Below are 57,671 nucleotides of genomic sequence, written 5' to 3' on the forward strand. Positions count from 1 at the left end.
GTCGCTGTTTGCCGATTTCGCCGCCATCTTCCCGATGCGCTTCCTTAACGTCACCAACGGCGTGACGCCGCGCCGCTGGCTGGCGCTGGCTAACCCGTCGCTCTCTGAAGTGCTGGATGAGCATATCGGCCGCACCTGGCGTACCGATCTCAGCCAGTTGAGCGAGCTTGAGCAGCATATCGACTTCCCGACGGTGAACCAGGCGGTGCGCCATGCCAAGCTGGAGAACAAAAAGCGGCTGGCGACGGTGATCGCCCAGCAGCTTAATGTGGTGGTTAACCCGAAAGCGCTGTTCGATGTGCAGATCAAACGTATTCATGAGTACAAACGTCAGCTGATGAATGTGCTGCACGTCATCACCCGCTATAACCGGATCAAGGCCGATCCGACGGCGGAGTGGGTGCCGCGCGTCAATATCTTTGCCGGTAAAGCCGCTTCAGCCTACTACATGGCGAAGCATATTATTCACCTCATCAACGATGTCGCGCAGGTGATCAACAACGATCCCGATATCGGCGATAAGCTGAAAGTGGTCTTTATCCCCAACTACAGCGTCAGCCTTGCGCAGGTGATCATTCCGGCGGCGGATCTTTCCGAGCAGATCTCGCTGGCGGGTACCGAAGCGTCGGGCACCAGTAACATGAAGTTTGCCCTTAACGGCGCGTTGACTATCGGCACGCTGGATGGCGCGAATGTGGAGATGCTGGATCACGTCGGCGAGGAGAATATCTTTATCTTTGGTAACACCGCGGATGAGGTGGAAGAGCTGCGTCGTCAGGGCTACAAACCGCGCGAGTACTATGAAAAAGATGAAGAGCTGCACCAGGTGTTAACGCAGATCGCCACCGGTCTGTTTAACCCGCAGGATCCGGGACGCTACCGCGATCTGGTCGATTCGCTGATTAACTTTGGCGACCACTACCAGGTGCTGGCGGATTTCCGCAGCTATGTCGACTGTCAGGATAAAGTGGATGCGCTCTATCAGCATCCGGAAGAGTGGACCACTAAAGCGATGCGCAATATCGCCAACATGGGCTACTTCTCCTCTGACCGCACGATCCAGGAGTACGCGGAGCATATCTGGAACATCAAGCCGGTGCGGCTTTAGCTGAAACGGCGTAGTCGCCATCCGGCGGTGTGCTGAATGTGGCACCCCATGCCGGATGGCGCTGACGCTTATCCGGCCTACAACTTCCCGATCGACGAAGGTCTAAACCGCGATATCAAGCTGTAACTCTTCGAGGGTTTTCGCGCCGTCGATGGCGTTGGCACACAACAAGCTGGCGCGAGCGCAGGCATGGGCTAACTGAATGCTGTGCGCTAACGGCCACGCTTCGTGGCAACCGTATAAAAACCCGGCGCAAAAGGCATCTCCTGCTCCGACGCTGCCGACAATCTCCGCCTGGCTTAACATCCGCGACGGGATCCACGCTCCGGCTTCATCCGGTGTTTCACCCCACGCCCCTTCCGGGCAATGGATGACAACCCGCTGTTTAACCCCTGCCGCCAAAAGCTGCGCCGCCGCGCGGCCAATATTCTCAACGTGGGGCTTATCCTGCGCGGTACGCATCGCCAGCCCGCTGAACTCGCCCGCTTCTAACTCGTTGATCACCAGATAATCCAGGTGCGGCAGGCAGGGCAGCACCAGCGGTTTATAGCGCGGGTCGCCTTTGCGCGACACCAGATCGAGCGAGGTCTCAAACCCCTGCTCGCGCATCTGCGCCAGCAGCCGCGCGCTGCGCGTGCCGTACTCCTCATCAGCTTTATCAAGGCTGTCGAGCAGCAGCAGATAGCCGAGATGGAAAATCTTCATCTCGCCGTTAAGCATCTCAAAGGCGTCGATATCCAGCAGCCGGTTGGCACCGGGCGAGTGAAAAAAGGTGCGCTGACCGGAGGGATCGGTCATCACCTGCGACATCGAGGTGGGGGCGGAAGGGGTGCGCTGCACATGCTGGCGATTGACATGGTACTGATCGAGCATCGCCATAATGTAGTCGCCGTCGCCATCTTCGCCCACCAGCCCGACCGCCTGCAGCGGCAGGCCAACGTGCATTTTCGCCAGCGTCAGCAGCACATTAAGCGGCGCGCCGCCCGTCGAGCGTTCGCTCTGGACAATCTCCGCCAGCCAGCCGCGCTCCGGCCACTGGGCAATATGATGCACATGATCCACCAGCATATTGCCGGCGGCGATAACCCCGTGGCGGGCCATCAGCACTGCCCCGCGCTGCCGAAGATGCGCATCTGCCCGGCCACCGTATCGGCAATCGCCTCTTCAACACTGAGCAGCAGCTGGGCGAACTCATCATACAGCGGCTGGCGATCTGCCATACGCTGCTCAATGGCACCGAGCGCCGCCTGCGACATGCCGGTATAGAAATTGATTTTATGAATGCCAAGCGAAATGGCGCGACGAAAATCCTCATCGCTGATGCCCGAACCGCCATGCAGCACCAGCGGCAGGCCGGTCTGCTGGCGAATGGCGTCGAGGCGGGCGAAATCGAGCTTCGGTTCGCCCTTATATTTGCCGTGCGCATTACCGATGGCGACCGCCAGCGTGTCGATGCCGGTGCGATCGACAAACTCCCGCGCCAGCGCCGGATCGGTAAAGCAGGCTTCATCGGCGTGACCATACAGCGCGCCGCCCTCATCGCCGCCAACCGCGCCTAATTCCGCCTCTACCGAGACGCCCACGGCGTGGCACATCTTCACCACTTCCCGCGTCTGGCGAATATTCTCTTCATACTCCAGCGCGGAGCCGTCGAACATAACCGAACTGAAACCGAGGCGCAGGGCGCGCACTACCGACTCAAAATGCAGGCCGTGATCGAGGTTAAGCACCACCGGAATATCGCTGCGCGCGGCTTCAAACTTCACCGCTTCGACCAGCGACTCCAGCGAAACATACTTAAAGTGCACCTCGGCAATATTGATAATAAACGGCGAGCGCTCCCGCTTGGCGGCGGCGAACAGCGCGCGCAGAAAGTGGGAGTCGAGCACGTTAAATGCGCCTAAGGCGTAGTGGTGCTCGCGCGCGTGCGCCAGCCCTGCGGCGAGAGAGATCATGGGCATAACCGCCTCCTTTACCCTAAAAAGAGTGAGTACTCATTACAGAGCACCAGATGTGCCGGTTCATCCTCCAGCACGTCGCTAAAGCGGTTCGCCGGGTTGAGGAAGTGGTTGTCGTGCTGGTCATCGTTAACCGATGAAACCTCGCCGACCAGCACATCGCCAAACCCCGGCTCGCCCCAAAAGCTATGATAAAGCCCCGGTGTGACACAAATGCTTTCCCCTGGTGAGAGGCGCAGCTGGCTGCCCGCCGCGTGCGTGTGTCGGCAGCCATCGATGACCACGGTAACGTCGCTGCTGTCAGTCTGGTGCTGCGCATCCGCGTTCCACAGTTCAATAATTAAGTTTCCGCCGCCGCGATTAATGATGTCCTCGCGCTTGCGCCAGTGCAGATGCATTGGCGTTAGCTGCCCGTCGCGCACATGCATGATCTTCTCTGCATAGCACTTGGCAAAAGGCGCGCCGTCCGGCGAGCCGTTGCGCAGGGTAAAGAGCGTCAGCCCCTCGGCGTAGAAGTTGTCGCCGCCAAAGGCGGTGACATCCCACCCCAGCTTTAGCTCGAATACTTCTCGCCACGCCTCATGATCCAGCTCGCGCCACTGGGTCGGCGCAAAACTGGCAAAAGGCGGCAGATGTACGTCGTGCTTCGAGAAGAACTGCCGTGTGTGGCCGAGAATGTCATTAATGGCAGAGCGTTTCATCGTCTCTCCGTATCGCGCTTTCCCTCCCGTGCGGGGAGGGAGAGGGCTTATTTCACCGTCCAGCCTTTGTAGTTGGCGACGCTCTGCTTATCGATCAGCGTCACCGGGATCAGCACCGGCTCTTTCGGCGCGGGCTTGCCTTGCAGAATGTCGTAACCAATCTCCACCGCGCGCGCCGCCATCACCTGCGGATCCTGCGCCGGGGTGGCAACAAACAGCGAGTTCTTACGCTTCAGCGCCTCTTCACCATCCGGGCTGCCGTCGACACCAACGATAAAGAACTCGTTACGTTGTGCCTGTTTGGCTGCCAGATCGGCCCCGATCGCTGTCGGATCGTTAATTGCGAACACGCCGTCGATTTTCGGGTTGGCGGCCAGCAGGGAGGTCATCACTTCCAGCCCGCCTTCGCGGCTGCCTTTGGCGTTCTGGTTATCAGAGAGCACCTTGATATCCGGGTGACGTTTAAATTCGGTCTGGCACCCTTCGACACGGTTCTGTACTGCGGAAACCGGCGGCCCGTTGATGATCACCACATTGCCTTTGCCTTTCAGGCGATCGGTGATGTATTTACAGGCCATTTCACCCGCCTGGGTGTTATCGGAGGTGATTGTCGCATCGGCACCTTCTGCCGCCACGTCCACCGCCACCACTACAATGCCAGCTTCTTTCGCCCGCTTAACCGCCGGGCCGATGCCTTTTGAATCCGCGGCGTTGAGGATGATCATGTCGACCTTCGCCGCGATAAAGTTATCAATCTGGCCGACCTGCTGACCGAGGTCGTAGCCGCTGGAGACCAGCGTCACTTTGACCTTATCGCCCGCCAGCTTGCGCGCTTCCAGCTCCGCGCCTTTGGTGATCTGCACAAAGAAAGGGTTGGCGAGATCACCCACCGTAACGCCGATAGATTTCAGTTCTTTCGCCTGGACGAACGGCGTCGCGGCGAGCAGGGCCGTGGCGCAGAGCGCGGTGACAAGAGGTTTAAGACGCATGCTGTAATCCTCACTTATGTTGCTGTTTTGTAGGGTTTTATTATGCTGCCTGATGGTGTCGGGTACGGTATTTGTCAATCAGCACCGCTATGATGATCACCGCCCCTTTGATCACCAGTTGCCAGAAGTAGGAGACGCCCATTAGCGTCATGCCGTTGTTAAGGGTGGCGATGATTAACGCGCCGACCAGCGTGCCGGTGATGGTGCCGATACCGCCGACAAAACTGGTGCCGCCGAGAATGACCGCCGCAATCGCATCCAGCTCGTAGCCCATGCCAAGGTTGCCGTTGGCGCTGTAAAGGCGCGAGGCGCTCATCACCCCGCCAAGGCCGGAGAGCAGCCCGCTAATGCCGTAGACGAAGAGCAAAACCAGCCACACTTTGATGCCGGTAAGGCGCGCTGCCTGCATGTTGCCGCCGACCGCGTAGATATGAACGCCGAGCGTGGTGCGGCGCAGAATAAACCAGCACACCGCAATCACCGCCAGCGCGATCACCACCAGCCACGGCACCGGGCCGAGATAGTTATTGCCGATCCACTCAAAGCTGATATCGGAGTTGATTACCGTGGTGCCATCCGCCAGCAGATAGGCCGCGCCGCGCAGCGCCGTATAGGTGCCGAGCGTGACGATAAAGGGCGGTAGCCCGGCAAAGGCGACCAGCGCGCCGTTAAACAGACCGAGCAGCAGGCCGAGCATCAGCGCAGCGGGCACCGAGAGCATCGACAGCTCTGGCATCAGCGATACCACCATCGCCGCCACCGCCGTGGTGCCGAGGATCGAGCCAACCGAAAGGTCAATTCCGCCGGTCAGAATGATGAAGGTCATGCCTGCCGCCAGCACGATGTTGATCGACGCCTGGCGGGTAATATTGAGCAGGTTGCTTTCGGTAAAGAAGTTCGGCGCGATAAAGCCAAAAACCGCGACGATCAGGATGAGAATCGGCAGGATGCCGACGGTTTGCATCAGATCGCCCATCAGCACTTTTTTGGCGGAGGCGGATTTGGCCTCCTGCTGCGGCGTGGTGGCCGGGTGTGGTTTCATTTCAGTCATGGTGTACCGCCTGGTGATGGGTGTCGTTAACGCCGGTCGCCAGCGTCATAATCTCTTCCTGGGTGATAGCCTCGCCCTGCAACTCGCCGGCGATAGTGCCTTCGCGCATCACATAGACGCGGTCGCTCATGCCGACCACCTCCGGCAGTTCGCTGGAGATCATCAGGATCGCCACCCCTTCGCGCGCCATCTGGTTCATGATCCGGTAGATCTCGCTCTTCGCGCCGACATCAACGCCGCGCGTCGGCTCATCAAGGATCAGGATGCGTGGGCCAATTGCCACCCAGCGCGAGATAAGCAGTTTTTGCTGGTTGCCGCCGGACAAACCGCCCGCCCGCACCTGCGCGTGCGGCACGCGAATATTGAGTAATTTGATCGCGTCATCGGAGAGGGTTTGCGCCTTTTTGCGGTTCAGCATGCCCCACAACGCATCGCGCTCCAGCGTCGCCATGGTGATGTTCTCCTGCGCTGCCAGTTCAAGGAACAGCCCCTGCTCTTTGCGGTTCTCGGTCAAAAAGCCGATGCCAAGATCGATCGCCGCGCGCGGGGAGTGGATCACTACCGGTTCGCCATCGATCTCAATCATGCCGCCGGTCGCTTTGCGCACGCCGAAAATCAGCTGCGCCAGTTCGGATCGCCCGGCACCGACCAGCCCGGCAAGGCCGACAATTTCACCGGCGCGCACCTGCAGGCTGACCGGCTGGATCTTGCCGCCATCGGTGAGATGGTGAACGGTAAGACGCGGTTTGCCGGGGGTGATATCGCGCGCTTTATTAAACAGATCGCTGAGCGGTCGCCCGACCATCATGCGCACCAGTTCGGCGGCGTTGAGGTTGTCGCGCGTCAGGCTGCCCACATACTGGCCGTCGCGCAGCACGCTGACGCGATCCGAAAGTTCATACACTTCCGCCATACGGTGGCTGATATAGATAATTGCCATCCCCTCATCGCGCAGGCGCATGATCAGTTCAAACAGGCGGTGAGTTTCACGGGAGGAGAGGGCGGCGGTGGGTTCATCCATCACCAGAATACGGCTGTTGCGGTGCAGGGCGCGGGCGATCTCTACCTGCTGCTGCTCGGCGATGGTCAGCTTCATCACCCGGTCGGTGGCGCTGAAATTGGCACCAAGACGGTCAATCACCGCCTGCGCCTGTGCCGCCATAGTTTTGCGCTGCACCAGCCCGCCGCGTGCGATTTCGCTACCGAGAAAGATGTTCTCCGCCACCGTTAAGTTGGGCGCGAGCTGCATTTCCTGATAGATGAGGGTGATCCCGGCGGCAAGGGCGTCTTTTGGCCCGCGAATGGTGTGAGGCTTGCCGTCGATCAGGATCTCGCCGCTGGTGGCGCTGTAGGCCCCGGCGAGGATCTTCATCAGCGTGCTTTTGCCGGCACCGTTCTCTCCCATTAAGGCATGGATCTCGCCGGGCCAGACCGTCAGGTCCACCCCTTTGAGGGCGTAAAACTTGCCGAACACTTTGGCAATATTACGCATCTCCAGCACGGGCACATTAGGCATGACGAAGCTCCTGCGAGTGACGATTTACGCACTTCATCACACGTTGGTAAATGGAGAATGTCAGAAGCTGTTCATATTTGTCATAGTGGCGCCACGCCACTGTTGTGACCTCTCCCGGAGCCGCTATGCCCTATCGCGCCAACCCCTTTTTCACCAGCGCCCGCGGGCGACTGCTCTTTTTCAATGTGCTGGTGGTGGCGGTGACGTTAATGGTCTGCGCCGTAGCGGTGCTCGGCTTTCGCCATGCCAGCCAGTTGCAGGAGCAGGTGCAGCAGCAGACGCTGGATGATATGACCGCCAGCATGAACCTCGCGCGCGATACCGCCAGCGTCGCCACCGCTGCGGTACGCTTATCGCAGGTGGTTGGCGCGCAGGAGTACAAAGGGGAGGCGGAGCGGCTGAAAGCGACGCAAAGCGCGCTGCAACGCTCATTAACGCAGTTAGCAAACGCGCCGCTGGCGCGGCTCGAACCGCAGCTGGTGGCGCAGATCACCCGCCGCAGCCAGGCGTTACAGCAGAGCGTCACAGAGATGCTGGAGCGCGGGCAGCGCCGCCACCTTGAGCGCAACGCGCTGCTTAGCTCCCTCTACCAGAATCAGAGTTATTTACGCCATTTACAGACCATCGCCGCGCGCGACGGGCTGAACACCCCCGACCCGCGCCTGCTGAGTGAGATGGACAGATTGCTTCTCGCCGCCATTCAGACGCCGTCGCCGCGCGCCACGCTGGCGCAACTGGCGGAGATTGTCGGCCAGCTCCCGACGCGGGCGGGCGATCCGCTGCTCGATTTTATCCTGCCCGATTTTCAGGCTGAGCTTAACAAGCTGATGCCGCTTGCGGGCCAGCTGGAGGAGAGCGATCTGGCGATCACCTGGTCGATGTTTCATATCAAAGCGCTGGGCGCGCTGCTTAATAACGATATCAACCAGTATGTGGCGGAAGTGGCGCAGGCCTCTGAACAGCGCACCGCCCAGAGCCACCAGGAGATGCGCTCCATCAGCATCTTTATCAGCCTGTTTGCGCTACTGGCGCTGGCGATCACCGCCTGCGCCGGTTGGTATATCTACCGCAATCTGGGATCGAACCTGACCGCCATTTCACGCGCCATGTCGCGGCTGGCGCGCGGGGAATCGAATGTTTCGGTGCCTGCGCTGCAACGGCGCGACGAATTAGGCGAACTGGCGCGCGCCTTTAACGTCTTTGCCCGTAACACCGCCTCGCTGGAGCACACCTCCACGCTTTTGAAAGAGAAAAGCACGCAGCTGGAGACCACCTTTCATGCCATGCGCGACGGCTTTGCGCTGTTTGATAACCAGGGCTGCCTGGTGGTGTGGAACCCGCAATATCCGCTGCTGTTGGGCCTCGGCGAGGAGCCGCTGCGGCGCGGTCAGCACTACCACAGCCTGCTGCGCCAGGTGAGCGATCTTCCCGGCCATGTGCAGGAGAACCTGGCGCGCCCGCTGCCGTTAACCCAGGAGCTGCGGCTGGCGGATAACCGCACCATTGAGCTGCGCTTCAGCCCGGTGCCGGGGCGCGGGATGGTCAACGTGGTGCTGGATCGTACCGAGCGCAAAGGGCTGGAGGAGGCGCTGCTGCACAGCCAGAAGATGAAAGCGGTCGGCCAGCTTACCGGCGGGCTGGCGCACGATTTTAATAACCTGCTGGCGGTGATTATTGGCAGCCTGGAGCTGGCCGCAACCGACTCGCCGGACGCAGCGCGCATCTCACGCGCGCTGAAAGCCGCCGAGCGCGGTGCGCTGCTCACCCAGCGGCTGCTGGCCTTCTCACGCAAACAGTCGCTCCACCCGCACGCGGTAGAGATGCAGGCGCTGCTGGAGAATCTCGACGAGCTGCTGCGCCACTCGCTCCCCTCAACGCTGACCCTTGAGATTGAAGCGCAGCACGCCGCCTGGCCAGCGTGGATCGACGTCGGGCAACTGGAGAACGCCATCATCAACCTGGTGATGAACGCCCGTGATGCGATGGAGGGACAAACGGGCGTGATCAAAGTGCGCACCTGGAACCAGCGCGTTACCCGCACCGACGGGCGCAGGCAGGATATGGTGGCGCTGGAGGTGATCGACAGCGGCTGCGGCATGTCGCAGGAGGTCAAGGCGCGGGTGTTTGAACCCTTCTTCACCACTAAACAGACCGGCAGCGGCAGCGGGCTGGGCTTGTCGATGGTTTACGGCTTTGTGCGTCAGTCCGGCGGGCGGGTGGAGATTGAAAGCAACCCAGGGCAGGGCACCACGGTGCGTTTACAGCTACCGCGCGCCACCCTGCCAGCGGTGAGCAGCGCTGAACCGGCCAGCGATGCGCGCCATGTGCGCAGCGACACGCTGATTCTGGTGCTGGAGGATGAAGCCGACGTGCGCCAGACCCTGTGCGAGCAGCTTCACGAGCTGGGCTACCTGACGCTGGAGGCGGAAAACGGTGACGCGGCGCTACAGATGCTTGCGGCTTCCACCGAGATTGGCGCGCTGATCAGCGACTTAATGCTGCCGGGGCGCTTAAGCGGTGCGGAGGTGATTGCCGCCGCTCGCCAGCATGCACCAAACTTGCCGATGCTGCTGATCAGCGGTCAGGATCTGCGCCCTGCCCACAACCCGGCGCTGCCGGAGGTCGAACTGTTACGCAAGCCCTTCACCCGCGCGCAGCTGGCGCAGGCTCTGCAACGCATTGCGGTGTGAGGTGACGGCGCTCACAGGGTGATAAAAAGCTGGCTTGCCGGGACGCCTGTCGCCCGATAGATTATTTGCCTTAAGGATAGTGACTCCCTCACGGCTAAACCTGAAACCCACGCACTGGTAATTAACCTCTGCGCTGAGTTTCAGGTTTTTTTGTTTTTGTCGGTTATAAAAAAGGAAAAGGACGTAACAATGAAAAAAGGGGTAATCGCGTTTCTGCTGCTGATGAGTATCAGCGCACCGCAGGCGCAAGAGGCAAAAGTGACGCTTATTCACACCGGAGATACGCACGGGCGCGGGATGAGCGAATCGGGTATCGGCTACGGCAAAATGAGCGCCTATGTGAAAAAACTGCGCGAACAGGACGCCAACGTGCTGTTTGTTGACGTTGGCGATGCGGTAAGCGGCATGCCGGTGACCGATCTGACACAGGGGGAAAGCAACGTGCGCGCCATGAACACCATGGGTTACGACGCCTTTACGCCCGGCAATGCGGATTTTATTTTCGGCGGCCCGGAGCTGCTCTCGCTGCGGGATAAAGCCCGCTTCCCGTTTGTCTCTGCCAATATTTACCATCATGACAAGCTCGCCTTTCGCCCCTATGTGATGAAAAAGGTGGCGGGGCTCAATATCGCCATCATCGGCGTGTCGCCGCTCAATGCGATGGTGGCAACCACCGACAGCAAACTGGCCGGTTTTTCCGTCAGCGATCCGATTCAGGCGGTGCGCAACACGGTAGCGCAGGTGAAGAGGAAGAGCGATCTGATCATTGTGCTGGCGCATCTCGGGAAAACTGACCCGGCGGTGAATATCACGAAGCTGGCGGAAGCGGTGCCGGAGATCGATGTGTTGGTGGATGGTCACGACCATATTGCCGTGCAGTCCGGTAAGCAGATGGGCAGAACGGTGATGGTTAACGCCGGGCAGTATGGCGACTATCTCGGTCATCTCACCTTAAGCATTAAAGATAAAAAGATCGTCGCGTGGAGTGAAAAGCTGCTGGATGTGGCGAGCTTAACGGCGCTGAAAGCGGATAGCGAAACCGAATCCTGTATCGAGCAAGCGCGGGCTGCAAGCGCGGAGGTGCTTAATAACGTGGTGATGGCGCTCCCTTTTACCCTCAACGGCCAGCGTGAGCGGGTGCGCTCCGGGCAGACCAACCTCGGCAGCCTGCTGGCAGATGCCGAACGGGAGTATGCCAACGCCGATATCGCCTTTACCGTTGGCGCATTTCTGCGCGACAGCATTCCGGCCGGGCCCGTGACCTATGGCGACGTGCTGAATGCGCTGCCGTTTCGCCTGCCGCTGGTGACGCGGGAGATGAGCGGCGAGCAGATCAAAGCGTTCATTGAGCACAACTATGCGCAGCAGAACATTATTTCCGGGGCGTATGCTCACGTCAGCGGCCTGCGTTTCAGCGTTGATTTCACCCGACCCGCCGGGGATCGCATGACCTCGATTGAGGTCAACGGTCAGCCGCTGGCGCGGGATAAAATCTATCGCGTGGCGTGTAATGAGCAGGTGAGCGATTTTGGCATTCGCGACATCGCCATCCGCGATCGTTACGATGTGCCGATGGCGGAGCTGCTGACGGAGTATGTGAATAAGCACGCGCCGCTCATCTCACCCGCGCCGCGTGTGCAGTTTCTCCACCCGGCGGGGTAATTTTTAGCGCTTAGGCAGGGACGCGCAGCCCTAGCCGTTCGGGAACAATATCTTCCAGCATGGCGACCAGCTGCGGGTCCATAAAGGCGTAGTGATTCGGGATATTGAGCACATGCACCGGTTTATGCTGCACCAGACGGGTATAGTCGGTCAGCAGGCGCTCTTTGTGCTCCTCTTCCATGACGCAGATAACATCTGCCCAGGAGAGAATGGCGGGCGAAACGGTTTTTTTTGCCTGGCGTTGCATGCCGGCGGAGCGGGCATTGAGCCCAGGATAGCGGCGAAACAGCTGCTCAGCGGTGGGGCTGCGCCATTGGTTCCGGCTACAAATAAAAAGCACATTCATGCAAGTCGATACTCATCAAGCCGCGCTGAGCGCACTACGTCGTGTCATACGCGGGTATTAAGACCCGGTTGCGTTATTTTCTGGCAACCCTCTGGTGCGAGTCTGTCCGCTTCATCCTACAAACGACCACATACTGGCTGCTTTCCGCCCCTGCATCGCCGGGCGTTGCGGGACGCAATATAGCCACAATGGTCAGTCTAATCCAGCACAATCCGCAGGCCATCATAACCCGCTTCAGGCCCCGTCGGCAGCGGGTTTTTCATCATCCCTTGATCAAGGGCATATCTGATATGCGTTAGGATAAGTCGTGCAGCGTCTCACACCCGGTTTAAGGTCATTCTTACCCTATCAACACACTTCCACCAGGATGGTTCTTGGGATTGCTAACATGCGTTCGCCGCAGGTGAGGATCACATCGATTCCGCTCGGAAACGAGTGCGGGCGGTCGGTCAACTCATCGGTGATGCACTCCGGCAGCAGCGGGGCGATCATTCGCTCCTCCTGAATGCCGGGGCCGGTGAGCCGCAGCATCCGCCCGCCGCTGAGCGCGGGCAGTTGTAAAATCAGTGTCGCGCTGCTCTCTGCGTTTAATGGCTGACCCACGGGCAGGGCGCTGAGCTGTTGATGGTTAAGGGTGCTGTCGGCAATAGCAAAGAGCGACTGTTGCGGCGTCTCCAGCAGTGGTGCCTGGGTGTACAAGCGCAGGTTCTGGCGTAGCAGATCGTTATCCAGCGCGCTTGCGATCCACAGCGGCGTGTCGCTGTTTGCCAGTGTCAACAGAACGCTGGTGGTGGCTGCGTTGAGCGGCGGCCAGCTATGTTTCAGCTGCGGCAGGGCGACAATCACCCCCGGCTCGCTCATTGCTTTTAACAGGCGACGAAAGGCGTGCTGAGCGTCGTGAACCGCCGACGCGAAGGCGGGTTGTAGTGTCATGCATTCTCTCCGCGCACCGGAACAGAGGCCTCGACCCAGCCGGTGTGGCGCGTAGGGGTATCAACCTGCATTCAGTGCTCCATAGTAAATTCGATCATGTCGGCGCGATTCAGGCTGACGGAGTACTCCGTTGCGTTGATCTCACCGTCACGGTGGTTAAGGGTGCGCACGCAGAGCAGCGGCGCCATAGTGGGGATCTCCAGCCAGCGGCTCTCTTTCACCTGCGCACGGCGGGCGCTGATGCGCGTTTGCGTGCGCTTCAGCTCAAGACCGGCGCGATCGCGCAGAAAGTCATGCAGCGACCCGCTGTTAAACGCTTGCAGCAGCGGCCAGAGCTGGCGGTCAGCAAAGTAGTGATCGATAAGACAAAGTGCGACGCCGTTCACCCGGCGACGGGTGCGCAGATGAATGACGTTATCGCCTTCGGTAATGCCGAGCGCATCGGCGACATGACCGGAGGCCGGGCGCAATACCGCCAGCAGCCGTTCGCTGGTGGGATGGCTCCCCTGATCGAGCAGGTTCTGGCTAAAACGCGCCTGCGCATTAAGCGGGTAGTCAAACGGGCGCATCAACACCAACACGCCAACGCCCTGGCGGCGTTGCACCCAGCCCTTTTCGACCAACTGATCGATGGCGCGGCGCAGAGTGTGGCGGTTGACCTGAAAGCGCGCGGCCAGCTGCTGTTCGGCGGGCAGCCAGTCACCACAGTGATAGTGGGTACGCAGCTCCTGCTCCAGTTTGGCGGCGATCTCCTGGTAACGTGTTGGGAAGCTGGTCGGATGTCTGGATAAGTGGATAGTCATCATTCCCCCGCAGACTCAGTTAATGTGCCTCTATGGTGCCGGGGGAATGTTGCAGTTGGGTTATGTATTGATTGCGCCAGGATGAAAAAAGAAAAAGGAGCCACGATCGGCTCCCTGTTTTGGTGGTGTACCGGCGGTAAACTCCGCCGGCGAATCATCAATTCTTTTTAACAAATTCTGATTTCAGTTTCATTGGCCCGAAGCCATCGATTTTACAATCGATATTATGGTCGCCTTCCACCAGGCGAATATTCTTCACTTTAGTGCCGATCTTCAACATTGAAGAACTGCCTTTTACTTTCAAGTCTTTAATTACGGTCACGCTGTCGCCGTCGGCTAACAGATTACCATTTGCGTCTTTGACGATTAATTCATCGCTCACCGACGCGGGTTCGGCATCGTTCCACTCGTGGGCGCATTCCGGGCAAACGAACATGCCATTATCTTCATAGGTGTATTCGGAATTACATTTTGGGCAGTGGGGAAGTTGCATAGGGGTTACCTCAAACAAGAGCAGAGAGAGCCGGATGTTTACCGGCACAAAAGGCGCAGTGCCTGAAAGCGCGCGATTATACAGCAAAACCGTACAATTGCCGTTGTTATTATTTCTTTAATCCCGGAGATAAAAAAACAACGCCCGCGACACCACCTGTCATTCGCTTAAGCGATGCTTATCTCATCACATCATTGAGAAAGTACTTATGTGTGATAATTAGATTATTTGCTGGTTGAAATTGCCAGCATTTACTAATTCAGATATGGTGACAGTTAGCAACCGGTGTTATTTGTAACCAGGCTGTCACACCTGTTAAATGCGCCATTCCCGGCGAATAATTACCTCTCAGATCGGGTGGGTAAATCTATGATGATATATCCTGGCTATTCATAAAAATGCGCTAAGCTCTAACCCTTTGGTTTTTAAAGACCAGAGTACTATTGCTGTCCCTTTTTACGGGAAAGTTTTTATTTTCCCGAATGCCATCAGGTGTTTATCTTTTCGAAGATATTTTCTACACGTAATTATAAAAGCCGAAACTTCACTAATAAAACTCAACGGCTAAATAAAACAAAGAAAATTTGCGTTAAGGAAAGACTTTTGACATGCACACACAAACAATATTTGAATTAAGTCAGGAAGCAGAACGGCTGTTACAACTCTCTTTGCACAACCTGCTGGCGCTGAAAAAAATGCCGGCGGCGGCGCTTGATGAGACAAATATCAGCGGCGCGGCGCAAAATAAAAATGTGTTACCCCTGCACTTCAGCGCCCGCGGCGTTGAGGCGCAAGAGGCGACCTTACAGAACGAACTGCGCAAAATCACCCGGCTGGAGATGGTGCTGGCGATCGTCGGTACCATGAAAGCGGGCAAGTCGACCACCATCAACGCGATTGTCGGCACGGAAGTGTTGCCGAACCGCAACCGCCCGATGACGGCCTTGCCAACGCTGATCCGCCACACCCCCGGTCAGAAAGAGCCAGTGCTCCATTTCTCTCACGTCGGCCCGATTGATGCGCTTGCGCAGCAGTTGCAGACGCGGCTGTTCAATTACGATCGCGACAAGCTGGCGCAGAAGATTGAGATCGATCGCGATATGGACTCGCTGCTGGCGCGCATTGCGCAGGGCGATGCCTTTGATAAGCACTATCTCGGCGCGCAGCCGATCTTCCACTGCCTGAAAAGCCTCAACGATCTTGTACGTCTGTCGAAAGCGCTGGGCGTCGATTTTCCCTTCTCGGCCTACGCGGCGATTGAACATATTCCGGTTATCGAAGTGGAGTTTGTTCACCTGGCGGGGCTGGAGAGCAACCTTGGTCAACTGACCCTGCTCGACACGCCCGGGCCGAACGAAGCCGGGCAGCCCCATTTACAGAAGATGCTCAGCGAACAGCTGGCGCGCGCCTCGGCGGTGCTGGCGGTGATGGATTACACCCAGCTGAAATCGATCTCCGATGAAGAGGTGCGCCAGGCGATCTCGGCCGTTGGCCGCTCGGTTCCGCTCTACGCGCTGGTGAATAAGTTCGATCAAAAAGATCGTAACAGCGACGATGAGCACCAGGTTCGCGCGCTTATCTCCGGCACCTTAATGAAAGGCAATATCACACCGACGCAGATCTACCCGGTCTCCTCAATGTGGGGCTATCTGGCGAACCGCGCCCGTCATGAGTTGCAGAAAAAGGGGCGCTTGCCCGATCCAAACGATCAGCCCTGGGTGCAGGACTTTGCCGAAGCGGCGCTCGGTCGGCGCTGGCGCATGGCGGATCTGGATGATACTGAACATATTCGTCACGCCGCCGATCTGCTGTGGCAGGATTCGCTGTTTGAGCTGCCGATCCGCAACTTGCTGCACGCGGCCCATGCCAACGCTTCCCTTTATGCGCTGCGATCCGCCTCGCATAAACTCCTCAACTACACCCAGAGCGCACGGGAGTATCTCGATTTCCGCTATCAGGGGTTGACCGTCGCCTATGAGCAACTGGAGCAGAATATCGCCCGGCTGGAAGAGGATATGACCCTGCTGCGCACCAGCCAGGCGCGGGTACGTGATGAGGTCGATCATGAAGTGGAAGAGGCACTGGCGGCGGCAGAGATCTTTATCAACGGTCAGCAGTTTGAAATTGTCGAAGCGATCGACGCCTGGTTCCATGATGGGCAACTGATGGCGATGGCCAGCGAGAGCCAGGCCGATTTACGCCTTGATGAACGTTTAAGCCCAGGCCAACTGGTGCTGGAAGATGAAGGCCAGGCGCAGATCGCCCTGAGCAAAATGCGCTCCGCCTGCGAGACAATCCTTCTGGCGGCGCAGGAGCGCATAAGCCGTGAACTGGCGCTGCGTTTTGATGAGCTGGAGAACACGCTGACGCGCTCGCTGAACGATGCCATGCGCCCGATCGAAACGCGCATCAAAGCGGAGCTGAGCCATGCCGGTTTTCGCGCCCGCATCTCTTTTCCCGCGTTTCAGCCGAGCACGCTCAACTTTAATGCCCGCACGCTGTTTAACAATGTCATCTCGCCGGAAGAGACCAGCGCCGCGCAGGCCAGCCGCATTGGCGGCGTGCGTGAAACGGTCTCGCGCTGGCTCAATAACCCCAACTGGGGCTGGGACGACTATGTGGCGACGCGCACCCGGTATGTGATCGACCTCGGCACGCTGCATAAGAAGCTGACCGCCCATGTGGCGCACTTCTGCGAGCAGATCCGCAAAGCGCTAAGCGCGCAGGTTGATGTCTCTGTCACCGCCGGGATGGCGACCTTTTTTGCCGAGTTCTCCCAGAGTCTCTCCGGGCTGCAGGAGAGCCTGCGCGAGAGCATGGCGATCCGCCAGCAGAATGAATCCTCGGTCAGCGCGCTGCGTCGCCATTTGCTGCACTGTATCAGGACGGCGCACTGGATCCATGAGGATGCGCGGCTGTTACGTGATGATATCCAGACGCTCTTCGCGGCGGAGCAACCATGAAAAATCGACTGCTCGACGGCCCCGGCAGGGTGCTGGAATCTATTCATCCGAAATTTATTGTCGATCTGGTGCAGGGCATCGACGCGCCGCGTCAGACGACGATCGCGCCACAGCAGCAGCTTTTCCGTGAGCGGCTGGCGCAGGAGATCATGACCCAGACGCAGCTGCGCCCGTGGGCGATCTCCGGCAAGCTTGAGGATAACGACGCCCTGCGGCTCGGGCTGGCAGAGAAGCTGGCGAGCATGCTCGACCCCGGTTATCTGGCGCTGACGCGCATTACGCAACGGCTGAAGGCGATACAGCACGCCGAGCGGCGTCCCGGCAGCGTTACGCCCGGCGCGCAGCAGCAGTACGACGTGTTGCTGGAGCACTTTAGCCAGCGCGCGGCATTTAAGGAGAAAGCGCTGACGCAGCGCGGGCTGGCGGTGCAGGCCGGTCATCACAGTGAACAAGTTTTTACCCACTGGCGCGCGGGAAGCTACAACGGCTGGTCGATGGCCGGACGCTGCTACGTCGCGCTGGAGGAGCTGCGCTGGGGGGCGTTTGGCGATGCCTGTCGGCTGGCGAATGAGGATGTGGCGACGATGCTGAAAGATAACCTGCGGGTGATGGCGGCAGAGTTTCTGGCACAGGGCATTGATGCGTCGCAGGGGACGCGCCACTTCTATCATCAATGGCTCGCCGCGCCGTCCACGCCGGGGGTGATGGAGTATAAAGATCTGCTGGGCTGGCTCGGGGACTGGTGTGATGCAGAGCGCCACCCGATTTGCTGGTCGGTGACGCAGAGCTGGCAACCCGTCGCGTTGGGGATGCCGAGGCTCTGCTCGGCAGCCCGTCTGGCAACGGCAATGGTCGATGAGGTTTTCGACGACCTTTAGTGGCTCGTCGACTCGGTTCGCGCCGCCATCTCTTCCGGCGTCGGCACCTTGCCGAAGCGTCGTGCGTAGAGCGCGGTGATAATCGGCACCAGGATGGCGGTGACAATCACGCTCGCGGCGACCAGTGCGGTCGCTGATGCAGCAACCGGTTCAAAGGCCGGGTTAATCTGGGCGATGATCACCGGGTTAGCCACCGCCGCACCCGCTGCGGAAGAGGCCGCCACGCCCGCGGTACCATTCCCGCCGCCAATCAGTCGGTCCGCCATAATCAGCGGAATACCGGTGATGATAATTACCGCCACGCCAAGGAAAATCCCCAGCAGACCGGTCTCCATAATCACTTTCAGGTTGATGGTGTTACCCAGCGCGAAGCCGAAGAAGGGGATCAGCACCGGCGTCGCTTTACTGAAGAAAGCGCGCAGATCGTGGTCGAGGTTGCCGAGGGCAAAGCCGATCAGGAACGGTAGCACCGCGCCGACAAAGTGGTGCGGTTCAAACGAGGCGAGGCCAGCGGAACCGAGGATCACCATGGTCATCAGCGGGCCGGACTCCAGCGACATCAAGACAAATGCCCCCGACTCCTCTTTACTGCCGTACTGGTTCATCAGGCTGGCATAGAGCCCGCCGTTGGTCATATCCATCGCTGAGACAATCGCCAGCACCGACAGCCCGGCGAAGAAGCCGGTCTGAATGCCGGTATCGGGAATAAAGGAAGCGGCAATCATCGCCACCAGCCAGGCGACGGCAATTTTTGTCAGCACCAGCGTGCCTGATTTGCGCAGCACCGTGCCGGTCGCGCGAAGATCAATCGAGGCGCCAATACAGAAAAACCACACTGCCAGAATCGGCACCGTTCCGCTAATCATGCCTTTAGTGAAGGAGCCAAAATAGGCACCGGTATCGGGCGCCAGGGTATTCAGAATGGCGCCTAACAAGAGCGGAACTAACATCATCCCGCCAGGAATACGTTCAATGGTGGCCTTAATTTTCATACACAATCCTCACGACTCGTCATTCAGATGAACGAGAAAGCTAAAAAATGAATCATTCGATGTTTCAGAGATTTAAAGCATTCAGAAGCCAGCGCATTGACGATGGGCGGCGGCAGAGCGGCCTGAACAGACTCATCAATACCGATGAGTTAGCCCTTAACGCTGCTATTAGTGGGGCTATCATGAGGCGATTGGAATATCTATTCAATAAGAATGAAACATCGTTTTAGTTACATCGATCACAGAATTCGCGTAAACATTTATCGATGTTTCTTTATTTATTTTCGATGTAAATGGCTTGTAAAAAGGTGGGTCGAAAGCCGATCGCGCTTTTTTGAAATGAGGCAAAAAGTGAGGTAAAAACGGTGGTTGATGATTACCGGTTACAACTATGTGAATTTGATCACATTTATAAACCCTGATAGGGTAATTCGCTCATTCACTGCCCAACAGGCGTCAACAGGTTCGGTTGTACAGGCTTTGAACAGTTAGTGTAAGTAAACCTGCTACGCTTGAAAGAATGGCCGCAAGGCCGATAAAAAACGCCTGCCATGGATGGGTAAACGGGCGATACAGGGCGAGAGTCTTAAGAGGAAAACAGAGATGTTAAAAAGGAAAAAAATCAAACCGATAACGCTACGCGACGTCACGATTATTGACGACGCGAAACTGCGTAAAGCCATCACCGCCGCGTCGTTAGGTAACGCGATGGAGTGGTTCGATTTCGGTGTTTATGGCTTTGTGGCCTACGCACTTGGCAAAGTGTTCTTCCCCGATGCAGACCCCAGCGTGCAGATGATAGCCGCGCTCGGGACCTTCTCCGTTCCATTCCTGATTCGTCCACTTGGCGGCCTCTTCTTCGGCATGCTGGGGGATAAATATGGACGGCAAAAAATCCTCGCGATCACGATAGTGATCATGTCCGTCAGTACCTTTGCTATCGGGCTTATACCTTCGTATGAGTCGATCGGTATCTGGGCACCGATTCTGCTGCTGTTATGTAAGATGGCGCAGGGCTTCTCCGTCGGCGGCGAGTATACCGGCGCGTCGATCTTCGTGGCCGAATACTCCCCGGACCGTAAACGCGGCTTTATGGGCAGTTGGCTGGACTTCGGCTCTATCGCCGGGTTTGTCCTCGGCGCGGGCGTGGTGGTGTTGCTGTCGACGATTGTTGGCGAGCAGAACTTCCTCGACTGGGGCTGGCGTATTCCGTTCTTCCTGGCGCTGCCGCTGGGCCTGATTGGCCTCTACCTGCGTCATGCGCTGGAAGAGACCCCGGCGTTCCAGCAGCATGTCGATAAGCTCGAGCAGGGCGACCGCGAAGGGCTGCAGGAAGGGCCGCGCGTCTCCTTTAAAGAGATTGCCAGCAAACACTGGCGCAGCCTGCTGACCTGTATTGGTCTGGTGATCTCCACCAACGTCACCTACTACATGCTGCTGACCTATATGCCGAGCTACCTGTCGCATAACCTGCACTACTCGGAAGATCATGGGGTGCTGATTATCATCGCCATTATGATCGGTATGCTGTTTGTGCAGCCGGTGATGGGGCTGTTGAGTGACCGCTTCGGCCGCCGTCCGTTTGTGCTGATTGGTAGTATCGCGCTGCTGGCGCTGGCGATTCCGACATTCAGCATGATCAACAGCGGCGTGATGGGGATGATTTTCGCCGGCCTGCTGCTGCTGGCGGTGATCCTTAACTGCTTCACCGGCGTAATGGCTTCCACATTGCCAGCGATGTTCCCGACGCATATCCGTTACAGCGCGCTCGCCAGCGCCTTTAACATCTCCATCCTGATTGCAGGCCTGACGCCAACGCTGACCGCCTGGCTGGTGGAGAGCTCGAATAATCTGATGATGCCAGCGTACTACCTGATGGTGATCGCGGTGGTTGGCCTGATTACCGGCCTGACGATGAAAGAGACGGCGAACCTGCCGCTGAAAGGGGCAACCCCGGCAGCGTCGGATATGCAGGAAGCGCGTGAAATTCTGCAAGAACATCACGACAACATCGAACAGAAAATCGAAGATCTGGATGAAGAGATTGCCCAGCTGCAGGAGAAACGCTCCCGCCTGGTGCAGCAGCATCCGAAGATTGACGAGTAACTAAATAAAACCCGGAAGGCGCTGCCCTCCGGGTTTTTTTAACACCCTGCCGCAATATAATCCCCGTTGGCACTCACCGGGATCACCGTTAAAAACAGCACCAGCGCAAAGAGCATCAGCGCCACGCCACCCGCGATTTTAAGCCCCGGAACCAGCCAGCGTAAGCGACCTGACTCCCTGCCAAACAAGGCTGCCGTGCGGTTACGCGCATAACGCACCGCCAGCGACAGCCCCATGATCGAGAGCGCTGTGCCGAAAGCCATGGTCATCACCGCCGCCATTCCCCACGTGACAATGCCGAGCGCATTCGAGAAGAGCAAAATCATAATGGCTCCGCTGCACGGCCGCGCGCCAATCGCCAGAATCACGCCCAGCCGGGTTTTCCAGTCGCCCTGCGTCGACACGCCAACGCCGTGATGACCGCAGCCGCACTGCGCGTCGTGAATATGCGTCAGGGAGCGGATGCGCAGCGCGCGCGGTCGCAGGCTCTTCACCGCGCGCCAGATGACATAGGCCCCGAAGCCGCCAATCAGCACCGCGCTGATCTTCTCGACATACCAGCGGCTTTCGCTGAGATCCCCCGAGGCGAGGTTAAACCCAACCGCCAGGATAAAGACAAACAGGATCGCGCTGACGCCCTGCATCAGGCTGCCGAGCAGCGGAACCATGCGCGCGGCGCTCTCGCTCTCTTTATTGGTGCTGAGATAGGTGGCGACAATAAATTTGCCGTGCCCCGGCCCGATAGCGTGCAGCACGCCGTAGAAGAACGCCCCGGTCAGCAGCCACAGCCCGCCACTGTACTGATGATTATTGAGTTGCAGCAGATACATCACCAGGTAGCGATGAAGGGTAATTTGCGCCGCCAGGCACCACTGCAAAAAGGCGCCCCAGTGCGTGTACAGGGCGAAAGCGGCGACCAGCCCTGCCGCCAGCAGCGTAAGCGCCGCCGGCAGGCGCCAGTCGCGGGTGAGAAGTTGCGTCGTCATAGGCGTTCAGCCATTAAGAAGGGATAGCCCGCAGTATAGGTGTCGTTAGGTGCGGGCTCCAGTCTGGGATCAGGGATTGAGCTGCCGTTTGTGCCAGCGCCCGAGCAGCAGCACGGTGGTCAGCGCGCCGAGCAGGGCGCAGAGCATATCCGACTGGGTATCCCACGGATCGCCCTGCGTACCGAGGAAGTCATCCGCCCCCTGGCCCATTGCCAGCGCTGCCCACCACTCAATCAATTCATAGGTGGCGCTGATGGCTAACGCAATACAGCAGACGATAAAGTCGAGCATCTTGCCACCGCGCACGTACTGCCCGTGCAGTAAAATCTCCCGCGCCGCCAGCGCCGGAACCAGCCCCTGAAAGAAGTGGCCAAGTTTGTCGTATGGGTTGCGGCTAAGGTTGAACAGGTGCTGCACATCAAAGCCGATCGGCACTTTGGCATAGGTGTACATCCCGCCAACCATCAGGATGATGGCGTGGAAGAAAATCAGCGTGTAGAGCAGGGCAGTCAACGGGTAGCGCCGCCAGGTAGCGAGCAGCAGCGGCACCACGATCATCACCGGGATCACTTCCATCAGCCAGGTGGCACGGTCATGGGTAAAGAGACCGGTATAGATAAGGATCAGTAACAGGATTAGCGCTGCGCCGTACAGCGCAGGGCGGTTAACGCTCTTGAGCATACGAATGTCCGTTTCGGTAACAGAGAAAAAGAGACTATCGGCTGAAAAGGGGGAAAAGACAAATGGTTGAGAACGGGTGACGATGATGAAAAAAATCCGCCTTAGCAGCGGATTCTGGTTTTCAGCACGTTAAGCACTTATCGAATCAGTAATGCACCAGCCCGCCATCCACGGCGTACTGGCTACCGGTAACGTATGACGCATCATCCGAGAGCAAAAAGAGTGCGACGGCGGCGGCTTCCTGTGCAGTGCCGGCACGTCTGAGCGGCACCTGGCTTACTACAAAATCCTCAAACTGCTGGCGCGACTCTTCGGGCATAAAGTGCCTGAAGTTGGTCTCAATCGGCCCTGGCACCAGCGTGTTGGCGCGGATATCGCGCGGTGCCAGCGCGCTGGCCCAGCTCTTGACCATCGCAACGACCGCGCCTTTGGTGGCGGCATAAAGGCTGGTCATCGCCGCGCCTTCGTAGACGGAAGAGGAGGCGGTGACCAGCACTGACGCGCCGGAATTCAATGTGCCAGAAAGTGCCGCCAGCTGGAGCATCGGGCCGCGTACGTTGGCATTCATCATGCGGTTAAAGCTCTCGGCGGTGACCGATTCCGGCGCACCGACTTCGGCATAACCGGCGTTCAGCCACAGGCCGTCGAGGGATCCCCACTCACTAATCGCCGTCGCCAGCGTCTCGATATCCGTTTCGCTGGCAGCATCGCTTTTCAGGATCAGCGATGAGGCTGGCAGCAGCTTGCGGGCCTCAGCCAGGCGCGTTTCGTTCAGCCCGGTGATGGCGACCTCGCCACCCTCGCTGACGATGCGTTGTGCACCCGCCAGCCCCATCCCGCTGGTGCCGCCGGTGATCAACACGCGTTTGCCTTCAAATCTGCTCATAAATAGCCCCTGTTGGTTCCTGAAATGGACGTTTACCTTACGCAACAACCGCTTGCGTCGTCATCTGTTTCAGCCCGTAACTGTCTTCGAAGTGTGCCTACCCCTGCTGCTGTTCATGCTGGCGTCGGCGGGAGCGGCAGATATCAGCATGGTTTTCATCTGCCCACTGAATAAGTTTCTGCATCGGTTCCAGAAACGATCTCCCAAGCGGCGTTAAGGTGTACTCCACGCGCGGCGGCACTTCCGCATAGACGGTGCGGCTAACATAACCGTCTGTTTCAAGACGTTTTAGCGTGCGGGAGAGCATCTGGCGGGAGATATCGCCAATTTCCCGGTTCAGTTCATTAAAGCGCAGCGTGCGTTCCGCCAGCGCTTCCAGAATCAGCAGGCTCCACTGATCGCCGATTTGATTAAGCACATCGCGGATCGGGCAGGGCTGCCCAAACTCGGCGATATCATTCTGGTCGTTGTCGCTCATTCGTTATCTCTCTTTTGCCGCCAATAGTCAGCTTCGTGTGACTAAGTACCTGAATTTTGACCTCTTGTTGAGGTTTTGCGGGCAATGTACCATCCGCGTTCTTGACGGTCTATTTTTGTGACCAAAGGTAATGTACTAAAGGAGATCACAATGAAAAAGTTTATTAGCGGTGCGCTGTTAACGGCAGTTCTCATCACTTCTGGCAGTGCTATAGCGGCCCCTGCTGAAAATGCGCGCAATGTGGCGACAGAAGAGGCTAACCGACAGCTGGTGGTTGATTTTTATGATAAATTCTTCAACCGCCACGAGGTAAAAGAGGCCGCGAAGGTCGTTGATGAGCATTACCGTCAGCACAACCCCGATGTGCCGGACGGCAAAGCGCCGTTTGTGAATTACTTCACCGGTTTCTTCAAGGAGAACCCGCACTCTGCCGCGCGGATTGTGCGTAGCGCTGCCGACGGCGATTTAGTCTGGTTGCAGGTTCACTCGACCAATGACAGTAACGATCGCGGCCAGGCGGTGATGGATATCTTCCGTGTGAGCAACGGGAAAATTGTTGAACACTGGGACATCATTCAGTCGGTGCCGGAGAAGTCCGCCAACGCCAATACGATGTTCTGAAGAGTGATCCCGGCTGCGTGCAAACGAGGGCAGGGGGAGAACACCCATTTTGCGAGGCAAATTCCGGAATAACGCTTTGTTTTGCAGGAAGAAGTAAAACCGCTTGTCGGCTTTGGGCATCAGCGCTATTTTTCACCGGCACCTGCAAAATCAGGTGCCGGGATTGGAACCCTGAATGACTTCATCGGCGACATATAGCGCGTTCACGCTTTTTTTATGTCGTGCGTTCGGCTACACCTCAATGGTGGGTCGGGCGGGGGCGTCGCAAGACGCGCCGGTATCGATGAGGCCGGTAGTTCCAACCCCGCCCGATTCCGCCACCCAAGAGATTGGAACCTCTGGTGACGGTAATAATCATTACTCATCGGAGGCTGCCCTTATGGCTACGACCCCTAACCAGACACACCCATTCCCCAAAACCGAACGCCGCTACACCGTCGGCTATGCCCCCAATCAGGGCGATACCAGTACGCCTTGCCTCAACCTGAGCGGCAAATGGCTGAAAGAGGCGGGATTTACCACCGGCAAAGGCGTCACCGTGAAAATCGCCGGAGACTGCATTGTGCTGATCCCCGATAACGACAACCAGCATGCCCTGCGGCAAGAGTTAAAGCAGATGAAGCAGGCGGTAAAAGCGGTGAAAGAAGGGGTGCTGAGCGCGCTTTGAGCTGGAATTAAGTGGACACCAACACCACAATTTTAGGGAGTTAGTGTCCACTTAATGAATAACGATGCTGCTATCAATGCGTCACGATAAGACCACCGATCCGCTATTGCCGTAACGGATTGCCAGACCGTTTAAGGTAAATCTCCCCCAGTTTTTCTGACGCATAGTCATTTAAATGGCCGACATCCCGATAAAGCGGAATACCCTCGATCTCGGTATCGCATTTGCCGTTCTGGCACTGCGCATCTTTCGGATCAATCACAATCAGCTCTGGATGCTTGCGCTGTAACGCGGCAAAGAGTTGGTCCGTCCAGTTATTTGTCACAGGTGATGGAGCAGGGTTGCATGAACCGGGTGAATAGGCTTTTCTGGTTTTGAAGTGTTCATAGAAGCATGTCAGATAATTCTCCGGCATGACAAACATGGATTTGACGAGAACAGGTTTTGCACCGCTTTGAATGATCGTTTGTATTGCTGCGTCAAGAGAAGCAGAGATGACCTCGATAGATCCGGCAGGGCTGAGTTGATCCTGAAGGTTATTTCTCACGTTGAAAAATGCGTAGTTTTCCCAAACCTCAGAAATAATAACGAATTTATATTTGTGCTGCTGAATGGCAGCATAATACTGCTCAACATTTTCCCGGCACATCTTATAAAAATCGCCTTTATAGGTGTACATGTCCGCATGATAAATATTCGGAATTGCCAGACAGAGGGAAGTTGCCTTCATGTCGACGGCGATATGGGCGTTTTTACCCATCACATCAAAGAAATTCCAGTATTGATTTGAGTGTGAATCACCCATCAGCAGGGCTTTTTGGTCAGAGGATTTATCACCGACAACACAGGCCATATCCGTTCCGCTGACATTTTCATTCATACAATCCTGACGCTGTTCTAATTTTGTAGATTTCAATACGTCATTGATATGGCTTAGGTCGTTTCCGAAGCGTAAATGGCTAAAGGTATCGTAACGTTTACTGAGAGGGATAAATGAAATCACCAGTAACAGAGGCAACAGAACTAATAAAGCGAGAGACTTTTTCAGGGACAAACGGGGCGTACGGTAAGGTTTTTCGATGAAGTAATAACATCCGGTGGCGAGAATCAATGCCAGACACAATCCCGCTAAACGTGCGGCCAAAGAGGTGATGCCAACATAATGCAGCACGGCGAATATAGGCCAATGAAAAAGATATAAGGAGTAGGAAAGCTTTCCTGTCCAGACGAGCGCCCCAAAAGAGAGTACGCGGTTTATAGGATTACTTTCTTTGGTTCCGGCGACGATAATGGCGGCGGTACTGAGGCAAACTAAAAGCGTATACCCGTTAGGATATCCCGGTGTGATATTTTTCGTCAGAGCGACAATGACAATTGCTACGAATGCAAAGGCTGATAAAAAACTTAATGAGATTTTACTCGCTTTGTGGGCGTGCGGGATGATAAAGCAGGCGCTCATGCCAATGAGAAATTCAAATATTCTCGAGGCAAAAAAGTAATAAGTCTTCGTTGGCTGGTTGTATATATAGTGCCAGGTGACACCAAAGGTTAACAGAATAAGCACCAGGCACAGAATAAGCTGTTTTTTATGGTTAAGCTTTTTACTCAGGAAATAGTAGAACGCCGGGAAGAATAGATACCATTGCCACTCAACAGCGAGCGACCATGTATGCAGCAACAGCATTGCATTAGAGTCCGGCGCTGCATAGGCTGATGTTACATCGCTAAAATAGCGATTCGATATGAAAAACAAGGACTTCTGAAAGCTTTTCAGGAATGCGCTGTAATCTTCTGGCAGATAAAATAGCGATGCAATGATAAATGAGAAGACCAGCATGGCAAGCATCGCAGGTTGCAGGCGCCAGATTCTGCGTAGATAGAAATCCGCGAAGCTAAAGCTTTTTGTTTCAAGTTTATTTTTAATAATTGAAGCGATGAGAAAACCTGAAATGACAAAAAATATATCGACGCCAATAAATCCGGAAGGAAAGAGAGTAAACCCGGCATGGAAAAAGAGAACTAACAGCACCGCTATTGCTCTCAGGCCATCTATGTCTGAACGATAAAACATATATCCCACTATTTTTTATGTTGTTTTAGAAAATTTATAACAAGCCACGCTGTCCGTATGAACTTTGAAGTTATGCACTAAGCCACGTCTTATACTGGCGCACTATATCAAGATGTTAGGCTTTATCCTATGCGCTTTGCAGGCAAGATAGTTGAGTATGAACTCACCGCATTAACTCAGGGAGATTACAGGCCAGCATAAACGACAGGCGAGGCTATATCTGCATATCATCAGAGAATAATATCTGCGCGGGAGCTCTCATTCTCGCGTCTGGTTTTCAGCCAAACCCTGTGCGAAAATCCATCTTTCTGAACCTGTGACAGGACGCACTTTATGTCAGAATCCGCTCAGCCCTGCCTGTTTACTGAAGGCCAGGTCACCCTTCCTGAAGGCTATCAGGATCGCACGGTTAATGTGTTCATGCCGCCCGGCGCGAATGCACCAGCGTTCAATATCTCCCGCGACACACAGAATCCCAGCGAAACGCTGGCGGCCTATATCGACCGCCAGATGGCGCTGATGGCGAAACATCTCAAGGGCTGGAAAACGGGCGAGCGCACAGAGGCTGTGCTTGGCGATAACCTGGCAATCGGCGAAATCATCCATGCCAGCTATCTGCGTGACGGTAAGCGCACCTTTCAGCAGCAGGCGGTGTTTAACTCGTCCGCTAACCATATTCTGGTGTTCACGATGTCCGCCGTGCGGGCGTTAAACGACGCCGATCGTGCGCTGCTTCTTTCCGTTCTCAAAAGTTTCCGCTTCCACGCTTAACAAGGATTGTTGCTATGTTTGAAGCCGCGTATGCCGGTGATGATATAGGCCATTCCGGTGCGCTGGCCGGGATGATCCTTGGCACACTTGTCGGCGGCGCGATTGCGGCGCTGGGCGGCATTGCTGCCGGTGCGCTGATGGTCGCAGGCATCGGCGCCTCCTGCCTGGGCATCGGTGTACTGCTTATCGGTGCCAGCCTCGCAGTCGGATTTCTCGCCGGGGAGGTGGCGACCGGCGTGCGCGACGGCATTGCCGGAGGAATGGCGGCGAACATGACGAAGAAAGGCGTCATCACCACCGGCTCTCCTGACGTCTTTATCAACGGTAAGCCCGCCGCCATTGCCACGGACAGCATGGTGGAGTGCGACGACGACGGCTCGCAGCAGATGGCGGAAGGCTCCTCCCGCGTCTACATCAATGGTCTTCCTGCCGCCCGTATCGGGGACCGCACAACCTGCGATGCGAAGGTGATGACCGGCTCCGGCAACGTCCTTATTGGTGGAGAGCCGGAACAGACCCTGCCGATAACCCCGGAAGTCCCTGAATGGCTGTATAAAGTTTCGGATCTGACCCTGCTGTTTGCCGGCCTGGCGGGCGGATGGGGTGGTGCGGCCGGTAAGGTCGGTGCGGTGGGTAAGCTGTTGTCGAAACTGCCGGGTATCAGCAAAATCGGCCGCATCGCCTGCCGCTTCGGCGCGATGCTGACCGCCATTGCGGCGGGAGGGATTATCGCCCGCCCGGTGGATATCGTCAGCGGGCAAAAGTTTCTCAGCGGTGACGACGAGCTGGACTTTGTGCTGCCGTCGCGTCTGCCGGTGCGCTGGCAGCGTTACTGGCGCAGCGGTAACCCGGGCGACAGCGTACTCGGTCGCGGCTGGAACCTCTTCTGGGAAACCCGTCTGGAGCGTTACCAGGAGGGGCTGGTGTGGCGGGCCCCGACCGGGGATTACGTCTCCTTCCCGCAGGTGCCGAAGGGTTACCGGACCTACTGCGAAGCCGAAAAGCGCTGGCTGGAGCACCATCAGGACGATGCCTGGTCGGTGTATGACATCAGCGGTGAACGCTGGCACTACGCCCCGCTTGAGAGCGATAAACCCTCCCTGTTGCAGCGCATTTCCGAACCCTGCGGCAACGCTATCCTCTTCGAGTGGAACGATAACCTCACCCTGCATGCACTGACGGACAGCGCCGGGCAGCGCGTGGTCTGCCGCTATGAGGGCGACCGCCTTGCGGGAGCCTGGCTGAATGATGATATCTGCCTGGTCAGTTACGCTTATGACGAACAGCGCCAGCTGACCTCAGTGACCGGCCGGGGCGGTAACGTGCGCAGGCGTTTCCGCTGGCAGGACGGCCTGATGTGCGCCCACGAGGATGCAAACGGCCTGGTGAGTGAATACCGCTGGCAGGAGATTGCCGGTCTGCCGCGCGTCACGGCTTTTCGCCACAGCGGCGGTGAGCAGCTAACTTTTGAGTATGATTTTGACAACGGCACCCGCCGGGCCATCCGTGATGACGGGGTGCAGGCGCAGTGGCTGATTGATGACGATGACAACGTCGCCGCCTTCACCGACTTCGACGGTCGCAAGAGCGCCTTTATTTACCGCGACGGCGAGCTGTGTGATGTCATCCTGCCGGGCGGTGCCATGCGCCATAGCCGGTGGGACAGGTACGGGCGCATGGCCCAGGAGACGGACCCGGCAGGACGGCGGACGGAATATTACTGGTACCGCCTCACCGATCGCCTCACCCGAACGGTCTGGCCGGACGGCACGGCAGAGCAGAGCCTGTATGACCTGCAGGGACGCCTGCTTTCGGAAACCGACGCCGCAGGCAACCGCACCACTTATCACTACTCGAACGATGAAGAACCTTTACCGGACAGCATCACCGATGCGACAGGCGGTGAAGTGCGTCTGGAGTGGAACCGCCAGGGACTACTTACGCAGCGCACCGACTGCTCCGGCAGTGTCTCGCTCTATACCTACGACCGCCTCGGGCAGCTTCTGTCGAGTGAGGATGCAGAGGGCAACATCACCCGCCGCGAATGGAACAGCGCGGGACAACTTTCAGCCGTTATTCGCCCGGACGGCAGCCGCGAAACATTGCAGTGGAACACACGCGGCCAGCTTGCCGCCTGGCGCGACCCGCTGGAGAGCGAGGTACGCTGGGACTATAATCCGCTCGGCCTGCCGGTGAGCATCACCGACCGCATCGGGCGCACCCGACGCTGGCATTACGACCCCCGCGGCAACCTGCTCAGACTCGAAAACGGCAACGGCGGCGAATACCGCTTTACATACGACGCCGCAGGCCGTCCGCTCAGCGAAATCCGCCCGGACGACACGTCGCGCCAGATGATATGGGACAGCCGTGGCTTCCTCAGCGAACTGCATGAAAATGGCAGGCCTGCCGCCGATGGCGGCATCGCCCGGCGTAGACGAACCTTCAGTTATGATGAAAGTGGCCTGTTGACCGCACGCGCTACCCGCCATGCGGAGTACCGCTATGACCACGACCTGAACGGTCAGCTCACCCGTATCCGGCGCACCCCGACGGCTGAAGGTGTTGCCCTGGGCATTGAATCCGATGACATCGCCTTTACCCGCGATGCGGCAGGTCGCCTGGTAAATGAGTCTGGTGTTAACGGCGAACTCTGCTATGCATGGGATGCACTGGGCAATCTGACAAATCTGATTCTCCCCGGCGGGCAGCAACTCTCTTGGCTGCACTACGGCTCCGGTCACGTCAGCGCCATCCGTTTTGGGTCGCAGCTGGTCACTGAATTCACCCGCGACCGTCTGCACCGGGAAGTGAGCCGTACTCAGGGCGCGCGCGAACAGTCCCGCAGTTACGACAGCCTCGGCAGACGCACTGCGCAGCGCAGTACACTTATCACCGAGGTGGCCCTGCCGGAGCAGGCGATACTGGAGCGCCTCTACCGTTACACCGGACGTGGCGAGCTGGCGGGCGTCAGCGACACCCTGCGCGGCGAGGTGAATTACGGTTACGACGCTGAAGGCCGCCTGCTGAAGCATTATGAGTCCCGCCAGGGCAACAGCAGTGCGCTCTTTACGTATGATGCCGCCGATAACCTGGCCGCGAACGACGCCCCGGTCACGGATAACCGCATGCAGCACTGGCAGAGCCTGTTTATGCAGTACGATGCCTGGGGCAACATGACCCGCAGGCGCAGCGGGCTGTATGAGCAGCACTACACGTATGACGCCGAAAACCGGCTTCTGTCCGCGCGCGGAACCGGACCAGAGGGGCGCTTTGAAGCGCACTACCATTATGACGCGCTCGGCAGACGAACCCGCAAGACGATCACCACCGGTCACGGCACCCATGAAAGCCGCTTCCTCTGGCAGGGTTACCGCCTTTTGCAGGAGCAGCATCAAGGCGGGCAGTGCAGCACCTATATTTACGATCCGAATGAAGCATGGAGCCCGCTGGCGCGGGTCGACCATCTGCGGGAGGACAAAACCGGGGAAATATTCTGGTTCAGTACCGACCTGAACGGCGCGCCGCTGGAAGTGACCGACGAAGAAGGCAGCCTCCGCTGGAGCGGCCAGTACGGCAGTTTCGGCGAAGTTCGGCATCAGACGGACGGCTTCACGCGGCTGGAGCAGAGCACCACGCTGGCGCACCAGCCCCTGCGCTATGCCGGACAGTATGCAGACAGCGAAACCGGCCTGCACTACAACCTGTTCCGATATTACGACCCACAAACGGGAAGGTTCATTGTTCAGGACCCTATAGGGTTAGCTGGGGGCTGGAATCTTTATCAGTATGCGCCTAATCCGCAGGGCTGGATTGACCCGTGGGGGTTAAGTGGTGAGGATATCTTTATTCATTATACGGATAAAGCAGGGTTTGACAGTATAATGAATAGCGGCGTGATTGAAGCAAATTCGCGGGGGAAAGTTTATATTACAGATATATTAATGTCTCCCGAAGATGCTATGAGAGATATCTTTATAAATGACGTTTCTCATCCGGGGCGAGGTGACTATTCTATTGTTTTTAAAGCTGATGCTTCGCAGATGTCTAAAATTGCTCAGAGCTCTGAGTTAGAGTATATTCACTCAGGCAGATTGAAACTGAGGGATATACTTCACGCAGGTAAAAATCCTTATGACACGGTATCTCATTTATCATATGATCAGCGGTGGAAAATGACGCACGAACAGATAAAAACGAGAGGAGGCGGGTGTGGTTGATGATAAAGATAAAGTACTGATGCTAAATCAAGGTGAAGTCGTGGCTTTGAAAAAAGCAATTATGTATTTGAAATTTTCTTGTGAAGAAACAGAGTCATTGATGTATGCAGGAAGTCCCTTGATTAACTCTGCTTTTTCAAAGTTAATCGATATTGATGATCTAGGTGAGCATGCAAAAAACTTTTATAGTAAGCCTCATAAAATAAACGAAAATTTTATTTCATCAAAGATACACAAGCAAGAGCAGGAAACCGGCAGACTGCTTGATGAGTCTATAAAAGAAAAGGTATTTAATGAGTGCCTTTATCCGTTTTCAAAAAAATGAATCATCAAAAGTACGGGTAATTGATTTTGCCCGTATTTACATTTTTTGGATTTGCAATTTATAAAGCCTGCTTTCACCATAAAATTTTCCGCTACTATATTCACAGGTCGGAAGTTTATTTTCATTGATTAATTTATTGTAAAGTAAGGAGATTATTAAAACCCAAGGGGTTTATTTAAAAAAGGGTAGGGCATGATGTCTGCTATATTGGGCGATATTATTATGAATAACCTTGCTGCCAAGTGCTTCACTAAGATTGCATGATGAATTTTAGTTCCTAAGGAGACCACGCAAATTAAGGATGTGGTATTGGTGTTGTTTCCTCTGGTAAATAAAATATGCTGCCGGAAATTCATTTCCCTAACGGAAGGAGTTACTGGTTAGAGGTGTTTTTGTTCTGGGGCTATCTATTCAAATATAAATATTAAACTTACTGATCAATAAGGTTCATCCTGAAGAAGTAAATCATTAATATAACGTGAAATTAGTTGTCAGGGCTCAAAACGAAAAAAGAAGTGTTGGTCGTTGCTACGTTACTGTCTGATTTTTTAGGCGAGGCGCTATCTTACTATATTAGTAACTGATCTTGCTAAATCAACTGGAGATGATGCTCCTTCTTCCAGAGCAAGAGGTGTATTAAGGAATTTATTAATAGAGGTTCAAGAATGAATTTTTAAATTTCTTAGATAATAAGCCTGGAAATAACTGCAATCGTCCTGGGAACAAATGATGGTTTATATTTTCTCCAAAACATTGTCGGGGATGTTACTCTTAAATATGGAGGTGATGAAATACAAGGTTTATTACAAAACAAATTAATATCTAAAGGATAAAAAGGTCTCAATAAATAGCGATATGATTAAGATTGAGTGCTGTACAAATTTAATTTTTTATATGATGAGTAAGGGAGAAAAAACTTTTAGAGTCTGCGTGTCGATACAAAACGGATTCCTCTCACAGCGCGCTTGTCGCGCTGGCCCCGAAGGGGTGAGCCGCCTGCGGCGAATAATCGAACGAAGTTCGATGGAGAGTCCGGTCGCAGAAAAGCAAAAACCCAGCCATAGGCTGGGTTCTTTAAATAGTGGTGCCCGGACTCGGAATCGAACCAAGGACACGGGGATTTTCAATCCCCTGCTCTACCGACTGAGCTATCCGGGCAACGGGCGGCATTAAACCGTAATCGCCCGTGGGCGTCAACCAAATTTCCCGAAATCCCTTTCAGTTGCTCAACTTTGCGGCAAAACGCGCAAAACCGCGCCGAAAATCGGCGGCTGCACAAATCTTCCAGACTTTTACATAGCGTTGATGAATGCTATTTTTCGATAGTATACGGAGGCGAAATGTCTAAAGACTGGCTTGAGCTGCGACAGCATGCGGATACGGGGATTGAGACCATCCGCGCCCATTTTGAAGGGCATGCGTTTGACCCGCACTGGCATGACAGCTACCTGGTGGGCATTACCCTGTCTGGCACCCAGCAGTTTCACTGCCGCCGCGAGCGCCACCATAGCCGACCGGGCGACGCCTTTTTACTCGAGCCGGGCGAGATCCATGATGGCGATGCGCCGGTAGAGGGCGGCTTTACCTATCTCACCTTTTACCTCGACGATCGCTGGCTCAACACCACGCTGCGCGGCTTGTATGACGCGGTGCCTTCCAGTTATGCGTTGCACTTTTCCCACACTATTGCGCGCGAACCGCGGCTGATTCGCACCATTGCGCAAACCTTCTCTGCGCTGCACAGCGACGAGATGCGCATTGTGCAGCAGGGGACGATGGATGCGCTGCTTGGCGAGCTGACACACCACTGCCAGTGGCGCAAACGCATCCCGACGCAGATCCAGAGCGTGGCGATTGCCCACCGCGCGCGGGATTATCTTCACGCGCATATCGGTGACAATATTGGCTTAACGGACCTGGCGCGCGAAACCGGAACCGATCGCTTTACGTTGACGCGCTGTTTTAAGCGCGAGTTCGGTTTAAGCCCGCACGCCTGGCTTGTTCAACTGCGCCTTACCACCGCGCGGGCGCAGCTGGCGCGAGGCGATCAGCCCGCGGATGTCGCTGCCGCCGTGGGATTTGCCGATCAGAGCCACCTCGGGCGCTGGTTCCAGCGCGCTTATCGAATCTCTCCGGCGCACTACCGCAGGCTGTGCACAAACCTTCCAGACGACGGCCCCAAATAACGCGACATTGACAGGCTCATATCCAAAGGAGCCTGACAATGACCCTGCTGTATACCCTCCTGCCGTACTTACTCTTTGCCTTTGTCGCGTCGATCACTCCCGGCCCGACCAATATCCTGATCCTCACCAGCAGCCAGCGCTTCGGCGTCAAAGCCACGCTGCCCGCGGTGATAAGCGGCTGTGCCGCCGCCAGCGCGATTGTCTTCTTCTCCGGCGCGGGCGCAGGGGAGGTGTTGCAGGATCACGTAATGGTGAGAACGGTGATGAGTTGGGCAGGCGTAGTGTGGTTAAGCTGGATGAGCTGGCAGCTGTTCCGGGCACCAGCCACCGATCTGCACGGCGAGGCGCAGCAGCCGTTCACTGCGCGCGCGGCTGCAATACTGCAACTTATTAACCCGAAAACCTGGATGATGGCGTTAGCGGTAGTGAGCCTGTTTGCCCCACACAGCGGTCATCCGCTGCGCGAGGTCTCGGTGATGGCGCTGCTCTTTTTCATCATCTCGGTGCTGAGCCTGTTCGGCTGGGCGCTTTTGGGCAAAGCCGTGAACCGGCTCTTTCGCACCCCGGCCTCGCTCGTCACCTTCCAGCGCGTGATGGCGCTGGGTCTGTTTATCTCCGCGTGGGCGGGGCTGCTGAGCGCTTAGGTCAGCGCGCCACCCTTGCGGCAGCGGGCAAAGCGCAGAATATCTTCTGCCAGTCGCTGGGCGGTGTCGACATCTGCCTGGCTGCGGTTGACCAGCATACGGCTGAGACACCCTTCCAGGATCAGCTCCATCTGCTTCGCTACCATCGCCGCATCGTCCACCTCCAGCTCGTTCAGCAGCTTATGAGAGAAGTTGTACGCTTCAAGCTTCTGCTGATCCGCCAGCTGGTGAATCGGGTGATCCGGCGCGGGGAAAAAGGTGCAGGCGGCGATAAACAGGCAGCCCGGATAGCGGTTGTTGCTCACGCACTCGGTCAGCGCGGCGTAACGCGCCAGCAGTTTTTGTTCATGGTTGAGGCTCTCATCCAGCAGCAACTGGCGGCGCCAGGTATCGATCTGCTGGCTTAAATAGCGCAGCGCATCATAGAGCAGCGCCTCTTTATCGGGCCAGAAACGGCGGAACTCCTCCAGCGGATAGTCGACGCGCTCGGCAACCATTTCAAGAGTGGTGTCCGCAATGCCTCGTAATTCAAGCAGTTGCAATGTCTGGCTTAAAACGTCTTCGCGTTGCACAGTGGTCTCCTCCGTTACTGCGTCAAACTTCCCCACCAAGTGTTGTTTACGGGGCGCGTTTGCGCAAATGGTCGGCAAAGGCGTCGGCAGGCATAAACCCGGTCACCCGGGCCGCAGGCTGCTCTCGCCCTTGCGCGTCAAAAAAGAGCAGGGTAGGTAACCCCAGCACATTTAGATGGCGCAGAAGCGCGGCATCCTGCGCGTCATTGGCCGTCACGTTGGCCTGTAATAACAGCGTGTTTTTCAGCGTTGCCTGCACCGTCGGGTCGCTAAAGGTGTACTTCTCAAACTCTTTACAGGCCACGCACCAGTCAGCATAGAGATCCAACATGACAGGCCGACCGTTGGCCTGCGCCAGCGCCCGGTTGAGATCGTCGACGGTTTTCACCGACGTAAAGGCCAAAGGCGCTGCGGTATGCGCCGCTGGCGCACCGAAGGCCCAGTCCTGCAACGGACGGGCGCAAACCAGCGCCGCGCCGAGTAGCGCGATTTGCAGCACGCGAACCATGGGGCGCGTGGCGTTGAGGCTGGTGATAAAGGCCCAGCCGAAGAAGGCGACGCCGAGAAATGACCAGAGCCTCAGCCCCCAGGCTTCACCCAGCACGCGCTCCAGTAAAAAGACCGGCAGGGCGAGGATCACAAAGCCAAAGGCGGTTTTGACCTGCTCCATCCACGGCCCGCTTTTTGGCAGCAGGCGGTTACCGAACACCGTCACGAGAATTAGCGGCAGGCCCATGCCGAGGGCGTAAAGGTAGAGCGTGCCGCCGCCGAGCCACAGGTTCCCGCTCTGGGCGATATAGAGCAGGATGGCGCTGAGCGGCGCGGTGGTGCAGGGCGAGCAGATAAGCCCGGCAATCGCCCCCATGGCGAACACGCCGCCGATGGAGCCGCCCTGCTGGCGGTTGCTCCACAGCGTTAAGCGGGTTTGCAGCGCGGAAGGCAGTTGCAGGTTAAAGAGGCCGAACATCGACAGCGCCAGCAGGCTAAACAGCAGCGACAAGCCGATAAGCACGTAGGGGTGTTGCAGCGCGGCCTGGAACGACAGCCCGGCGGCGGCCACCACCAGCCCCAGCGCGGTGTAGGTCAGCGCCATCCCCTGCACGTAGATAAAGGCCAGCAGCAGCGCGCGCGGCGTGGCAAGGCGCTGTTTGCCGCCGAGCACAATGCCGGAGATCAGCGGGTACATCGGCAATACGCAGGGGGTGAAAGCGATACCGATGCCGATCAGCAGCGCCCAGAGGGCGGAGAAGGGCAGCGGGCGCTCGGGCGCGGTCTCAGTCGTTGGTGCGGCTTTGGGTTCAACCACCGGCGCGGCGGCTACCTCCATCAGCGGCACCACTTTGGTCTCCGGCGGGTAGCAGAAACCGGCATCGGCACATCCCTGATAGGTAACGGTGAGCGTCGCGCCTTTCCCCGCCTGCGCGATGCTTAGCGGCAGGTTCAGCTTCTGGCGGTAGATCTCGGTTTTGCCGTAGAACTCATCTTCATGCATCTCGCCTTTGGGCAGTTCGAGCGCGCCGATCTGCGCCTGCGCTGGCGTGACGCGGATCTGCTGGCGGTAGAGGTAGTAACCCTCTTTCACCTGCCAGTTGAGCGTCAGGTCATGTTGATGCTGTTGAAAATCAAAGGTGAAAGCCTGGTCAGCAGGCACAAAGTCAGAGCGGCCGGGCGCGTCGAACAGCCCGGCGAAAGCGGATGTGCTGCATAGCAGCAGGATCAGCGTAAGGATGCGTTGAGCCATGTGAGGTAGTCGTGCTCTCCGTGAGAAACCGGCAGCGCCAGCAGTTCAGGGGTTTGATAAGGGTGATGCGATTTCAGGCAGGCGAAGAGATCGTCCAGATGCGCGACGTCGGTTTTCAGCAGCAGTTGCACTTCATACTCCTGCTCCAGCTTGCCCTCCCAGTAGTAGAGCGAGGTCGCTCCGGGGAGGATCGTCACGCAGGCGGCGAGTTTTTCCGCCAGCGCTTTGGCCGCCAGATCCTGGGCGGTGGCTTCATCCGGGGCGGTGCAGAGTACAACAACGGCGTCGGGCGTGTTCATTCTCAACCTCCTGAAAGCGAAAGCAGGGACTATAGCATGCGACGCGGGAAGATCGGGCCGCCGGGCAGCCCGATTTATAGACTTTTACAACAAGATAGTGCCGAAGATAAAGCCGAGCACCACGCAGAGCGCGATGGCGATCACGCCGGGGATCAGGAAGGGGTGGTTAAAGACAAATTTGCCGATGCGCGTTGAACCGGTGTCATCCATCTCGACCGCCGCCAGCAGCGTCGGGTAGGTTGGCAGCACAAACAGCGCCGAAACGGCGGCAAATGAAGCCACGGCCGTCAACGGTGAGACGCCAAGCAGCAGCGCGGCAGGCATCAGCGCTTTGGTGGTCGCCGCCTGCGAATAGAGCAGAGTAGCAGCGAAGAAGAGCACCACCGCCAGCAGCCACGGGTAGCTGTGCAGCAGATCGCCCGCCACCATCTGGATATCTTCAATATGGTGTTTGACGAAGGTATCGCCGAGCCACGCCACGCCGAGCACGCAGATACAGGCGCTCATGCCGGATTTAAAGGTACCTGCGTTGAGGATCTCGCCGGTATCGACTTTGCAGCTCAGGCAGATAAGCGTAGCGATAGTCAGCATAAACACCACAATCGCTTCGTTACGCGGCAGCACCGGGTTGGCAATAAGCCCCACCGTCGGGCTGATGGCGGTGGCGTAGAGCATCACGGCGATAATGCCGACCAGAAAGAGCATCACCGAACGTTTGGCGTGGGGCTTCAGGGCAAACACCTGCTCACCGCGCAGCTTCACTTCCCCTTTCGCCAGCCGCTCCTGGTAGACCGGATCGTCCTTCAGCTCGCAGCCGAGGAAGTTACAGACAATGGCGGTCAGCATCACGGCAATCAGCGTGACGGGAATACAGATCGCCAGCAGCGTCAGGTAGCTGACGCCCAGCGGCTCAAGAATACCGGCAAAGAAGACCACCGCCGCAGAGATGGGCGAGGCGGTAATGGCGATTTGTGACGCTACCACGGCGATAGAGAGCGGGCGCGAGGGGCGGATGCCCTGCTCTTTTGCCACTTCGGTGATCACTGGCAGCGTGGAGAAGGCTGTGTGGCCGGTACCCGCCAGAATGGTCATAAACCAGGTGACCAGCGGGGCGAGAAAGGTGATGTACTTCGGATGGCGGCGCAGCAGGCGCTCGGCGAGGCTGACTAAATAATCCATCCCGCCCGCCACCTGCATGGCGGCAATCGCGGCGATGACCGCCATGATGATCTCGATGACGTCAAACGGGATGGCACCGGGTTGAATTTGAAAGAAGAGCGTCAGCACCAGCACCCCGAGGCCACCGGCAAAGCCAATGCCGATCCCCCCGAGCCTGGCGCCAAGGTAGATGGCAAGTAAGACGAGGACAAGCTCTGCAGCAAACATAGTGGGCTTCCTTGTTTTCCAAGTGATATGAAATTGTTATTGGTAAGTAACCACCCAAAAGAAAAAGGCACGTCGCGGAGGACGTGCCTTTCATATTTTTTAACCTGGGGGGAGGTTACTGTTCGCTTTCATCGGTATAGCGTTTCGCTTTATAGGCCGGGTGCATCAGGTTCTGGGCAGAGAAGATATCATCCAGCTCCGTTTCCGTCAGCAATCCGCGCTCGAGCACCACTTCACGCACGCTCTTCCCGGTTTCGGCGCAGATCTTGCCGACGATATCGCCATTGTGGTGGCCGATAAACGGGTTGAGGTAGGTGACGATACCGATGGAGTTATAGACGTAGCTTTCACACACCTCTTTGTTGGCGGTGATGCCGTTAATGCATTTTTCCAGCAGGTTGTAGCAGGCGTTGGTCAGGATGTGGATTGACTCGAACATCGCCTGGCCAATCACCGGCTCCATCACGTTCAGCTGCAACTGACCCGCTTCGGAAGCCATGGTGACGGTGATGTCGTTACCGATCACTTTAAAGCAGACCTGGTTTACCACTTCCGGCACAACCGGGTTCACTTTGGCCGGCATGATAGAGGAGCCCGCCTGCAGTTCCGGCAGGTTAATCTCGTTCAGCCCGGCGCGCGGCCCGGAGGAGAGCAGGCGCAGGTCGTTACAGATTTTCGACAGTTTTACCGCCAGGCGTTTCAGCGAGCTGTGTACCATTACATAGGCACCGCAGTCGGAGGTCGCTTCGATCAGATCTTCTGCGGCCACTACCGGCAGGTTGCTCACTTCCGCCAGCTTCTGCACGGCGAGTTGCTGGTAGCCATCCGGCGTGTTGAGGCGGGTACCGATAGCCGTTGCGCCGAGGTTCACTTCGAGCAGCAGTTCCGCGGTACGCAGCAGGTTTTTGGTCTCTTCATTCAGCAGCACGTTAAAGGCATGGAACTCCTGGCCGAGGGTCATCGGCACCGCATCCTGCAACTGGGTACGACCCATTTTCAGGATATCTTTGAACTCCACCGCTTTGTTTTCAAAGCCTTCGCCAAGCTGTTTGATGGCGTCGATCAGTTTGACCACCGAGGTGTAGACCGCGATGCGGAACCCGGTCGGGTAGGCATCGTTGGTGGACTGGCATTTGTTGACATGATCGTTCGGGTTGAGGAACTGATACTCCCCTTTCTGGTGACCCATCAGCTCAAGGCCGATGTTTGCCAGCACCTCGTTGGTGTTCATGTTCACAGAGGTACCCGCGCCGCCCTGATAGACGTCAACCGGGAACTGGTCCATGCATTTGCCGTTGTTCAGTACCTCATCACATGCGGCAACAATAGCGTTAGCAATACTTTTAGGGATGGTTTGCAGCTCTTTGTTCGCCAGCGCTGCGGCTTTCTTCACCATCACCATGCCACGAACAAACTCAGGGATGTCGCTGATCTTGTTGTTGCTGATATAAAAGTTTTCAATCGCTCTCAGAGTATGCACGCCGTAGTAGGCATCCGCTGGCACTTCCCTGGTACCTAACAAGTCTTCTTCGATACGAATGTTGTTTAACATGTGAACCTTCTTTTTCAAGCTACGAATGAATACACCAATCACACAATATTTATGTGGTTATGTGTCTTTTTCGACCGACGATTATTCCCTCAATCGGCCAGAAGAGTGAAATTATATGCTGGCGCGGGCGAATTGCCGTAATCGGGATCACTTATTATCTTACTGGACCCATCATAATTACCAATATGTGAAATAAGTCACCGCTGCGTAACAAACAAAACTTTACACCGCCGGTGAAATTGAATTTTTCAACTTTGCCACCATCTCATCCCTATGCGAATTCGCAGACTCATTTTAGCAACGGTGAGATGACCGTTGCTCGTTCACAGGAGAAGCCAGTGCGCTGGATACCGTTTATTGCTTTTTTCTTATACGTTTACATCGAAATTTCGATCTTCATCCAGGTGGCTCACGTCTTTGGCGTGCTGATGACCCTTATCCTGGTGCTCTTCACCTCGGTTATCGGCATGTCGCTGGTGCGCAACCAGGGCTTTAAAAATCTGATGGCGATGCAGCAGAAGATGGCGGCGGGTGAAAGCCCGGCGGCCGAGATGATCAAGAGCGTGTCGCTGGTGATCGCTGGCCTGTTGCTGCTGCTGCCCGGTTTCTTTACCGACTTCCTCGGCCTGCTGCTGCTGGTGCCGCCGGTGCAGAAACTGATCACCCTCAAGCTGATGCCGCACCTGCGCTTTTCGCGCGGGCCGGGTGCAGGCGCCGGGTTTGGCGGTGGCGACACCTTTGAAGGCGAATATCAGCGTAAAGATGACCCCAACAATCGTCTGGATCATAAAGACGATCGTTAAGCTCCGCTGCCCGGCCTCGCCGGGCATTTTTTTATTCCGACACAGAACGAACCGTTGTCGTGCGCCGCTTCGGTAAAAAGAGCCACAGCGCCGCCAGCATCACCACCGCATACAAACTTTTCCAGCCTGGAATGATCAGCAACAGCAGGCAGAGCACGCTCCCCAACATCGCCAGCGCCTTATAGCGCCCTTTCAGCAAGCGACATCCCGCCAGCATGCAGAGCAGGTAGATCATGATAAAGATGCCGTTGGCGTAGATGATCAGCGTGTCGAGATTGATGTTGAAGGCGTAAATCGCCAGCGTGCAGGCCACGCAGCAGAGAATCACCGCGTTGAGGGCGTTAAGCGGCAGCTGGCGCGCCGAGAGTTTTGCCAGTGCGCTGTCGGGCTTGTAGGCCGCCTGCGACCACACCAGCCGCGCGAAGCTCTGAATATAGATATTGAGGCTGGCGAAGCAGGCGAGATAGCCAATAATGCAGGCGACCCACAGCGCCTGCTTGCCAAAGAGATCGACGACAATCACCGGCAGCGACGCCGCTGCGCCGAGGTGATGCCAGAGATCGAACTTCAGCACCGCCACGGTACAGGCCCAGTAGACGGTGCCCGCCAGCAGCAGGCCAATCATCAGCGCACGGGGGAAATCCCGCTCCGGGTTTTTGAACTCCGAGGCGAGATGGGCGAACGCCTCCAGCCCGACAAAACACCAGAACATCACCGCTAATGAAGCGGACATCTCAGAGAGGGAAACGTCGCCCAGTGGTGGGAAGGGGATATCGCGCAGCGTAATGCCGCCGCGCCACCAGATGGCGACCAGCAGGGCAACGATCAGCCCGGCGATAATCGATTGCAGGTTAGCGCTGGAGCCCGCTCCGCGCGTGCCGATAAGCCAGATCAGCGCCAGCGTCATCAGCTCCGCCATTAGCAGCATCGGCCCCTGCCAGCCAAAGAGCCCCTGCCAGAAACCGGCGGCGATATGCAGGGCCGCAGGCAGCCCAACCGGGATCACCGAGAGAAACAGCCAGCCGGTCACCCGCTGCAAACGCGGACCAAACGCCATGCCGACAAAGTGGGCGACGCCGCCAGCGCTGGGGAAGTGGCGTCCGAGAATGGCAAAGACAATCGCCACCGGGAAGACCAGCACGATCAGTAACGGCCATGCCCACAGGCTGCTGTTACCAGCGGCCAGAGCCGCCAGCGCCGGAACGGCGAAGACCCCGGTGCCGAGTAACGAGGTAGAGAGTAATCCAACACCCTGCGCCAGCCCCAGCTCTTGTTTTAATCCGCTCATTTTTTTCTGTTTGTCTCTTATCGGGAGCCTCGATGGTAGCACAAGCTGTTTTACTTATGGCTCGCCGTTCCCCGCCAGGAAAGGGAGGGGGCAGTCGATTGCATTTTCGAAAATTTTTTTTGTTTTACCCCTTGAAGGGGGAGAGGCCTAACCCCATCTCTCAGGTCACCAGCCGGATAACCCCATGGACCCGGCCTCACCATAACTGATAAAGACTTTCTCAAAGGAGAGCTATCAAATGAGTATTCGTCCGTTACATGATCGTGTGATCGTCAAACGTAAGGAAGTTGAGTCTAAATCTGCTGGCGGTATCGTTCTGACCGGTTCTGCGGCAGGCAAATCAACTCGTGGCGAAATCATCGCTGTCGGTAAGGGCCGCATCCTGGAAAACGGTACTGTTCAGCCGCTGGACGTAAAAGTGGGCGATATCGTGATTTTCAACGATGGTTACGGTGTGAAGGCTGAGAAGATCGACAACGAAGAAGTGCTGATTATGTCCGAAAGCGACATTCTGGCAATTGTTGAAGCGTAACAATGCGCGCGAACGAACCTGAACGAATTTAAGGAATACAGAAAATGGCAGCTAAAGACGTAAAATTCGGTAACGACGCTCGTGTAAAAATGCTGCGCGGCGTAAATGTTCTGGCAGATGCAGTGAAAGTTACCCTCGGTCCGAAAGGCCGTAATGTGGTTCTGGATAAATCTTTCGGTGCACCGACCATCACCAAAGATGGTGTTTCCGTAGCACGTGAAATCGAGCTGGAAGACAAGTTCGAAAACATGGGCGCGCAGATGGTGAAAGAAGTTGCCTCCAAAGCGAACGACGCTGCGGGCGACGGCACCACCACCGCGACCGTTCTGGCACAGTCCATCATCACTGAAGGTCTGAAAGCCGTTGCTGCGGGCATGAACCCGATGGATCTGAAACGCGGTATCGACAAAGCTGTCGCTTCTGCCGTTGAAGAGCTGAAAGCGCTCTCCGTACCATGCTCTGACTCTAAAGCTATCGCTCAGGTTGGTACCATCTCCGCTAACTCCGACGAAACCGTAGGTAAACTGATCGCTGAAGCGATGGATAAAGTCGGTAAAGAAGGCGTGATCACCGTTGAAGACGGTACCGGTCTGCAGGACGAGCTGGACGTGGTTGAAGGTATGCAGTTCGACCGTGGCTACCTCTCCCCTTACTTCATCAACAAGCCGGAAACTGGCGCAGTAGAACTGGAAAGCCCGTTCATCCTGCTGGCTGATAAGAAAATCTCCAATATCCGCGAAATGCTGCCGGTTCTCGAAGCCGTTGCTAAAGCAGGCAAACCGCTGCTGATCATCGCTGAAGATGTGGAAGGCGAAGCGCTGGCAACTCTGGTAGTTAACACCATGCGCGGCATCGTGAAAGTCGCTGCGGTGAAAGCACCGGGCTTCGGCGATCGTCGTAAAGCAATGCTGCAGGATATCGCAACCCTGACTGCCGGTACCGTTATCTCTGAAGAGATCGGTATGGAGCTGGAAAAAGCGACCCTGGAAGATCTGGGTCAGGCGAAACGCGTTGTCATCAATAAAGACACCACCACCATCATCGATGGCGTGGGTGAAGAGACCGCTATTCAGGGTCGCGTAACGCAGATTCGTCAGCAGATCGAAGAAGCTACTTCCGATTACGACCGTGAAAAACTGCAGGAGCGCGTAGCGAAACTGGCAGGCGGCGTTGCGGTCATCAAAGTAGGTGCTGCGACCGAAGTTGAGATGAAAGAGAAGAAAGCCCGCGTTGAAGATGCGCTGCACGCAACCCGTGCTGCCGTTGAAGAGGGCGTGGTTGCCGGTGGTGGCGTGGCGCTGATTCGCGTAGCCAGCAAACTGGCTGAGCTGAAAGGCCAGAACGAAGACCAGAACGTGGGTATCAAAGTTGCGCTGCGCGCAATGGAATCCCCGCTGCGTCAGATCGTGCTGAACTGTGGCGAAGAGCCGTCTGTTGTTGCCAACATGGTTAAAGCGGGCGACGGTAACTACGGTTACAACGCTGCTACCGAAGAGTACGGCAACATGATCGACATGGGTATCCTGGATCCGACTAAAGTGACCCGTTCTGCACTGCAGTACGCGGCTTCCGTAGCCGGTCTGATGATCACTACCGAGTGCATGGTTACCGATCTGCCGAAAAGCGACGCGCCTGATTTAGGTGCTGCTGGCGGTATGGGTGGCATGGGCGGTATGGGCGGCATGATGTAATGGCTGCCGGACACGTGCCCGGGAAACCGGGCGCGGGTTCAACGAAGAGGAGCGGGCTTAATGCCCGCTCTTTTTTTTGCCTGCGTTCAGCCCGCAGGCGAGTTGGCCGGGCAGGCCAGCGGGGCTTTATCGCGCGTTGGCTCCTGCTCAACGGCCAGATCGTCCACCAGCGTCATAAATTTGAGTTTGTCACTCGACGCCAGCAACCGGGGCTCCTCCTCGCTCTCCGCTGGCATAAAATCGCACTGGGTAAATGTCACCACGCTTTTGCCAAATTCAGGCAGCGGCGCGCTGAGGGTACGGCTCTGCCACAGGCCAAAGAGCATAAAGGTGCACAGCAAAAACAGCACCAGCAGCGCCAGCGCACCGTACTGTTTACGCGCAATCAGCGGGTCAGGCGCGGCTGGGATTGGTGCCGGTATTGGTGCAGGTGCTGGTGGCGTCACGTCATGCTGTTCCGTGAGGGCGATAACGGAGAGATCGCGGCTGAAGATAAAGCCGGTTTTGGGGATGGTTTTAATCACCTGCGCGCCCAGGCCATGGTCCGTCATCGTTCTGCGCAGCAGTGAGATGTACTGGTTGAGAGTATTGTTGGTGGAGTGCAGGCCATACCGCTCCCAGACCGCCTGAAAGATCGCATCGCGGGTCACGATCTCGCCGCGATGCTCAATAAAAAAGAGCAGCAAGCGGCTGCCAGCGAGGGTTAAAAACCGTTTTTCATTTTCAGTGCCTGCGCCCCATATTGCGCCATCGGCGGGTCTGAAATAGATTTCCTTATCTATAATAAAGAGCATATTGATACCTTTCATGATGCTATTCATCATGGAATAAATTAAAAAGAAAAAGTTAGATACTTCTGTAATAGCGAAATTAATTAATAGTTACTTTAACCTGTTAATTAAATCACGCTATTCAGAATTATGAGACTGCATAGAAAATGTAACCATATTGTCGATGCTACCTATATTGTCAATAAATAAAGCCGCTTTTTTTCAGTTTTAAGAGACGCATCCCGACAATTTACCAGAGAATTCTCCATGAATGACCGGGATTTTGTTATTATTTTTTTATAATAATTATGCGTAACGCTGAAAGTGGCTTATATGACGATAATTTATCTTGTTTGTATCAAATGTTCCGATATAAATAGCTAAAAAGAAGAGTGCGAATTTATTATTGAACCTTATTAGGCGCGTGCAGTGTGTGGGTAGTCATATCCTCACGGCACTCGCACATTTAAAACTTGGTATTTTTGTTAATGGTTTAATTTTAAGGGGAAAAATAAAATGAACAATTTAAATGCCATTATATTAAGCAGCGCGTGCGTATTGCTTCTCTCCGCCTGTGCAGGTAACAAAAACACCCCAAAAGAGAGGGTTTCAGCAGCCAGCGTCAGTAACGCCAACGCGCCACAGGGCGTGGCGGCAGAGCGCAAATCGCCCTTTTTCGATGGGATCGTTATTGCATCAACTAACAATGCCTGTATCGACAAATTTAACTTCATTCGCGGCACGGACACCTCTACCTATAAAAACTACTCTGATGACTATTCAAAAATAGGCGAAGGCTACAAATTTCTGAATATTAATAAAAACATCATGGGTAAAGAGGCGAAAGAGATCTACACCATGCAGCTCGATCTCAAGCTGGATACCCTGTGCGCGAAGGCGCACTACACGAGTTACCAAATCGTTAAAGAAAAGATGCGCAACCTTGCCAATATCTGACAGAGGCATCGCCAATTTCTCTTTTAAACGCCGTTGTTAAAAACGGCTTTTTCGTGTTTTTCCTTGATGACGTAATAATGAAAACCAGACAACTTCCCGGCTGGAAGCGTGGTACCGCGTGGGGAATTATCGCGCTCCAGTTATTCAGCCCACTCTTTTTTCCCTTCACCTCTGCGGCGCAGGTAACGGAATATGCCGATTACCGCAGCATGGATGAAACCATGGCCGGGCTACAGGCGCTCATCAGCGAGCCCAGAATGTTATCCCACGCCATTTCACCGGCGGTTGCACCCCAGCCGCAAAATAATCCGCCTTTGCCAACGCTAAATATAGAGCCGCCGCCGGTTGAACCGACAACGGCCGAGGCGTGGCTGGCACCGAAAGCGGCGCAGGCCGCGCAGCTACTGATCTCCGAAGATGTCAGCCGCTCAGCCTTTGCCTACGCCCGCAGCCTTGGCGAAGGGGTGATCAACCAACAGCTTAGCGACTGGATGGATCAAAAAGGGAGTGTCAGCGCGTCGCTGGACAGCAAAGGGAAGGTGAGCGGCGATCTGCTGCTGCCGCTACTGGAGAGTGAACGACAGCTGCTGTTCAGCCAGTGGGGGCTACGCAAAAGCGAGGCGCGCAATATTGGCAACGTCGGGTTGGGCTACCGTCACCAGCTGGCAGGCGGCATGCTGGGCATCAACGCGTTTTACGACTATGACTACAGCGGCAAGAATGCGCGTCTTGGCATCGGTGGCGAAGCCTGGGCCGATTACCTGAAGCTCTCAGCTAACGCCTATTATGGCCTCACCGGCTGGCACGCCTCGACGCTAAAAGGCATGAAAGAGTATGACGAGCGCCCGGCGAATGGCATTGATGTTCGCCTCGACGGCTGGCTGCCTGCGCACCCGCAGTGGGGAGCAAAGCTGAAATATGAGCACTACTTCGGTAAAGGCATCGCCCTCACGCCTGCCAGCGGGCCGGGCGATCTGCAACGTAATCCCTCTGCGATCACGCTCGGGCTTAACTACACGCCGTTCCCGCTGCTGACCCTTTCCGGCGAGCGCACCTTTGGCGACAGCCAGGATACACGCCTTGATATGGCACTGAACTACCGCTTCGGTGTGCCGCTGTGGCGGCAGATCTCTGCCGACAATGTCGATCTGCACCGCAGCCTGATCGGCAGCAAATACGCCCTTGTCGATCGCAATTACGACATCGTGATGCAGTACCGCAAGCAGCCGCTGGTGGTGCTCTCGCTGCCAAAACAGCTCACCGCGGAAGCAGGCACGACGCTGACCATCCCGGTGACGATTAGCAAAGCGAAGTATGGCCTTGAGCGCATTGAGTGGAGCGCCTCGGCGAACTTTGCCGCCAACGGCGGCAGCTGGCAGCAACCGGCATTGACCGCACTCCATGTGCAGGTTCCGGCCTATCGCACCACGCGCAGCGAAGCCGCCAGTGCCGCGCAGGAGTATGTGCTGACCGCAGTTGGCGTTGATAAAAACGGCAACCGCGCCACGCCGGCGACCACCACCCTCCGCGTGATGCGCGCCAGCGAAACGGTCGCGCCAATCGCCCTGACGCCCACCGCACCGCAGCTGGCTGATAACCAGCAGGCCTTTACTCTGACGGCAAGCGTGGTGAAGGAGGGCCAGCCGGTCGCCGGGCAGCGCGTCACATTCCATATTGCTCAGCTTGCCGACAGCAAAGGCAAACCGGCGGCCACGCTGTTTAACGACCAGGGGCAGGATACTACCTCGCTCAGCGCGGTGAGCGACAGCCAGGGTCTGGCGACGGTGAAGCTGAAGAGCCGCGTTGCGGGTGAAGGCATGGTCTCCGCCACGTTACGCAATGGTAACAGCAGCAGCGCGCGGGTAATGTTTATCGCCGATACCGCCACCGCCACGCTTTCCGCGTTCGACATTATGACTGATAATGCGCCGGCGGATGGAAAGCAGGCCAATGCGGTGCGTGCAACGGTTACTGACCGCTATGGCAACCCGCTGGCGAACTACGCGGTGGGCTTCTCAGCGGATAACGGCGCGACGCTGATTGGCGGCAATGCGGTGCTGACCGATGCCCGTGGCCAGGCGACGTTACTACTGACGCATACGCGCGCGGTGGCGACGCAGATTACCGCGACGGTTAATGGCCAGGCGCTGACGCAAACCGTTAACTTCAGCGTCGATCGCCAGAGCGCCCGCTTTATCGAGAGCCGCGTGGCGCAAGATGCGCTGGCCAATGGCCAGGCGGGCAGCGTTATGGCGGTCAGGATCGCCGATGCGTTTGGCAACCCGGTGCCGGGCATGGCGATACAGTTTATTCCCGACAGCCCGGTCAGCGTTCTGCCCGCGCAGGCGCTTACCGATGCGCAAGGCGTGGCGCAAACCACCTTAACCAGCCGCCGGGCGGGAACCTTTAACGCCACGGCGAAACTGGTTGGCACGCCGCAGGCCGCGCAGGTGAGCACCCGCTTTATTGCTGACAGCACCACCGCGCAGCTGCCCAATGAAAACCTGCTTATCTCGCCTGATGGCGCGATAGCTAACGGGATTGCGCCGAATGGCGTCACGGCCACCGTTGTCGACGCCAATGACAACCCGATCCCCGGTGTTACCGTCAACTTCAGCGTGTCGCCAGGCGCAACCCTTGCCGCGACGACCGCCATTACCGGGCCGGATGGGCAGGCGCAAACTACGGTGGTTAGCGATATTGCTGGCCTCTACACGGTGACCGCGACGGTAAACGGCAGCACCCTGAGCAAATCGACGCTGTTCATTGCCGATGTGGTCACGGCGCAAATCTCCGATGCCAACCTGGTGGTGGAGAGCAACGGCGCGGTGGCGAACGGCAATGCGGTCAATAGCCTCTCGGCGACGGTCACCGACGTGAAGGGGAACCGGCTGAGCGGTATCACCGTTGATTTCACCGTCAGCGCGGGCGCAGTGCTGACCCGCACACAGGGGGTGAGCAATCTGGATGGTCAGGTAACCACCAGCGTTAACAGCCTGCGCGCCGGACGATTTACCGTAACGGCTCGCGTGGCGGGAACCTCGGCCAGTAAAGCGGTCGACTTTATCGGCGATATCTCGACCGCTGCGCTGGCGAGCGTCACGCTGGAGGGAGCAACCACTGATAAAACCGCCAACGGCACAGACAGCTTTACCTTCCATGCGCGGGTTAAAGACGTCAATAACAACCCGGTCAGCGGCGCGACGGTGCAGTGGCTACAGGATAAAGGCGTTGCCGCCACCATCAACAGCCTGAGCGTGACTAACGATGAGGGGATTGCCGTCGCTCTGCTTGAGAGCACCACGACAGATGTAATGAATGTGCAGGTTTCCGCATCGCTTAATAACGAGGCCAGCATTGATGCGGACAAAACGGTGAGTTTCCATCCGCAGCAGGTCAACCTGCGCGGCGGAGTGTGGGGAGCCCAGGCGGTATGGGGCTACAGTAACCCTGCACCGGTTGTCGTGCCCGGCGCTGAGATCAAACTCTTTCATAGCAAAGGCGACGCGCAGCCGGTCTACTCCACTCAGGCCAACAGTAACGGTAGCTACAGCCTCGATGTCTTGTCAGGGAGCTACTATGTTGAGGTCACCGCGCCGGACTACTTCCCGTTGCAAACCACGATTACGGTCGTCAGAGGAACACTCTTTGCCCAGGATTTCACCCTGACGCATCGCCTGAAGGGCGCAGTGGCGAAGATTGTCGTGAGCTGGAACGCTACGCCGGCGAATCTCGACGCGCACCTGATTGTTCCGCCAAAAGCGAGTAATCCCGGCGGTGCAAGGCAGCATGTCTACTATATGACGACGCACCCGGTCGGCGCAGAAGCGGGGCTGGAGAATGACATGCGCAATGGCTATGGCCCGGAAACCGTCTCGATTGGCAATTTCCACCCCGGTGCGTACTGTTACTCGGTACACAACAGCCAACCGGCAACCGGCCCGCTGATGACGGGAGCAAAGGTGACGCTCTCCCTGTCGGATGGCCGCAGCTGGAACTGGGCGGTGGAAAACGCCAGCGGCTCGCAGCGCAATACGCTGTGGCACGTCTTCAAACTGAACGTTGACCCGCAGGGCAGCGTGAGTGTCGAAACCGTCGGCACCACCTCCTCCGGCCCGCCGTATAAATTTGATGGCTGTTAATCTCAGCAAGCCCTGCCGTAACTGGCGGGGCTTTTTGGCAATTTTCCGCTGATTTATCTGAGCTGCGATGGCGGCGTTTTTCTTTTAGTCATCTTTTTAGTATAAGGTTTAGACACGGACGAACCGCGTCCAGCTCATTGATTACGGGGAATAACATGTCGGTAAAATATTTGGCGGGAATGGTTGGCGCAGCGTTTCTGTTGGCGGGTTGCAGCAGCAGCAATGATCTCACCGCAGGCGGCCAGAACGTGCGTTTTGTGGAAGATAAGCCCGCTGCGCAGTGCAAGTATCTTGGCACCGCCAGCGGCAAGCAGAGCAACTGGCTCTCTGGCCAGCACGGCGAAGAGGGCGGCTCAATGCGCGGCGCGGCAAATGCCCTGCGCAACCAGGCTGCCGCTATGGGCGGCAACGTGCTCTACAACGTAAGCAGCCCGACGCAGGGCGTGCTGTCGAGCTTTGTGCCGACCGCCAGCGAAATGAACGCCCAGGTTTACAAGTGCCCTAACTGATCCTTTCCCTTCTGCCCGCCAGCGATGGCGGGCGCGCTGCAACCGCTACTATATTTCCGCACTCTGCTATTTATTCCCTGCTTGTAAATAAGACGATTATAATTTTCCTGCTAATTAAATCTCGCCTCTCTGAATATTAAGTTTTCTTAATCTTGGTGCTTTTTTTAATTATATTTTCCTCGGTTTTATCTTTTTTTAGAAAAGAGGATATATCGCGATAAAGTAATATTTTTCGCTGCCGATACTCACTTTAGGACAAAACGCAAAGGAGTGTAAAAAAACAATATTATTTCTTGCATGAAGTGTCGGGAGTTACCAATGAATATTACAAAGAGGTTGTTACTTGCCTTCTCGTTATTGATTTTAAGCCTTATAGGCACAAACCTGATTGCGATATTTTCCTTATCGAAACTGGGTGAGTCGCAAACGAACTTTAAAGAAAATACCTTACCCAGCCTCGACATGATGAACAAAGAGATGCTGAAAGTGCTGACGATCCGCGGCCAGCTCTTCGTTCACGGTCTGACTGAAGAACCTGCCGGGATGGCGGAAATCAAACAGAACGCATTAAAGTTGTATGACGATGTTTACGCCATGCACCAGGGTTACATTAAAGATCTCGTTTCCGATCAACACGATCAGGATATGTCAAATAAAACGCTGGGCGATTTAGAAAAGTTTCGCGCAGTGATGGATCAATTTTTTAAAGTCTCAGAAGGTAATGACCGGGCTGCCATTATTCAGGCGATGCGTAAAGGCGGGCCGGTTGCCGACAGTATTGCCATATTAATTAACGACTTTACCGAACAGGTTGCTTATAACGGCAAGCTGGTAAATGACGCCGTCTCTGCTAACTCCAGCTTAATTAACCGCTCGATGGTTTTATCCATTTCCGCCACGCTGGTCGCGACGCTGGTTCTCGGTCTGTTTGGTCTCTTTACCGTGCTTAACATCAAGCGTCGTCTTAACGATATGCGCGATGGCATGGAAAATATCAGCGAGAAGCTGGATCTTAGCCAGGCGCTGACAACCGGGCGAATGGATGAGATTGGCCGTGCGGTCGCCGCGTTTAACCTGCTGGTTGAGCGTGTCTCTGAGTCGCTGAAGATGGTGCGCGCCGCTTCAAGCTCGGTGAATACCGCAGCGAACGAGATTGCGTTAGGCAATAACGAACTCTCAGCACGTACCGAACAGCAGTCGGCAGCAGTTGTTGAAACGGCGGCCAGTATGGAAGAACTCAGCTCGACGGTGAAACAGAACGCCGAGAACGCCCATCAGGCGAGCCAACTGGCGATTACTGCTTCTGATACCGCTGCACAGGGCGGCACCGTGGTCAGCGTGGCGGTAAACCGCATGAAAGACATTATGGAGAGCTCAAAACGCATCTCTGAAATCACCTCGGTGATTAACGGCATCGCCTTCCAGACCAACATCCTCGCGCTGAACGCGGCGGTAGAAGCGGCAAGGGCAGGGGATCAGGGTCGCGGCTTTGCGGTGGTAGCGGGCGAAGTTCGCTCTCTGGCCCAGCGCAGCGCGCAGGCAGCCAAAGAGATTGAAACCTTGATCAGCGAATCGGTGAACTATGTGCAGGAGGGTTCCCGTCAGGTAGATCTGGCTGGTGAAACCATGAGCGGCATCGTTAACTCCGTGATGCAGGTGAAGGATTTGATGCAGGAGATCGCCGCCGCCTCTGATGAGCAGAACCGTGGCATCGGGCAGATTGCGCAGGCGATGTCTGAAATGGATACCACGACCCAGCAGAACGCCTCGCTGGTGCAGGAGTCCTCAGCGGCTGCGGGTAGCCTTGAAGAGCAGGCCACGAAACTGCAGCAACTGGTGGATGTGTTCCGTTTACCGGGCCAGCAGCCGGCTCGCGCCAGCGCCAGCACCGTGAAAGCACCCGTACAGCGTGCGCGTCTGGCACCTGCCGGCGCCGCCGATGAGGGCTGGGAGACCTTTTAAAGTTCCGACACGCGCTTGTATCCCGTGCAAGCGCTTTTTTCACGGTCGCGTTGCGTATTTCGCGACCGTGCTTTTTTTTACTGTTGACGCAGTTGTAGATCCAGCGGCGTTTTACTCGGCTCACCGCCAATCTCCCGCGCCAGCTTCGGCACCATATACCCCGACACCAGCGTCAGCAGCTCACGCATAATCTCCCGCGCCGTTTCATCACTCACCATAAAGTGCGCCGCGCCTTCTACCCGATCCAGCACATGCAGATAGTAAGGCAGCACGCCCGCGTCGAATAAGGCGTTGCTGAGATCCGCCAGCGTCTGAGCATTGTCATTTACGCCGCGCAGCAGCACGCTCTGGTTAAGCAGCGTGACGCCCGCCTGGCGCAGTTGCGCCATTGCCGCGCGGAAATCGTCGCCAATCTCCTGCGCGTGGTTGATATGGTTCACCAGCAAAATTTGCAGCGACGAGCGGGCAAAACGGGCCACCAGCGTATCGGTGATACGCGCCGGGATCACAATCGGCAAGCGGCTATGAATGCGCAGGCGCTTAAGGTGTGGAATAGCTTCCAGCTGCGCGATCAACCACTCAAGCTCGTGATCTTTAGCCATCAGCGGATCGCCGCCGGAAAAAATGATCTCATCCAGCTCCGGGTGCGCGGCAATATAGTCCAGCGCGCCCTGCCAGTTCCGCTTGTTGCCCTGATTATCGGCATACGGGAAGTGGCGACGGAAACAGTAGCGACAATTTACCGCACAGCCGCCCTTGACCAGCAGCAGCGCGCGGTTGCGGTATTTGTGCAGCAGACCTGGCACTACGCTGCTCTGCTCATCCAGCGGATCGGTGCTGTAACCCGGTGCTGAGATGAACTCTTCGCTGGTGGTAAGTACCTGACGCAGAAGCGGATCGTTAACATCGCCTTTGCGCATGCGCGCGACAAACGCCCGCGGCACCCGTAGAGGGAAAAGCCGCTTTGCTTCGCGTCCGCGCAGCAGGGCTTCATCAGGTTCTATATTTAAAATATGTAGCAGTTCATCGGGATCGGTGATTACATCGGCAAGTTGCAATAACCAATCTTCTCTGGAAGGGGATTTTAGGGTTACAATGTGTGCCATTTTTTTGGCTAAGCTACCAGTTAACAATTTCAGAGGGCCTTATGGCGACTTACTATAGCAACGATTTTCGTGCCGGTCTTAAAATCATGATGGACGGCGAACCGTACGCGGTTGAGGCCAGCGAATTCGTGAAACCGGGCAAAGGCCAGGCGTTCGCACGCGTTAAACTGCGTCGTCTGCTGACCGGTACCCGCGTTGAGAAAACCTTCAAGTCTACCGACTCGGCTGAAGGCGCGGACGTTGTGGATATGAACCTGACTTACCTCTACAACGACGGTGAGTTCTGGCACTTCATGAACAACGAAACTTTTGAGCAGCTCTCCGCTGATAAAAAAGCGATTGGCGACAGCGAAAAATGGCTGCTGGATCAGGCCGAGTGCATCGTGACGCTGTGGAACGGCCAGCCGATCTCCGTCACGCCGCCGAACTTCGTTGAACTGGAAATCGTTGATACCGATCCAGGCCTGAAAGGTGATACCGCAGGTACCGGCGGTAAACCGGCTACCCTGAGCACCGGCGCTGTGGTTAAAGTGCCGCTGTTCGTACAGGTTGGCGAAGTGATCAAAGTTGATACCCGCTCCGGCGAATATGTATCTCGCGTGAAGTAATGCGCGCAACCGCGGCGTAGCGCTCTGCTGCGTCGCGGGTTCGTTGAGGCCCGGATAATGAAACGTCTCGCAAAACTCCTCTCACTGCTGCTTATCAGCTGCGCACTGCTCGCAGGCTGCAATACCGCGCGCGGTATCGGCGAAGATGTGCAGACGCTGGGTCATATCATTTCGCACGCCGCCAGCTAATAACTTCCTTTCGTCTTAAAAATCCGCTTTTTTCCCGTCGCTTTTCGGGAATTTGTCTATGCTTAAGTGGCTATACACAAACGATATTGACAATAAAAGGAAGATATTATGGTTAAGAAGACATTTGTTGCGATCTTTTCTGTACTGGTTCTTTCATCCGTGCTGACGGCGTGTAACACCACCCGTGGCGTCGGCGAAGATATCTCCGATGGCGGTAGCGCAATTTCTGGCGCTGCGACCAAAGCACAACAGTGATGACTGCCGGTACGGCCTGTGCCGTACCGTTAGTTTGCCTCTGGTAGTGACAAAAACGGCGTAAAGCGGTTTCCCATCCCCAATTTCATGCGAATGTTTCTTTTGTAGGTATAAACGGTTTTCCCGTTGATCCTCATATTTGCTGCGATTGCTGCGTTATCTCTGCCTTCCATCCACAGGGTTAATACTTTCTCTTCCTGACGCGTTAGTAGCGGCGTCACGACTCGCCGTGACTGCCTGACCGGGCGCGCTTGCATCATGTTATCAATGGCCTGCGCCACTTTTTCCAGCGGATCCGTCTTTTGCAGGATCGCCGCAATCGGAAATTGCGCGCAAAATGCCGACAGCTGTGTGTCATAGCCCGACTCCAGCAGCATCACCTGGCAGGATGCGCCGCATACCGAGAAGAGCGAAGCAAGTTGTTGAATATGATGAATTTCATCTTTAAAGCTGTGTAAATCAATAATCACCAGATCCGGCTGCCACTGGACAATATGCTCTTTCGCCAGCATCAAATTATGCAGAGCGGTGACAAGGAAAGAGGCGGGAAACAGATCGGTTTGATTGAGCCAGGATTCCATCCCTGAACGGGTGAAGTAACAGCGGTCAATCACAAGCATTTTGAACATATTTTTCTTCGCAGTCAGAGTAGGGCGCACGGCTTCCTGAATCCAGGAAAGCGATTCATCATATTCGCTGGATATGATGAATAAATGCCTGAATTCCGCTGCGAAGAGGGGCTATTTCTTGCTTTAACTTCCTGAAACTGAATGGGGGTTTGTGGGGTTGAAATCCTCAGGTAAAGAAGGGAAAATCTGACACTCATCACCTGGCTGGCGGGACGACCCGACAGCGTCACTTATTATTCGGGGACGGCCCCGTACTGGAGCCAACCATGTCCTGGTTTATTCTCGTCATCGCCGGTCTTCTTGAAGTCGTCTGGGCTATCGGCCTGAAATATACCCACGGTTTTACCCGCATCACTCCCAGTATTATTACCGTCGTGGCGATGCTTATTAGCGTCGTGCTGCTTTCATGGGCAATGAAAACCCTGCCGGTCGGCACCGCCTATGCGGTCTGGACCGGCATTGGCGCCGTTGGCGCGGCCATCGCCGGGATTGTATTACTCGGCGAGTCCGCAAGCCTGGCGCGTATCGTTAGCCTCTGTCTGATTGTGGCCGGAATTATTGGCTTAAAAATCAGCGCCCATTAATGGGGCTGATCGACCCAGATTAGCTTGTTCACTTCGAAGCCCTGACGGGTCGCGTCTGCCAGCATCTTCTCTTTCACCTCGGCCGAAATGGTCGGCGTGCGGGAGAGGATCCACAGGTAGTCGCGATCCGGGCCGCAAATCAGCGCATGGCGATACTCTTTATCCAGAGAGATGATGTTGTAGCCGCCATAGAACGGGCCAAAGAATGAGACCTTCAGCGATGCAGTGCGCGGGTCGCCGGTGAAGTAGGCTTTACCGACCGACTCCTGCCATTTGCCGCGATCCGGGTTATAACCCCGGTTGACAACGGTTAAGCCGCCATCGTCGCGCAGGCTGTAGGTCGCGGTGACGCGCTCCAGACCACGCTCAAA

The 57,671-nt window shown here is 56.3% G+C and carries 50 protein-coding genes, 1 tRNA gene and 1 pseudogene (2 of these 52 running past the window's edge); 24 read left to right on the top strand and 28 right to left on the bottom strand.

Annotated features, from left to right (window positions below; genetic code table 11):
* A protein-coding gene (gene glgP / locus IAE50_RS12305) for a glycogen phosphorylase (RefSeq protein WP_200580371.1) crosses the window boundary here: on the top strand, positions 1-1,108 show its end. Its footprint begins 1,340 nt before the window's first position; 1,108 of the gene's 2,448 nt are visible here — the last part of the coding sequence; its start codon lies beyond the left edge, outside the window; the stop codon is at positions 1,106-1,108.
* Between the two features lie 102 nt (positions 1,109-1,210).
* Here the strand turns inward: glgP and IAE50_RS12310 are convergent, their stop codons facing one another.
* From IAE50_RS12310 to IAE50_RS12335, 6 genes are read right to left on the bottom strand one after another with little or no spacing between them, the layout of a single operon-like run.
* Positions 1,211-2,209: a carbohydrate kinase family protein gene (locus IAE50_RS12310; RefSeq protein ID WP_200580372.1), complete on the bottom strand. Its 999-nt coding sequence runs from the start codon at positions 2,207-2,209 to the stop codon at positions 1,211-1,213.
* A complete protein-coding gene (locus IAE50_RS12315; protein WP_023478390.1) occupies positions 2,209-3,069 on the bottom strand; it encodes a ketose 1,6-bisphosphate aldolase in 861 nt (286 codons plus the stop codon). Before IAE50_RS12315 ends, IAE50_RS12310 begins: the two co-directional genes overlap by 1 nt.
* Before the next feature lie 11 nt (positions 3,070-3,080).
* Positions 3,081-3,767, bottom strand: coding sequence for a D-lyxose/D-mannose family sugar isomerase (locus IAE50_RS12320; protein ID WP_023478366.1), 687 nt, complete (start codon positions 3,765-3,767; stop codon positions 3,081-3,083).
* Between the two features lie 47 nt (positions 3,768-3,814).
* Positions 3,815-4,756, bottom strand: a complete 942-nt coding sequence (locus IAE50_RS12325) for an ABC transporter substrate-binding protein (RefSeq protein ID WP_200580373.1) — start codon at positions 4,754-4,756, stop codon at positions 3,815-3,817.
* A gap of 40 nt (positions 4,757-4,796) precedes the next feature.
* Positions 4,797-5,798, bottom strand: a complete 1,002-nt coding sequence (locus IAE50_RS12330) for a ribose ABC transporter permease (RefSeq protein ID WP_180344267.1) — start codon at positions 5,796-5,798, stop codon at positions 4,797-4,799.
* A 1-nt stretch (position 5,799) separates the two neighbouring features.
* Positions 5,800-7,323, bottom strand: coding sequence for a sugar ABC transporter ATP-binding protein (locus tag IAE50_RS12335; RefSeq protein ID WP_200580374.1), 1,524 nt, complete (start codon positions 7,321-7,323; stop codon positions 5,800-5,802).
* A 125-nt stretch (positions 7,324-7,448) separates the two neighbouring features.
* On the opposite strand from IAE50_RS12335, the gene IAE50_RS12340 reads away from it, so the two are divergent.
* On the top strand, positions 7,449-10,013 hold the full coding sequence (locus tag IAE50_RS12340) for an ATP-binding protein (protein ID WP_200580375.1): 2,565 nt from the start codon (positions 7,449-7,451) through the stop codon (positions 10,011-10,013).
* Between the two features lie 189 nt (positions 10,014-10,202).
* Positions 10,203-11,675: a bifunctional UDP-sugar hydrolase/5'-nucleotidase gene (locus IAE50_RS12345; RefSeq protein ID WP_200580376.1), complete on the top strand. Its 1,473-nt coding sequence runs from the start codon at positions 10,203-10,205 to the stop codon at positions 11,673-11,675.
* Between the two features lie 10 nt (positions 11,676-11,685).
* Here IAE50_RS12345 and IAE50_RS12350 read toward each other — a convergent pair whose 3' ends face one another.
* From IAE50_RS12350 to IAE50_RS12365, 5 genes and pseudogenes are all read right to left on the bottom strand, one after another.
* Complete coding sequence (locus IAE50_RS12350) at positions 11,686-12,021, bottom strand: low molecular weight protein tyrosine phosphatase family protein (protein WP_200580377.1); 336 nt, start codon at positions 12,019-12,021, stop codon at positions 11,686-11,688.
* A 197-nt stretch (positions 12,022-12,218) separates the two neighbouring features.
* A pseudogene (phnP, locus tag IAE50_RS26635) lies at positions 12,219-12,329 on the bottom strand (phosphonate metabolism protein PhnP); the annotation flags it as partial.
* A gap of 40 nt (positions 12,330-12,369) precedes the next feature.
* Positions 12,370-12,954: a phosphonate C-P lyase system protein PhnH gene (gene phnH / locus IAE50_RS12355; protein WP_042712727.1), complete on the bottom strand. Its 585-nt coding sequence runs from the start codon at positions 12,952-12,954 to the stop codon at positions 12,370-12,372.
* Positions 12,955-13,025: 71 nt separating this feature from the next.
* Positions 13,026-13,751, bottom strand: a complete 726-nt coding sequence (phnF, locus tag IAE50_RS12360; RefSeq protein ID WP_094422764.1) for a phosphonate metabolism transcriptional regulator PhnF — start codon at positions 13,749-13,751, stop codon at positions 13,026-13,028.
* A gap of 163 nt (positions 13,752-13,914) precedes the next feature.
* Positions 13,915-14,250: a zinc ribbon domain-containing protein YjdM gene (locus tag IAE50_RS12365; protein ID WP_023478448.1), complete on the bottom strand. Its 336-nt coding sequence runs from the start codon at positions 14,248-14,250 to the stop codon at positions 13,915-13,917.
* A 608-nt stretch (positions 14,251-14,858) separates the two neighbouring features.
* On the opposite strand from IAE50_RS12365, the gene crfC reads away from it, so the two are divergent.
* Both crfC and IAE50_RS12375 read left to right on the top strand, forming a co-directional pair.
* Positions 14,859-17,213 carry a clamp-binding protein CrfC gene (gene crfC, locus IAE50_RS12370; protein ID WP_200580378.1) on the top strand — a complete coding sequence of 785 codons (2,355 nt, stop codon included), beginning with the start codon at positions 14,859-14,861 and terminating at the stop codon, positions 17,211-17,213.
* Complete coding sequence (locus IAE50_RS12375; protein WP_200580379.1) at positions 17,210-18,091, top strand: diguanylate cyclase regulator RdcB family protein; 882 nt, start codon at positions 17,210-17,212, stop codon at positions 18,089-18,091. The genes crfC and IAE50_RS12375 overlap by 4 nt, the downstream gene beginning before the upstream one ends.
* Here IAE50_RS12375 and kdgT read toward each other — a convergent pair.
* Entirely contained in the window at positions 18,088-19,083 is a 996-nt protein-coding gene (gene kdgT, locus IAE50_RS12380; protein ID WP_042712731.1) for a 2-keto-3-deoxygluconate transporter, read from the bottom strand. The two genes, IAE50_RS12375 and kdgT, sit on opposite strands and share 4 nt — an antisense overlap.
* A gap of 603 nt (positions 19,084-19,686) precedes the next feature.
* Between kdgT and proP the strand changes: the two genes are divergently transcribed.
* Positions 19,687-21,189 (top strand): glycine betaine/L-proline transporter ProP, encoded by a 1,503-nt coding sequence (proP, locus tag IAE50_RS12385; RefSeq protein ID WP_200580380.1) that lies wholly within the window; start codon positions 19,687-19,689, stop codon positions 21,187-21,189.
* A gap of 38 nt (positions 21,190-21,227) precedes the next feature.
* Here the strand turns inward: proP and IAE50_RS12390 are convergent, their stop codons facing one another.
* The 4 genes from IAE50_RS12390 to IAE50_RS12405 all read right to left on the bottom strand — a co-directional run bounded on the left by IAE50_RS12390 (position 21,228) and on the right by IAE50_RS12405 (position 24,220).
* Positions 21,228-22,175 carry a nickel/cobalt transporter gene (locus tag IAE50_RS12390; protein ID WP_200580381.1) on the bottom strand — a complete coding sequence of 316 codons (948 nt, stop codon included), beginning with the start codon at positions 22,173-22,175 and terminating at the stop codon, positions 21,228-21,230.
* Between the two features lie 69 nt (positions 22,176-22,244).
* Entirely contained in the window at positions 22,245-22,856 is a 612-nt protein-coding gene (locus IAE50_RS12395) for a DUF2238 domain-containing protein (protein WP_200580382.1), read from the bottom strand.
* A 145-nt stretch (positions 22,857-23,001) separates the two neighbouring features.
* Positions 23,002-23,742, bottom strand: a complete 741-nt coding sequence (locus IAE50_RS12400) for an SDR family oxidoreductase (RefSeq protein ID WP_200580383.1) — start codon at positions 23,740-23,742, stop codon at positions 23,002-23,004.
* Positions 23,743-23,839: 97 nt separating this feature from the next.
* Positions 23,840-24,220: a helix-turn-helix domain-containing protein gene (locus tag IAE50_RS12405; protein WP_200580384.1), complete on the bottom strand. Its 381-nt coding sequence runs from the start codon at positions 24,218-24,220 to the stop codon at positions 23,840-23,842.
* Between the two features lie 150 nt (positions 24,221-24,370).
* On the opposite strand from IAE50_RS12405, the gene IAE50_RS12410 reads away from it, so the two are divergent.
* Positions 24,371-24,841, top strand: a complete 471-nt coding sequence (locus tag IAE50_RS12410; RefSeq protein ID WP_200134530.1) for an ester cyclase — start codon at positions 24,371-24,373, stop codon at positions 24,839-24,841.
* Positions 24,842-25,016: 175 nt separating this feature from the next.
* On the top strand, positions 25,017-25,508 hold the full coding sequence (locus IAE50_RS26470; protein ID WP_200134531.1) for a SymE family type I addiction module toxin: 492 nt from the start codon (positions 25,017-25,019) through the stop codon (positions 25,506-25,508).
* 103 nt (positions 25,509-25,611) lie between these two features.
* On the opposite strand, the gene IAE50_RS12420 is transcribed toward IAE50_RS26470, so the two are convergent.
* On the bottom strand, positions 25,612-27,579 hold the full coding sequence (locus tag IAE50_RS12420; protein WP_200580385.1) for an acyltransferase family protein: 1,968 nt from the start codon (positions 27,577-27,579) through the stop codon (positions 25,612-25,614).
* A 333-nt stretch (positions 27,580-27,912) separates the two neighbouring features.
* On the opposite strand from IAE50_RS12420, the gene IAE50_RS12425 reads away from it, so the two are divergent.
* From IAE50_RS12425 to IAE50_RS12435, 3 genes are read left to right on the top strand one after another with little or no spacing between them, the layout of a single operon-like run.
* A complete protein-coding gene (locus IAE50_RS12425; protein ID WP_200580386.1) occupies positions 27,913-28,350 on the top strand; it encodes a DcrB-related protein in 438 nt (145 codons plus the stop codon).
* Between the two features lie 14 nt (positions 28,351-28,364).
* Positions 28,365-32,570 carry an RHS repeat-associated core domain-containing protein gene (locus IAE50_RS12430; RefSeq protein ID WP_200580387.1) on the top strand — a complete coding sequence of 1,402 codons (4,206 nt, stop codon included), beginning with the start codon at positions 28,365-28,367 and terminating at the stop codon, positions 32,568-32,570.
* Positions 32,563-32,895 (top strand): hypothetical protein, encoded by a 333-nt coding sequence (locus IAE50_RS12435; RefSeq protein ID WP_200134535.1) that lies wholly within the window; start codon positions 32,563-32,565, stop codon positions 32,893-32,895. Before IAE50_RS12430 ends, IAE50_RS12435 begins: the two co-directional genes overlap by 8 nt.
* Positions 32,896-33,977: 1,082 nt before the next feature.
* On the opposite strand, the gene IAE50_RS12440 is transcribed toward IAE50_RS12435, so the two are convergent.
* Positions 33,978-34,053, bottom strand: a tRNA-Phe gene (locus IAE50_RS12440).
* A 182-nt stretch (positions 34,054-34,235) separates the two neighbouring features.
* Between IAE50_RS12440 and IAE50_RS12445 the strand changes: the two genes are divergently transcribed.
* Together IAE50_RS12445 and IAE50_RS12450 are read left to right on the top strand one after the other, a co-directional pair.
* Entirely contained in the window at positions 34,236-35,081 is an 846-nt protein-coding gene (locus IAE50_RS12445; RefSeq protein ID WP_200580388.1) for an AraC family transcriptional regulator, read from the top strand.
* Positions 35,082-35,119: 38 nt separating this feature from the next.
* Positions 35,120-35,725: a LysE family translocator gene (locus IAE50_RS12450; protein WP_200580389.1), complete on the top strand. Its 606-nt coding sequence runs from the start codon at positions 35,120-35,122 to the stop codon at positions 35,723-35,725.
* Here IAE50_RS12450 and IAE50_RS12455 read toward each other — a convergent pair.
* From IAE50_RS12455 to aspA, 5 genes are all read right to left on the bottom strand, one after another.
* Positions 35,722-36,297, bottom strand: coding sequence for a transcriptional regulator (locus IAE50_RS12455; protein ID WP_042718485.1), 576 nt, complete (start codon positions 36,295-36,297; stop codon positions 35,722-35,724). The two genes, IAE50_RS12450 and IAE50_RS12455, sit on opposite strands and share 4 nt — an antisense overlap.
* 46 nt (positions 36,298-36,343) lie before the next feature.
* Positions 36,344-38,038, bottom strand: coding sequence for a protein-disulfide reductase DsbD (locus IAE50_RS12460; protein WP_200580390.1), 1,695 nt, complete (start codon positions 38,036-38,038; stop codon positions 36,344-36,346).
* The gene (gene cutA, locus IAE50_RS12465) at positions 38,014-38,337 is read right to left on the bottom strand and encodes a divalent cation tolerance protein CutA (RefSeq protein ID WP_023478491.1); all 324 of its coding nucleotides are present in this window, start codon (positions 38,335-38,337) and stop codon (positions 38,014-38,016) included. The genes IAE50_RS12460 and cutA overlap by 25 nt, the downstream gene beginning before the upstream one ends.
* 84 nt (positions 38,338-38,421) lie before the next feature.
* On the bottom strand, positions 38,422-39,723 hold the full coding sequence (locus IAE50_RS12470) for an anaerobic C4-dicarboxylate transporter (protein WP_094419171.1): 1,302 nt from the start codon (positions 39,721-39,723) through the stop codon (positions 38,422-38,424).
* A 115-nt stretch (positions 39,724-39,838) separates the two neighbouring features.
* Positions 39,839-41,275, bottom strand: a complete 1,437-nt coding sequence (gene aspA, locus IAE50_RS12475; RefSeq protein ID WP_023478344.1) for an aspartate ammonia-lyase — start codon at positions 41,273-41,275, stop codon at positions 39,839-39,841.
* 338 nt (positions 41,276-41,613) lie between these two features.
* Here aspA and IAE50_RS12480 point away from each other — a divergent pair, with 338 nt between their 5' ends.
* Positions 41,614-42,078 carry an FxsA family protein gene (locus IAE50_RS12480; protein ID WP_042718491.1) on the top strand — a complete coding sequence of 155 codons (465 nt, stop codon included), beginning with the start codon at positions 41,614-41,616 and terminating at the stop codon, positions 42,076-42,078.
* Between the two features lie 31 nt (positions 42,079-42,109).
* Here the strand turns inward: IAE50_RS12480 and yjeH are convergent, their stop codons facing one another.
* The gene (gene yjeH, locus IAE50_RS12485; protein WP_094419173.1) at positions 42,110-43,366 is read right to left on the bottom strand and encodes an L-methionine/branched-chain amino acid transporter; all 1,257 of its coding nucleotides are present in this window, start codon (positions 43,364-43,366) and stop codon (positions 42,110-42,112) included.
* A 238-nt stretch (positions 43,367-43,604) separates the two neighbouring features.
* On the opposite strand from yjeH, the gene IAE50_RS12490 reads away from it, so the two are divergent.
* The gene (locus IAE50_RS12490; protein ID WP_007372708.1) at positions 43,605-43,898 is read left to right on the top strand and encodes a co-chaperone GroES; all 294 of its coding nucleotides are present in this window, start codon (positions 43,605-43,607) and stop codon (positions 43,896-43,898) included.
* Positions 43,899-43,942: 44 nt separating this feature from the next.
* Positions 43,943-45,589, top strand: a complete 1,647-nt coding sequence (gene groL / locus IAE50_RS12495; RefSeq protein ID WP_094419174.1) for a chaperonin GroEL — start codon at positions 43,943-43,945, stop codon at positions 45,587-45,589.
* A gap of 86 nt (positions 45,590-45,675) precedes the next feature.
* Here groL and IAE50_RS12500 read toward each other — a convergent pair whose 3' ends face one another.
* Entirely contained in the window at positions 45,676-46,398 is a 723-nt protein-coding gene (locus IAE50_RS12500; RefSeq protein WP_200580391.1) for a winged helix-turn-helix domain-containing protein, read from the bottom strand.
* Between the two features lie 477 nt (positions 46,399-46,875).
* Between IAE50_RS12500 and IAE50_RS12505 the strand changes: the two genes are divergently transcribed.
* From IAE50_RS12505 to IAE50_RS12520, 4 genes are all read left to right on the top strand, one after another.
* On the top strand, positions 46,876-47,316 hold the full coding sequence (locus IAE50_RS12505; RefSeq protein WP_200134542.1) for a hypothetical protein: 441 nt from the start codon (positions 46,876-46,878) through the stop codon (positions 47,314-47,316).
* Between the two features lie 77 nt (positions 47,317-47,393).
* Positions 47,394-51,458 carry an Ig-like domain-containing protein gene (locus IAE50_RS12510; RefSeq protein WP_200580392.1) on the top strand — a complete coding sequence of 1,355 codons (4,065 nt, stop codon included), beginning with the start codon at positions 47,394-47,396 and terminating at the stop codon, positions 51,456-51,458.
* 155 nt (positions 51,459-51,613) lie between these two features.
* The gene (locus tag IAE50_RS12515; RefSeq protein ID WP_042718501.1) at positions 51,614-51,967 is read left to right on the top strand and encodes a DUF4156 domain-containing protein; all 354 of its coding nucleotides are present in this window, start codon (positions 51,614-51,616) and stop codon (positions 51,965-51,967) included.
* A gap of 318 nt (positions 51,968-52,285) precedes the next feature.
* Complete coding sequence (locus tag IAE50_RS12520; protein ID WP_200580393.1) at positions 52,286-53,929, top strand: methyl-accepting chemotaxis protein; 1,644 nt, start codon at positions 52,286-52,288, stop codon at positions 53,927-53,929.
* Positions 53,930-54,006: 77 nt separating this feature from the next.
* Here IAE50_RS12520 and epmB read toward each other — a convergent pair whose 3' ends face one another.
* Entirely contained in the window at positions 54,007-55,035 is a 1,029-nt protein-coding gene (gene epmB / locus IAE50_RS12525) for an EF-P beta-lysylation protein EpmB (RefSeq protein WP_054803047.1), read from the bottom strand.
* Positions 55,036-55,076: 41 nt separating this feature from the next.
* Between epmB and efp the strand changes: the two genes are divergently transcribed.
* From efp to ecnB, 3 genes are all read left to right on the top strand, one after another.
* On the top strand, positions 55,077-55,643 hold the full coding sequence (gene efp / locus IAE50_RS12530; protein ID WP_023478480.1) for an elongation factor P: 567 nt from the start codon (positions 55,077-55,079) through the stop codon (positions 55,641-55,643).
* A gap of 57 nt (positions 55,644-55,700) precedes the next feature.
* On the top strand, positions 55,701-55,832 hold the full coding sequence (locus IAE50_RS12535; protein WP_042718504.1) for an entericidin A/B family lipoprotein: 132 nt from the start codon (positions 55,701-55,703) through the stop codon (positions 55,830-55,832).
* 108 nt (positions 55,833-55,940) lie between these two features.
* The gene (ecnB, locus tag IAE50_RS12540) at positions 55,941-56,087 is read left to right on the top strand and encodes a lipoprotein toxin entericidin B (RefSeq protein WP_023478333.1); all 147 of its coding nucleotides are present in this window, start codon (positions 55,941-55,943) and stop codon (positions 56,085-56,087) included.
* Positions 56,088-56,116: 29 nt separating this feature from the next.
* On the opposite strand, the gene IAE50_RS12545 is transcribed toward ecnB, so the two are convergent.
* Positions 56,117-56,716: a LuxR C-terminal-related transcriptional regulator gene (locus IAE50_RS12545; RefSeq protein WP_124970461.1), complete on the bottom strand. Its 600-nt coding sequence runs from the start codon at positions 56,714-56,716 to the stop codon at positions 56,117-56,119.
* A gap of 266 nt (positions 56,717-56,982) precedes the next feature.
* On the opposite strand from IAE50_RS12545, the gene sugE reads away from it, so the two are divergent.
* A complete protein-coding gene (sugE, locus tag IAE50_RS12550) occupies positions 56,983-57,300 on the top strand; it encodes a quaternary ammonium compound efflux SMR transporter SugE (RefSeq protein ID WP_023478475.1) in 318 nt (105 codons plus the stop codon).
* On the opposite strand, the gene IAE50_RS12555 is transcribed toward sugE, so the two are convergent.
* Positions 57,297-57,671, bottom strand: the 3' portion of a protein-coding gene (locus IAE50_RS12555; RefSeq protein WP_094419182.1) for a lipocalin family protein. Its footprint extends 156 nt past the window's final position; only the last 375 of its 531 coding nucleotides appear in the window; its start codon lies off the right edge, out of view — the gene reads right to left on this strand; it ends in the stop codon at positions 57,297-57,299. The genes sugE and IAE50_RS12555 overlap by 4 nt on opposite strands.

Source organism: Kosakonia sp. S42, from assembly GCF_016624785.1.
In the GTDB taxonomy this organism is placed as follows: Bacteria; Pseudomonadota; Gammaproteobacteria; order Enterobacterales; family Enterobacteriaceae; genus Kosakonia; species Kosakonia cowanii.

Coding starts and splice junctions, on each gene's coding strand:
- IAE50_RS12310 (WP_200580372.1), bottom strand. CDS start 2,209: ATGGCCCGCCACGGGGTTATCGCCGCCGGCAATATGCTGGTGGATCAT.
- IAE50_RS12315 (WP_023478390.1), bottom strand. CDS start 3,069: ATGCCCATGATCTCTCTCGCCGCAGGGCTGGCGCACGCGCGCGAGCAC.
- IAE50_RS12320 (WP_023478366.1), bottom strand. CDS start 3,767: ATGAAACGCTCTGCCATTAATGACATTCTCGGCCACACACGGCAGTTC.
- IAE50_RS12325 (WP_200580373.1), bottom strand. CDS start 4,756: ATGCGTCTTAAACCTCTTGTCACCGCGCTCTGCGCCACGGCCCTGCTC.
- IAE50_RS12330 (WP_180344267.1), bottom strand. CDS start 5,798: ATGAAACCACACCCGGCCACCACGCCGCAGCAGGAGGCCAAATCCGCC.
- IAE50_RS12335 (WP_200580374.1), bottom strand. CDS start 7,323: ATGCCTAATGTGCCCGTGCTGGAGATGCGTAATATTGCCAAAGTGTTC.
- IAE50_RS12340 (WP_200580375.1), top strand. CDS start 7,449: ATGCCCTATCGCGCCAACCCCTTTTTCACCAGCGCCCGCGGGCGACTG.
- IAE50_RS12345 (WP_200580376.1), top strand. CDS start 10,203: ATGAAAAAAGGGGTAATCGCGTTTCTGCTGCTGATGAGTATCAGCGCA.
- IAE50_RS12350 (WP_200580377.1), bottom strand. CDS start 12,021: ATGAATGTGCTTTTTATTTGTAGCCGGAACCAATGGCGCAGCCCCACC.
- phnH (WP_042712727.1), bottom strand. CDS start 12,954: ATGACACTACAACCCGCCTTCGCGTCGGCGGTTCACGACGCTCAGCAC.
- IAE50_RS12365 (WP_023478448.1), bottom strand. CDS start 14,250: ATGCAACTTCCCCACTGCCCAAAATGTAATTCCGAATACACCTATGAA.
- crfC (WP_200580378.1), top strand. CDS start 14,859: ATGCACACACAAACAATATTTGAATTAAGTCAGGAAGCAGAACGGCTG.
- IAE50_RS12375 (WP_200580379.1), top strand. CDS start 17,210: ATGAAAAATCGACTGCTCGACGGCCCCGGCAGGGTGCTGGAATCTATT.
- kdgT (WP_042712731.1), bottom strand. CDS start 19,083: ATGAAAATTAAGGCCACCATTGAACGTATTCCTGGCGGGATGATGTTA.
- proP (WP_200580380.1), top strand. CDS start 19,687: ATGTTAAAAAGGAAAAAAATCAAACCGATAACGCTACGCGACGTCACG.
- IAE50_RS12390 (WP_200580381.1), bottom strand. CDS start 22,175: ATGACGACGCAACTTCTCACCCGCGACTGGCGCCTGCCGGCGGCGCTT.
- IAE50_RS12395 (WP_200580382.1), bottom strand. CDS start 22,856: ATGCTCAAGAGCGTTAACCGCCCTGCGCTGTACGGCGCAGCGCTAATC.
- IAE50_RS12400 (WP_200580383.1), bottom strand. CDS start 23,742: ATGAGCAGATTTGAAGGCAAACGCGTGTTGATCACCGGCGGCACCAGC.
- IAE50_RS12405 (WP_200580384.1), bottom strand. CDS start 24,220: ATGAGCGACAACGACCAGAATGATATCGCCGAGTTTGGGCAGCCCTGC.
- IAE50_RS12410 (WP_200134530.1), top strand. CDS start 24,371: ATGAAAAAGTTTATTAGCGGTGCGCTGTTAACGGCAGTTCTCATCACT.
- IAE50_RS26470 (WP_200134531.1), top strand. CDS start 25,017: ATGACTTCATCGGCGACATATAGCGCGTTCACGCTTTTTTTATGTCGT.
- IAE50_RS12420 (WP_200580385.1), bottom strand. CDS start 27,579: ATGTTTTATCGTTCAGACATAGATGGCCTGAGAGCAATAGCGGTGCTG.
- IAE50_RS12425 (WP_200580386.1), top strand. CDS start 27,913: ATGTCAGAATCCGCTCAGCCCTGCCTGTTTACTGAAGGCCAGGTCACC.
- IAE50_RS12430 (WP_200580387.1), top strand. CDS start 28,365: ATGTTTGAAGCCGCGTATGCCGGTGATGATATAGGCCATTCCGGTGCG.
- IAE50_RS12445 (WP_200580388.1), top strand. CDS start 34,236: ATGTCTAAAGACTGGCTTGAGCTGCGACAGCATGCGGATACGGGGATT.
- IAE50_RS12450 (WP_200580389.1), top strand. CDS start 35,120: ATGACCCTGCTGTATACCCTCCTGCCGTACTTACTCTTTGCCTTTGTC.
- IAE50_RS12460 (WP_200580390.1), bottom strand. CDS start 38,038: ATGGCTCAACGCATCCTTACGCTGATCCTGCTGCTATGCAGCACATCC.
- cutA (WP_023478491.1), bottom strand. CDS start 38,337: ATGAACACGCCCGACGCCGTTGTTGTACTCTGCACCGCCCCGGATGAA.
- IAE50_RS12470 (WP_094419171.1), bottom strand. CDS start 39,723: ATGTTTGCTGCAGAGCTTGTCCTCGTCTTACTTGCCATCTACCTTGGC.
- aspA (WP_023478344.1), bottom strand. CDS start 41,275: ATGTTAAACAACATTCGTATCGAAGAAGACTTGTTAGGTACCAGGGAA.
- yjeH (WP_094419173.1), bottom strand. CDS start 43,366: ATGAGCGGATTAAAACAAGAGCTGGGGCTGGCGCAGGGTGTTGGATTA.
- IAE50_RS12490 (WP_007372708.1), top strand. CDS start 43,605: ATGAGTATTCGTCCGTTACATGATCGTGTGATCGTCAAACGTAAGGAA.
- groL (WP_094419174.1), top strand. CDS start 43,943: ATGGCAGCTAAAGACGTAAAATTCGGTAACGACGCTCGTGTAAAAATG.
- IAE50_RS12500 (WP_200580391.1), bottom strand. CDS start 46,398: ATGAAAGGTATCAATATGCTCTTTATTATAGATAAGGAAATCTATTTC.
- IAE50_RS12505 (WP_200134542.1), top strand. CDS start 46,876: ATGAACAATTTAAATGCCATTATATTAAGCAGCGCGTGCGTATTGCTT.
- IAE50_RS12510 (WP_200580392.1), top strand. CDS start 47,394: ATGAAAACCAGACAACTTCCCGGCTGGAAGCGTGGTACCGCGTGGGGA.
- IAE50_RS12515 (WP_042718501.1), top strand. CDS start 51,614: ATGTCGGTAAAATATTTGGCGGGAATGGTTGGCGCAGCGTTTCTGTTG.
- IAE50_RS12520 (WP_200580393.1), top strand. CDS start 52,286: ATGAATATTACAAAGAGGTTGTTACTTGCCTTCTCGTTATTGATTTTA.
- epmB (WP_054803047.1), bottom strand. CDS start 55,035: ATGGCACACATTGTAACCCTAAAATCCCCTTCCAGAGAAGATTGGTTA.
- efp (WP_023478480.1), top strand. CDS start 55,077: ATGGCGACTTACTATAGCAACGATTTTCGTGCCGGTCTTAAAATCATG.
- IAE50_RS12535 (WP_042718504.1), top strand. CDS start 55,701: ATGAAACGTCTCGCAAAACTCCTCTCACTGCTGCTTATCAGCTGCGCA.
- ecnB (WP_023478333.1), top strand. CDS start 55,941: ATGGTTAAGAAGACATTTGTTGCGATCTTTTCTGTACTGGTTCTTTCA.
- IAE50_RS12545 (WP_124970461.1), bottom strand. CDS start 56,716: ATGTTCAAAATGCTTGTGATTGACCGCTGTTACTTCACCCGTTCAGGG.
- sugE (WP_023478475.1), top strand. CDS start 56,983: ATGTCCTGGTTTATTCTCGTCATCGCCGGTCTTCTTGAAGTCGTCTGG.